The following is a 57,671-nucleotide window of genomic DNA, read 5'->3' as shown; positions in this document are numbered from 1 at the left end:
GATTTGCGTGTTCGTTTGCGGGCTGAACTGGCGCAGTTGCAAAGCCAGATCGATATTCCCACGATCTTGATTACGCACGATCCTGAAGATGCCAGAGTCCTGGCCCAAGAGGTCTATCGCATTCGCGACGGACGCGTCTTGGAGTGTTGTCGCAGCGCGGATCTGGAAGCCCTTACAGCGTAGCAATCATTACGCTGGATGCCTTGAACAGAGCATAGGCGGATTGGCCCGCTTCCAGATGCAAACGCTGGGTGCTGTCCAGGGTGATGCTGGCGGTCACTGTCAGGCCTTGTGGCAGCTCCAGACGGACTTCTGCATTGACGGCACCGGTGATGACATCGGTAATCGTGCCGGGTAACTGATTGCGTGCGGACAGCGAATTGCGGGTGTCGCCCGTGCCAATCATGATTGACGATGCTTTCAGAAAGGCCAGAACTTTTTGCCCTTCACGCAGGCCCAGGTTTTCCGTGCTTTCCCGCGTAATGGAGGCAACAACGGTTTGGCCCTGGCCAATATCCACATGAATTTCGTCGTTGACGGCACCGGTCTTGATCGTGGTAACGATACCGGGCAATTGGTTGCGAGCCGAAGTTTGCATGATCATGGTTTGGAGTAACTCCATCTGAGTAGCCACGGAAGGCATTAAACGACCAATACGGCTCATGAAGCGTTGATGTAGCCGGTCGTAGGTTTGGTACAGCTCTAGCAGTTCGATGGCCTTGGGCGTCAGGGTGGCGCCGCCACCACGATGGCCGCCGGTGCTACGCAGCACCAGAGGCTCGCCCGCCATATTGTTCATGATGTCGATGGCGTCCCAGGCCGCTTTGTAGCTGATGCCAATATGGCGGGCGGCGGCAGAGATCGACCCCTGCTCGGCGATCGCCGCCAGCAAGGCCATACGGCGGGCGCTACCCCAGGTATGCTCGCCAGTACGCAGCGACAGGCTGCCGGTTAATTCGGTATTGGGGGTGTTTGAACTAGACATGGCGATAAGTGTAAGGGCGTGAACAATCTAGGGATAGAGCGCCGGTACAATGGCCGGATCAGCGTTGCTGGCCATTCTGTTTCCTTGCAACCTTAACTGGTTTTCTCTATGTATGACACCCCTGCTGTTTCCATGGCTCAATTGCAGGAGCTCAATAGTGCCGAAACGGTTGTGTTAACCGTGAACAAGCGCTACGCGCGCCGCCTGCTGGGACATTTGTCGGCCCGTCTGGCTGGAGCGGGCGGGACGGTCGCCGTGCCGGAAATCGTGCCCTTGGGGGCGTGGCTGGCACAGGCCAGCGATCAGCTCTGCTTTTCCGAGCAATGGCAACCGGCTGCGCACCAGATGGATCGCTTCGCCGCCTTGCAGCGCTGGGAACACAGCATCGAGCAGTGCGAGGAAGAGGGCTACTTCCTGGATGTCGGCCAGGCAGCGCGTCTGGCCTGTGAAGCCGATACCCTGCTGGATGAATGGAATATTGAGCTCAAACCCGGCGAGGCCAGCATAGATTTTGAACGCTTCATGCAATGGCGCTCTCACTACCGGCAAAGCCTGGAGCAGGCGGATCTGGATGACGCGAATCTGGCTGCCGAGCGCGTGCTGAAAGCGGTGCAGGCCGGCGCCTTGCACATGCGTCATCGCTATATGGTGCTGCATGGTTTTCATGAATACTCGCCGCGTCTGCAAAGCCTTTTAATGGGTTTGCAGAATATGGGAGTGGAGATTCTGCAGTTGCAGCACGAAGAGGCGCAGGCCACGGAAGTTCATCGGGTGCAGGCGCAGGATGCGGATACGGAATGGCGCCTGGCGGTGCAATGGGCGCGTCGTCAATTGGATGAGGACCCGGATCGCACGGTAGCCATTGTGGCGGCGCAGTTGGAAACGCAACTGCCGCTGGTGCATCGCCTCTTGCGGCAAGCCATGCACACGGATCAAGGCGCCTTGCCCTATAACGTGGCAGCGGCCCGATCCTTGGCCGAGTGGCCCGTGGTTGAAGCAGCCCTGGCCTGGTTGAAAGCCCTGTTTACCCTGGCGACCAAGGGGCAGGCCGAGCCGGCCATGCTGGGTCAAGCCTTGCGTTTGGGAGCGTGTCAGGCAGAACAGTCCGAAGCAGGCGGCCGTGCCCGTATTGACAAGGCCTGGCGCGACAATCGCATCACGCAAGTGAGCCGCAAAGAATTTGCCGACATGCTCAGCTTTCATACGCCCGAACTGGCCCTGGCCTGGGCCAAGGCGGTGGAGCGCTTCGAGTCCGTGTCGGCCGGCGCTCAAGGGGTGGATACCTGGGCTTCAGTGATGCGTCAATGCCTGGAGGCTTTGGGTTTTCCCGGAACCAATCGTTTGGATAGCGCCCAGTTTCAAACCTTGGAAGCTTTGGAGGCCCTGCTGCTGCAACTGGCGCAGCAAGCCCCTGTCTTGGGCCGTATCAGTGCCTTGAAGGCGCAAAGTGCTCTGGCGCGCATGGCCCGTGAAAATCTGTTCCAGCCACAGCGTGATCCGCGCTCCCGTCTGGATGTGCTGGGCTTTCTGGAGGCGGAAGGCGGGCGTTGGGATGCCGTATGGGTGCTGGGCCTGACCGATGATATTTTGCCCGCTGCCGTCAAACCGAATCCCCTGATCCCCGCCCAAGTGCTGCGCCGGGTGCAAGCCCCGCGCAGTACGCCAGAGCGGGAGCTGGAGTGGGCGCGCTGGATGTTGAGCGCCTTGCTGCGCTGTGGCAACCAGGTCTTGCTCAGTGCGCCTTTGAATCAGGGGGAGCAAGAGCTCAGACCCAGCCCTTTGATCGCGCATTGGCCTGTGCTGGAAATGCCTTGGGCGGTGCAGGCAGAGCAGGCCGTCGCACAGGAAGCCTTGCTGGACGAGCAAGGCCCCAGCCTGAAGCTTGAAGAGCGCATACGCGGCGGAATCAGCGTGCTGGATACGCAGGCCCGCAATCCCTTATGGGCTTTTGTGAAGTTTCGTTTGCATGGTCAGGCCTTGCCTGATTACGCCCGTGTAGGTGATATGAATACACGCGGGGTGTTTCTGCACCGCGCCGTCGAACTGTTCTGGCTGCGTGTGAAGGATCAGGACAGCTTGCACGAACTGATTGGCGAGGACTCGCTGTTGGACGTGGTGCAAGTGTGTATTGATCAGGCCGCTCAGGAAGAGCTGGCCGATTACGGCCCGGTGCTGCGCAGCCTGGAAATGGAGCGGGGTCTGGCTGTTTTGAGTCAATACGCGCATCAGGAAGCCCAGCGTCCGCCGTTTGCCTTGGGCGCGACGGAACAGGAATTGAGCTGGAGCCGTGGCTTACTGCGTTTGAGCCTGCGTCTGGATCGTCTGGATGATCTGGCCGATGGTGAGCAGTTGCTGATGGACTACAAAACTGGCATAGGCGAACTCAGACCCGATAAAGATTGGCTGCGGCCCAGACCTGTGAATCTGCAATTGCCGTTTTATGCCGCGGCCTTGCAGGATGAAGGTCGAACCGTCAGTGGCTTGGCTTTTGTGCGCTTGCATGCTCGTCAGGTGGGCTTAAGTGGTTTGGCCGCGCCCGGCATGGATATTGAGGGCCTGACCGAATTGGAAAGTGCCCAGCAGTGGACCGCACAAATCGCGCAGTGGAAACAGGCGGTGGAAGGTCTGGCGGATGAGTTCCTGCAAGGGCAGGCCGCCAACCAGATCTGGAACCGCAACGATTTGCTGTACTGCGATGTTTTGCCCTTTTTACGTTTGTTCCAGGAAGACCTCCAAGACAATGGAGGAGAGGTGTCATGCTGACTGTCCCTAGCGATAGCCCCGCCCGTGCACGGGCACTGGACCCCGAGTCCTCCTTTCTGGTCCAAGCCCCTGCCGGTTCAGGCAAGACAGAGCTGCTGACCGACCGAATTCTGGCTTTGCTGGCTCGCGTGCAGCGGCCAGAAGAAATTGTGGCCATTACCTTCACCCGTAAAGCTGCGGCTGAAATGCATGCGCGAGTGCTGGAGAAGCTGGCCGCTGCCAATCAGGAACGGCCTGCCGAGTCCTATCGCGTACGCAGTTGGGAGCTGGCGCGCGCGGCCATGCAGCGCAATCAGGAACAGCAGTGGGATTTGCTGGCCTATCCGGCACGCTTGAGTATCCGTACCATTGACTCCTTGTGTGCGCACCTGGTGCGTGCCATGCCCTGGATTACGGGGCTGGGCGGGGTGCCGGCCATTACTGATAAGGCACAGGAGCATTACGAAGCGGCGGCCTGGGCCACGCTGGAAATGGCGGAAAGCGTCCCTAGCGTGGCGCGCTTTCTGGAGCATATGGATGTCAACCTGCTGCAGGCGCAAGCCCTGTTGGCCGGTATGTTGGCCAGCCGCGATCAGTGGCTGCCAGCCGTGGGGCAGGGCGGTGACGTGGCGCTTTTGCAAGACAGCTTGCGCGAGGTGGTGGAGCAGCAACTGCAGCAGCTAAGCGATGCTTTGCCACCCGGCTGGGCACGGACTTTGGCGCCTTTGGCCTGCTTTGCGGCCTCGAATCTGGAAAGCGGCGATGTACTGGCCCTGGCCGATTGGCAAGGCGACAATCTGGCCCCGGTTATGGACGATTTGCCGCGCTGGCGTGGTCTGGCAGCCTTGTTGCTGACGGATAAAGGCGATCTGCGCAAAAGCCTGACCGTGCGTAACGGCTTTCCGCCAAAAACAGCGCAAAAAGAAATTCTGACTGAATGGTTGAGTAATTGTCTGGGGGCAGAGCCCTGGATTGCTCGCCTGGCCAGTGCCCGCCTTCTGCCCGAACAATACTCCGCCCAGCAGCAAGAAGTTCTGTCCAATCTGATTCAGGTCTTGTGGCTGGCTGCGGCGCAATTGAAACTGCGCTTTGCCGAGAAAGCCGAGGTCGATTTCACCGAGATTGCTCAACGTGCCCTGCAAGCCTTGGGCGATGCCGATGAGCCGGGCGAACTGCTGTTGCGTATGGATAGGTCCATACGTCATTTGCTGGTGGACGAATTTCAGGACACCAGCCAATCCCAGGTGCAATTGCTGGAGCGCCTGACCAGTGGCTGGGAGCCGGGTGATGGGCGTAGCCTGTTTCTGGTGGGCGACCCCATGCAGTCCATTTACCGTTTCCGCAAGGCGGAAGTGGGTTTGTTTCTGCAGGTCTGGCAAGCGCGACGTTTAGGTGAAGTGGAGCTGGAGCCGCTCAATCTCAGCAATAACTTCCGCTCGCACCCGCGTTTGGTGGAGTGGGTGAATAGGGTGGGGGCGCAACTGTTTCCGGCTCGACCTGATCCGGATCTGGGCATGGTCACGTATGAACACTCGACTGCCTTCAAACCTGATATTCCCGAGTGGGCGGTGCAGTTTCATCCGTCCTGGCATTTCCGGGTGGCACGGGGAGAGGATGCCGTGCCGTCGCAGCAAGCGGCTCAGGAACGTGCGGTGCAAGAAGCGGTGCAATGCGCGGCTCAAGCTCTGGAACGTTATCAGGACAGTGAGCATCCGGTGGCAATTCTAGTGCGAGCACGTTCGCACTTGCAGGGTTTGGTGCGCAAGCTGGGCGAGCAGGGCGTACCGTGCCGAGCGGTAGAGCTGGAGCCCTTGCAGCAGCGCCCTGTGGTGGCGGATTTGGTGCAATTGGTCCGTGCCTTGGCTCACCCGGCAGATCGACTGGCTTGGCTGTCCGTGTTGCGCTCGCCATTGATCGGCCTGCGTTTGGAGAGTCTGCATCGTTTGTGCGCTTTGCATCCCACGCAGACCCTGGCCGAGCTGACCACGAGCCTGAGAGCGAACCTCGCCGTTGACGGCGAGGTCAAGCGAGGCAAGATGACTATGACGCCACAGGCGCCCCCGGATGGTGGCGGAGAAGCTCCGGCCGCCAGGCTGGAATTCTTCACACACAATCAGGATTTTGAAGATTGGGATGCGAATGAGCGCGACCGGCTGCTGTTCGCTTGCCAGATCTTGCTGGATAAAGGTAATCGCAGCGGCTTGATGCCTTTTGCAGCCTGGGTGCAGGAATGCTGGACGCGCTTGGGCGGGCCGCAGGTTTATCCAAGCCTGGCCGATCAGGCCGATGCCGAACAAGTTTTGCGGCTGCTGGAGGAGCTGTGTCCCTATGGACCGCCCGATCAGCAGCAATTGCAGGCCCGCGTGGAGTCTTTGTATGCCACCCCGCAAGGGACGGGCAAGGCCGTGGAGGTGATGACGATTCACAAGTCCAAGGGCCTGGAGTTTGAAACTGTTATCTTGTTTGGCTTGCACAAGCAGTCGGCAGCCGATTCCGAGCCCTTGATTCGTCTGGAACACAGCGCCGAGCGCCTGATTCTGGGGCCGATCAGCCATAAGGGCAGCGAGCAACGCGATCCGGTGTCGCAGTTTCTGGCAGCGCGGGAACGTATCCGAGCCGAGCAGGAAAGCCACCGTCTTTTATACGTGGCTCTGACGCGTGCCCGTCAGGAGTTGCACTTGTTTGCGGAGCTGAGCATCACCCAGGACAAGGGTCTGCGCGAGCCGGATGGCCGCTCCTTGTTAAGCCGTGTCTGGCCTGTCCTGGAGCAGCCACAGGCGCCGGTTTGGCAAGCCGAGCAGGGCAGGCAGCAAGAGGAGTCGGGGCAAGGTTCTGCGGCATTGTTGCAGCGTGTGGTGAGCTTGCCTGCTGCGCCACCCGAGCAATTGCAGACCGCCAGCCCACAGTATCAAAGCTGGCAGTGGTCCCTGGATACGACTCATGAAAAAGCCATTGGGACGGTTGCCCACGACTGGCTGGAAAAGCTGGGTCGTGAAGGTCTGGACGAATGGCCGGTAGAGCGTTTGCAGCAAGGTCGCGTCGTCATGCGTCGCCAGTTGCTGCGGGCCGGGGTGCCTGCCGCCTACCTGGATGAGGCTGCCCAATCCTTGTTTGAGGCCATTGCCGCAACCGTGCAGACCGAGCGTGGTCGCTGGTTGCTGGGTGTCAGCCGCGCCTACCGGGAGTGGTCCTTGCTGGATGTCAGTGGTCGGGTGTCGATTATCGACTTGGCGATTTCCCAGGAAGATCACTGGCTGGTGGTGGATTACAAGACGGGGCGGCCCGCCGAGCATGAAAGTCAGGATGATTTTGCAGCGCGTATGTTGGAGCGCTACGCACCGCAATTGCAGCGTTATTGTGAGCAGGTGCAGGCTCTGGATGGGCGACCGGCGCGGGCGGCGCTTTATTTCCCGAGAGCCGATCTTTGGCTGCCGTATTAATGCTACACTACTTGTCGGCGGGCCCCTCCGCATGGTTCGGCGGTGAATCTGGTCAGGTCGGGAACGAAGCAGCCACAGCCGTGCAGAATCAGTGCCGGAGTCAGGCTCGCCACTTCATTTGCTTATCGGGTTATGCGCGCCCGGTCTATCTGCTTCCCTTCAGCACCGAATCCGGTACACTTTTCCTTTCGCTTATTTGTATTGATGGTTCACGCCGTCCGGAATTCGCATGACCTATCTCGTTCTGGCCCGCAAGTGGCGCCCTCGCTCCTTTGACACCCTGGTTGGTCAGGACCACGTGGTGCGCGCTCTGACGCACGCCCTGGATACCCAGCGCCTGCACCATGCCTGGTTGTTTACGGGCACACGCGGCGTGGGCAAGACCACCTTGTCGCGTATTCTGGCCAAGTCGCTGAACTGCGAAACCGGCATCACCTCCAAGCCCTGTGGCGTTTGCCGCGCGTGTACCGAGATTGATGCTGGCCGCTTTATTGATTATGTAGAGCTGGACGCCGCCTCCAACCGGGGTGTGGAAGAGATGACCCAGCTGCTGGAACAGGCGGTCTACGCCCCCAGCTCGGGCCGCTATAAGGTCTACATGATTGACGAAGTTCACATGCTGACCGGGCACGCCTTCAACGCCATGCTCAAGACGCTGGAAGAACCGCCAGCGCACGTCAAATTCATTCTGGCGACCACAGACCCACAAAAAATTCCGGTCACCGTCTTGTCGCGCTGTCTGCAATTCAATTTGAAGCAGATGACCGTGCCTGCGATTGTGGGCCACCTGCAGGACATTCTGACCCAGGAAGAAATGCAGTTCGAGTTGCCTGCCTTGCGTCTGCTGGCGCAGGCAGCCGATGGTTCCATGCGGGATGCCTTATCGCTTAGCGATCAGGCCATTGCCTATAGCGCGGGCGATCTTAGCGCCCAGGCTGTGCAAGCCATGCTGGGCACCATTGATCAACGCCACTTGGCGCAATTGCTGCAAGCACTGGTCGCTTACGATGCGCAGGCCATTATGGGTGTGGCCGATGATCTGGCCATGCGTGGCCTGTCTTATTCGGGTGCTCTGGCGGATTTGGCAACCTTGTTGTCCCGTATCGCTATCGAGCAGCGTATCCCTGGCACGATTTCAGATGATGATCCGTTGGCAGAGGCGGTGCGGCAATTGGCACCCACACTCTCGCCTGATCATGTGCAGTTGTTTTATTCGGTCGCGGTGCACAGTCGTCAGGAGCTGTCTTTGGCTCCGGATGAGTACGCCGGTTTTGTGATGGCGTGCTTGCGCATGCTGGCCTTGCTGCCCGAGCCCGTCTCGGCGTATGTGCCACCGCCAGCAGGGCCTTCGGGGTCTGATACTGCTGGTGCCGCTCAGGCTGCTCCCGCTCCTGCGAAAGCTCCCGCTGCTTCAGAGGCTGCGTCGGTACCGGCTGCTTCTGCAACCCCTGTTGATGCCGCCGCTTCTGCTGCGTCTACACAGCAAGTTGAGCAGGGGGCGCAAACAGAACAGAGAAGGCAAACGGCACAAGCAGTACAGGCAACAAAAACCCCCCAGCCTGCGATTGATCCACAGGCCGCATCTGAGCAGGCACAGGCCTCTGCCACCGCAGCCGCCCCGGCCGTTGATGTTGCCGCAGCTCAAGCGGCGCCTGTCGCAGAATCCATCCCTGCTGACGACGACTTTGTCCCGGCCTGGGAAGATGCTCCCGAGCCTGCCGGCGCGGGGGTCAGCTATGACACTTCAGAATCTGCCCCAGCGGACGCAAGCGTTGAAGCCGGTTCCACGACCAGTTCGCCTCAAGAAGCGGCGACCGCAGTTGCTGACAGCAGCGCTGTTCAAGCCGCCCAAGCGGCATCAACGCCATCCGCTCCGCCCGCCGTTGAATCCACTTCCGCAGACCAGGCAGACTCCTCTGCCGATCCCGCTGCAGAATCCTCCAAAGCCCAGGGCAAGAGCAGTGCTCAGCCCCTGATGTCGTCTCAAGCCCAGGCTGCCGCCCGAGTAGACCCGGTGGCAGAAGAAGCGCCGCCAGCCGCCTCTACCCAGGACGGCCCGGATGAGCCCGCCTGGTTGTCCGAGGGCATGGACGAAGAATTCGAGAATTACCAGCCTTTGGATATGGACGCGGCTCGTGCCGAAGAAGACGGCGATGTACCGTCTGTGTCCATGTCTGATCGCTTCATGCCCGACACCGAACTGGGCCTGCTCGTGCCGCAGAGCGGTTCGGACAACCCGCGCACCGTGCGACTGGGCGGCATGAAACCGGAAACCTGGCCCGACGTGGCAACCAGCTTGCCCTTAAGCGGCTGGGCCGCCGAACTGGCCCGCCAGAGCGAATGGCTGGGCGTGAAAGGCCAGGAAATCCACCTGCGTGCCAAAATCAAGGCTACTGAAGGCAGTCAGGGCAAAGCGCGCTTGCGCACTGTTCTATCGGAATATTTTGCCCAGTCCATTCAGTTGGTGATCGAATACGGGGATACAGGCGATGCTACCGCGCATGCCGTGGAGCAGGCCAAGCTGGCCGAGCGTCAGCGACAGGCCGAAGAGCAGGTTGCCCAGGATCCCTTTGTCTTGAGCCTGATCCAGGACTTTGACGGCAGCGTCAAAGCCGGGTCAATCAAGGCCACTCCTTTGGTTCGGGCCGCCTGAATGGCCCATTGTCAATTTCTATCAATCAGGAAAACCAAACCATGATGAAAGGTCAGATTGCCGGCTTGATGCGCCAGGCGCAGCAAATGCAGGAAAACATGAAAAAGGCCCAGGAAGCCTTGGCCGATATCGAGGTCGAGGGCGTTTCCGGTGGTGGTCTGGTCAAGGTCATCATGAACTGCCGCCACGATGTGCGCCGTGTCTCTATCGACCCCAGCCTGCTGGAAGACGAAAAAGAGATGCTGGAAGATTTGATTGCTGCTGCTTTTAACGATGCACAGCGCAAAGCCGAGGCCACTTCGCAGGAAAAAATGGCGGGTGTCACCGCTGGCCTGCCACTGCCTCCCGGTATGAAGCTTCCGTTCTAATGAACGAACCGCAGATCGCAGAGCCCGAACCGCTTCGGGCTCTGATCCAGGCTCTGCGTCGGCTGCCCGGTGTGGGTGAGCGTAGCGCTCGCCGCATGGCCTACCATTTGTTGCAACATGACTTGGTAGGTGCCGACCAATTAAGCCGGGCTCTTGAACATGCCACGACGGCACTGCAGCACTGTCAGCGCTGCAATGGTTTTACAGTCCAAGCTATTTGTGAAACCTGTGCCAATCCCCGCCGTGATCCGGCGTTGTTGTGTGTGGTGGAAACACCTGCCGATCAAAACATGATCGAGGCTACGCATGGCTATCGAGGCCTTTACTATGTGCTGATGGGGCGTTTGACGCCACTGGAAGGCATAGGGCCGGATGCCTTGCAATTTGACCGCTTGCTAGAGCGAGCCAGTGATGGCCAAGTGCAGGAAGTGATTCTAGCGACCAATTTCACCGCAGAGGGCGAAACCACCGCCCATCATCTGGCGGAAATGCTCACTAGCCAAGGTTTGAAAGTGACTCGACTGGCCCGCGGTGTGCCAGCCGGCAGCGAGCTGGAGTACGTAGACCCCAGCACCATTGCCTGGGCCTTGATGGAGCGTCGCGCCACGTAATCGGGTTTGACCGCTTGGTGGACAAGGGGGGGATACCCCCCTTTTGTTTTTTAGTATAAGTATCAAACCTAAATAATTAATGACCAACAACAAGAAGGGGATTGCCATGAAACTGACTCGTCGTCATGCGCTCAAACTGGTTGGAGCATCGGGTTTGGCGCTGTCATTGCCATCGCTGGGCCGTGCGCAAGAAATCGAGAAAAAAAATCTGACCATTGCCGTCGGTGGCAAGGCGCTGATCTACTATCTGCCATTGTCCATTGCCGAGATCAATGGTTATTTTGAAGACGAAGGTCTCAAGGTCAAAGTGGCGGACTTTGCTGGTGGCTCCAAAGCTTTGCAAGCCGTCGTCGGCGGTAGTGCCGATGTGGTGTCGGGCGCCTTTGAACACACCATCAACTTGCAGTCCAAAGGGCAGATGTACCGCGCCTTTGTGCAGCAGGGGCGTGCACCCGCCATTGTTTTGGCTGTGTCCAACAAGACGATGGCTGACTATAAGTCGCCAGCCGATCTGAAAGGCAAGAAAATCGGTGTGACCGCACCGGGCTCCTCGACCAATATGATGGTCAACTTTTATCTGGAGCAAAACGGTCTGAAACCGTCGGATGTGGCCTTTATCGGTGTAGGCGCGGGCGCCGGTGCCGTCACTGCCATGCGTACGGGCCAGATTGATGCCATGGCCAATCTGGATCCGGTGATCGGCACCTTGCTTAAAGAAAACGAAGTGCGTGTTATTGCTGACACTCGTACCCTTGCCGATACCAAGGCTATTTTTGGTGGCAATATGCCTTCGGCCTGCTTGTACGCTTCTGAAGATTTCATCACCCAGAACCCGAACACGGCTCAGGCTCTGGCCAACGCCATCGTGCGCGCCGACAAATGGATTCAGGCCAATGATGCCGAAACCATTGCCAAGACCGTGCCCGCAACCTATCTGCTCGGTGACGTGGAACTGTACAAGCAATGTCTGGATGCCAACAAAGAAGCACTCTCGCCCAACGGCTTGGTAGATGCTGATGGCCCTGCTACCGCCTTGAATGCACTGGCCGCTTTTGTGCCGAATCTGGACGCATCCAAGATTGATATCAGCAAAATCTACACCAATGAATTTGCTGACAATGCCAACAAGAAGTACCCCAATGTCTGAGGCAGCACTTTCTTTAGATAACATCAGCTGTGTTTTTGCCTCCCGGGATGGCAAAGGTACGTACACAGCGGTTCGTGACGCCAGCCTGAGTATTGCTCCAGGCGAGTTTGTGTCGGTTGTAGGCCCAACGGGCTGCGGCAAGTCCACGCTCCTGAACGTAGGGGCGGGCTTGCTGAGCCCTTCGTCGGGCGAAGTCCGAGTGTTTGGCAAACCCCTGCAAGGGGTGAACGAGCGTGCTGGCTACATGTTCCAGGGCGAAGCACTGATGCCCTGGCGCAGTGCCGAATCCAACGTGATGGCCGGTCTGGAGTTTGCCGGTGTCCCGCAGGATCAGGCTCGCGCCCGTGCCCAGGAGTGGCTCAAGCGAGTTGGGCTGGGTGGTTTCGAGGATCGTTATCCGCATCAAATGTCGGGTGGCATGCGCAAACGCGTCATGCTGGCCCAGACCCTGATTCGTGATCCCGACATCATTCTGATGGACGAGCCGTTCTCGGCGCTGGACATTCAGACCCGTCAATTGATGGAAAATGAAGTGCTGGAGATCTGGATGGCACAGCGTAAAGCCGTGCTGTTCATTACTCACGACCTGGACGAAGCCATTGCCATGAGCGATCGGGTGGTGGTTTTGTCGGCTGGGCCGGGCACGCATCCCATCGGCGAATTTCATGTCGATCTTCCACGCCCTCGTGACGTGGCCGAAGTGCGCAACGACCCCCGTTTTGTCGAATTGCATGCGGCAATCTGGGCCGTCTTGCGTGATGAGGTCCTGAAGGGTTATGCCCAGCAAAAGCGTGCCTGATATGTCTAAATCTATTACTCAATCCAAGCTGGCCCTGCGCGGCTGGCAAATCTCGCTGCTCATCGTCATTCTGGCCGCATGGCATTTCTTCACGCTGGACCCCAAAGTGGCCTTCTTCTTTGGGCAGCCACTGGAAGTGGTCAAGGTGATCTGGGCCTGGTTTGTCACCAACGGTGATATTTACCTGCACCTGGGCGTGACCTTGAGCGAAACACTGCTGGCTTTTGCCATTGGTACGATTGCTGGTCTGGCTTGCGGTCTGTGGCTGGGGCTCTCGCCCCGTGCGGCGGCCTTGCTGGACCCGTATCTGACCGCTGCCAACTCCATGCCGCGCGTCATTCTGGCGCCGATTTTCGGCATGTGGTTCGGTCTGGGTATCTGGTCCAAAGTAGCTCTGGCGGTGACGCTGGTGTTCTTTATCGTGTTCTTCAACGTGTACCAAGGTGTGCGTGAAGTCAGCACCACACTGCTGGACAATGCCCGCATGCTGGGTGCCAGCCGTCGTCAACTGCTGCGCCATGTCTACATTCCTTCGGCCACTAGCTGGGTATTTTCCAGCTTGCACACCTCGGTCGGTCTGGCCTTTGTGGGTGCCGTGGTGGGTGAATACCTGGGCTCAGCCAGTGGGGTCGGTTATCTGATCCTGCAGGCAGAGGGCACGCTGGATGTGAATACGGTGTTCGCCGGTATTGTGGTGCTGACCGTCTTTGCGCTGATCCTGGACGGTCTGGTCAGTGTGTTTGAAGACCGCCTGCTGGCTTGGCGGCCACAAGGTGGCGGTACGGAAAAGCTCTGATTGCTGCTTGGCTCAAGTGTTAAGAAAACCGGCTCCTGAAACAGGAGCCGGTTTTTTTGTCCGTTCATTCCCAGCAAAGAGAAGGCCAGCAAACGATTAGGTGCTTAATAGATAGTAAAACAGGCCGCAAGATAGGCGGCCTGTTTTACTGAATCGGACCTGGCGGCTTGTCAGGCCTGCTGGCGCGCCTGTTGAATCAGGGCATCCAGTTTGATACCGTCCGTGGTGAACTGACGGATGCCTTCGGCCAGCTTTTCAGTGGCCATCGCGTCCTGGTTCAGGTCGGTGCGGAAGGTGATTTCGTTGCTGGCACGCCATTCAGGGGCAACCGCCTTGGCACGTGCCACATCCAGCATGGCCGGGACCTCGCCTTGGGCTGCATCCAACTGGCCCAGCAGTTCGGGGCTGATGGTCAGTAGATCGCAACCGGCCAGCGCCTTGATCTGGCCGACATTGCGAAAGCTGGCACCCATGATCTCTGTGGGGATGTCATAGGTTTTGTAGTATTCGTAAATGCTGCGTACCGAGCGCACACCGGGGTCGTTCTCGCCCTGGTTGGCGCTCTCGTCCCATTCCTGGCCGGCAGTTTTCTTGAACCAGTCGTAGATGCGGCCCACAAAGGGCGAGATCAGGGTGACTTTGGCCTGGGCGCAGGCAATGGCTTGCGGCAGGCAGAACAAGAGGGTCAGGTTGCAGTTGATGCCTTCGGCCTGCAATGTACGGGCAGCTTGGATGCCTTCCCAGGTGCTGGCTAGTTTGATCAGCACGCGTTCGCGGGCGATACCGGCTTTTTCGTAATGCTGGATGATATGGCGGGCGCGCTCGACGCTGGCCAGGGCATCAAAGGACAGGCGGGCATCGACTTCGGTAGAGACGCGGCCCGGCACAATATCCAGAATTTGTCGACCAAAGGCGACCAGCAGCAGATCGCTGGTTTCAGCCAGGCTGGCATGAGGGTGGTCGGTGATGACACGGTCAAGCAAAGGCCGATAGGCCGCCTGCTGGACAGCCTTTAAAATCAGGGAAGGATTGGTTGTTGCATCGGTAGGGCGATACGCGCGCATCGCTTCAAAATCGCCTGTGTCGGCCACTACGGTTGTGCACTGGCGCAGAGAGTCAAGCTGAGTAGTCATGTCTGTTACTAGTCCATCGCAAAGCCATCAAACCAATCGATTACTGTAGTCGATTTTCCAAGTTTTCGTGCCTGGTTTCAGTGTTACTACCGATAAACTACCGGAAAAACCTCGTTTGAGCATATAATTAGAAGGTTTAATATTAATTTCAGAATCCGGGGTTTTTAACGTGCTGCCGTCTTTATTTCCTGAGGAGTCCCGCACTATCACTAGTGCCGTCCTAGCCCTGGCGGATGGAACCCTATTCAAAGGGGTATCAATCGGTGCCGAGGGGCACTGTGTTGCTGAGATCGTTTTCAATACAGCCATGACGGGCTATCAGGAAATCCTGACAGACCCAAGCTACAGCGGTCAAATTGTTACGCTTACCTATCCGCACATCGGTAATACCGGTGTCAATCCAGAGGACTCCGAATCCAACAAGGCCCACGCTGCCGGGCTTGTCATTCGCGATTGTCCCGCCCGCCTGTCCAACTTCCGCTCCACCCAGTCCTTGCCTGACTACCTGAAAGATCAGGGCGTTGTGGCTATCTCCGGTATCGACACCCGCAAGCTGACTCGCATTTTGCGTGAGAAAGGCTCCATGGGTGCTTGCATTCTGGTGGGTGATGATGCCGAACGAGCACTGGAACTGGCCCGCTCTTTCCCTGGCCTGAAAGGTCAGGATCTGGCCAAAGTGGTTACCACCGACCAAACCTACAATTGGACCGAAGGTTCGTGGGAACTGGGCCAAGGCTTTGGGAAGCCTGCAACAGACCGCTTCCATGTGGTGGCCTACGACTTTGGCGTAAAAGCCAACATCTTGCGTTTGATGGCAGACCGTGGCTGCAAAGTGACCGTCGTGCCGGCGCAAACGCCACTGGCCGATGTACTGGCTTACGAGCCCGATGGTGTGTTCCTGTCCAACGGCCCTGGCGATCCAGAGCCTTGCGATTACGCCATCGAAGCCTGCAAGGGCTTGCTGGAGCGCAAGCTGCCTGTGTTTGGTATTTGCCTGGGTCATCAGATCATGGGCCTGGCCGTTGGTGCACAGACCTTGAAGATGAAAAACGGTCACCACGGTGCCAACCATCCTGTGCAGGAACTGGCTAGTGGCCGCGTGTTCATCACCAGCCAGAATCACGGCTTTGCGGTCGATGCCGCCACCTTGCCAGCCAATGCCAAGGTCACGCACATTTCTTTGTTCGACCAGAGCCTGCAAGGCTTCGAGTTGACAGATCGCCCCGCGTTTTGCTTCCAGGGTCACCCTGAAGCGACTCCCGGCCCGCGCGATATTGCCTCGCTGTTCGACAAATTCATCAGCCTGATGGCTGCTCACCAGGCCAATAAATAAACCGCACTATGCCAAAGCGTTCAGACTTAAAAAGCATTCTTATCATTGGCGCCGGCCCGATCATCATTGGTCAGGCTTGCGAATTCGACTACTCGGGAGCCCAGGCATGTAAAGCCCTGAAGGCCGAGGGTTACCGGACTGTGCTGGTCAACAGCAACCCGGCCACCATCATGACGGACCCAGATACGGCTGATGTCACCTACATCGAGCCCATCACCTGGCAAGCTGTCGAGAAGATCATTGAAAAAGAGCGTCCTGATGCGCTCTTGCCCACCATGGGCGGCCAAACGGCGCTGAACTGCGCTTTGGATCTGGCCAAGCATGGCGTGCTGGAAAAATATGGTGTTGAGCTGATCGGTGCTAATGCTGCCGCTATCGAAAAAGCTGAAGACCGCCTGAAGTTCAAAGACGCCATGACCTCCATCGGTCTGGAGTCCGCCAAGTCCGGCGTGGCTCACTCCATGGACGAGGCCTGGGCGGTTCAAAAGCGTATTGCTGAAGAAATCGGCACAGCCGGTTTCCCCGTCGTTATTCGTCCCAGCTTTACGCTGGGCGGTACGGGTGGTGGTATTGCCTACAACCCGGAAGAGTTTGAAACGATCTGCCGCCGTGGTCTGGAAGCATCGCCCACCAACGAGCTGCTGATTGAAGAATCCCTGCTGGGCTGGAAAGAGTTCGAAATGGAAGTGGTGCGTGACCGCGCCGACAACTGCATCATTGTGTGCTCCATTGAGAATCTGGACCCCATGGGTGTGCACACCGGTGACTCCATCACCGTGGCTCCTGCCCAAACCCTGACCGACCGCGAATACCAGATCATGCGTAATGCATCGATCGCCGTACTGCGCGAAATCGGTGTGGATACGGGTGGGTCGAACGTGCAGTTCGCAGTGAACCCCGATAACGGTCGCATGATCGTTATTGAAATGAACCCACGTGTGTCCCGTTCCTCGGCACTGGCTTCCAAAGCCACCGGTTTTCCTATCGCCAAGATCGCTGCGCGTCTGGCCGTGGGTTACACCCTGGACGAGCTGCTGAACGAAATTACCGGCGGTGCTACCCCCGCGTCGTTCGAGCCCACCATCGACTACGTGGTTACCAAAGTGCCACGTTTCGCTTTCGAAAAATTCCCTCAGGCCGACTCGCGTCTGACCACCCAGATGAAGTCCGTGGGGGAAGTGATGGCCATTGGCCGCACTTTCCAGGAGTCCTTCCAGAAAGCCCTGCGTGGTCTGGAAGTGGGTGTGGATGGTCTGAACCAGAAAACCACCGACCGCGAAAAACTGCAGGTCGAGTTGGGCGAGCCTGGCCCAGAGCGTATCTGGTACGTGGGCGATGCCTTCGCTCAAGGCTTGAGCCTGGACGAAGTTCACAACCTGACCAAGATCGACCCCTGGTTCCTGGCTCAGATCAAAGAGATCGTGGACATCGAGCTGGCTCTGGAACAAAAGACGCTGGCCGATCTGGACCGCGACACCTTGTTTGGTCTGAAGCGCCGTGGTTTCTCCGACCGCCGTCTGGCTTTCCTGCTGGATACCGTGGAATCGGAAGTGCGCAAACTGCGTCACCAGTTGAATGTTCGCCCTGTCTACAAGCGCGTGGATACGTGCGCGGCTGAATTCTCCACCGATACGGCTTACATGTACTCGACCTACGAGGAAGAGTGCGAATCCAATCCTACGGACAAGAAGAAGATCATTGTTCTGGGTGGTGGCCCTAACCGTATTGGTCAGGGTATCGAGTTTGACTACTGCTGCGTGCACGCTGCGTTGGCATTGCGCGAAGATGGTTACGAAACCATCATGGTCAACTGCAATCCTGAAACCGTGTCGACCGACTACGACACCTCCGACCGTCTGTACTTCGAGCCTCTGACGCTGGAAGACGTCCTGGAAATCGTCCACATCGAAAAACCAGTGGGCACCATCGTTCAGTACGGTGGCCAGACGCCTTTGAAATTGGCACGTGCTCTGGAAGCCAATGGTGTACCGATCATCGGTACCAGCCCTGAGTCCATTGACGTGGCTGAAGACCGCGAGCGTTTCCAGAAACTGCTGAACAAGCTGGGCTTGCGTCAGCCGCCAAACCGTACCGCTCGCACCGAAGGCGAAGCGATCGCTCTGGCTGCCGAAATTGGTTACCCCCTGGTGGTGCGCCCAAGCTACGTGCTCGGTGGCCGTGCCATGGAAATCGTGCACGAACAGCAAGACCTGGAGCGCTACATGCGCGAAGCGGTCAAGGTCAGCAATGACTCGCCTGTGTTGCTGGATCACTTCCTGAACAACGCCACGGAAGTGGACGTGGACTGCCTGGCCGATGGCGAACGCGTCTTTGTGGGCGGTGTGATGCAACACATCGAGCAGGCAGGTGTTCACTCCGGTGACTCCGCTTGTAGCTTGCCTCCTTACTCGCTCAGCGACGAAACCGTGGTTGAAATCAAGCGTCAGACCGCACTCATGGCCAAAGCTTTGAATGTGAAGGGCTTGATGAACGTGCAGTTCGCCATTCAGGACGGCGATGTCTACGTGCTGGAGGTGAACCCACGTGCTTCGCGTACCGTGCCGTTCGTGTCCAAGGCAACCGGTTTGCAACTGGCCAAGATTGCCGCTCGTGCCATGGCAGGTCAGACTTTGGCCGAGCAGGGTATTACCGAAGAAGTCACGCCGTCTTACTACAGCGTGAAAGAGGCCGTATTCCCCTTCGTGAAGTTCCCGGGTGTGGATACGATTCTGGGACCAGAAATGAAGTCCACCGGCGAAGTCATGGGTGTGGGCACCTCGTTTGCTGAAGCCTTTGTGAAGTCGCAGATGGCTGCCAGCGTGACCCTGCCCGAAGGGGGCTTGGCCTTCATCAGTGTGCGCGCCCAGGATAAACCGCAAGCGGTGGAAGTGGCTCGCGGCCTGATCTCGCTGGGCTTCAAGGTTGTCGCCACCCGTGGTACTGCCAGCGCCATCGAACAGGCCGGTTTGGCTGTTCAAGTGGTGAACAAGGTTACCGAAGGTCGTCCGCACATTGTGGACATGATCAAGAACGGCGAGGTTTCCCTGGTCATCAATACGGTTGAAGAGCGTCGCAACGCGATCGTTGATTCGCGTACAATCCGTACACATGCGCTGGCTGCCAATCTGGCCTACTACACCACCATTGCTGGTGCGGTAGCGGCTGTACAAGGCCTGCAGTATTTGCGTCATGGTGATGGCTTGAAGGTTTACGCGCTTCAAGAGCTGCACGCTCTGCTGGCGAAACACTAAGTCGCTCCATGTCAGAAAGGCGCACCGTTAAGGTGCGCCTTTTTTTATTCGTGTATCAGACAAGGCCATGGGGCAGCACGCAGGCCAAGGCCAGCACAGCGCAGAAGTTTTCTTCTTTGGAGATCATGTCGTGAAATGGTTCATTCTTGCCTTGTTCATTGTGTGCACGGTTATTGTGCACTTCAGGGGTCGAGTCAGGCACCGCTTTTCCCGCCAGTTGCTGGACCATTCCACGTTCACGGCCCCTTTGAATGTCTTCATGTATGGTTTTTCGGCAGTGCCCAATGAGCCGTATCTGGATTTGAAACACTTTCCCGAGCTAAACAAGTTGCTCGAGCACTGCGACGAAATCCGTGCCGAGGCCGAGCAGCTATTTGGTGAAGGCCATATCAAGGCCTCTGACAAGTACAACGATGCGGGCTTTAACTCTTTTTTCAAAACCGGCTGGACGCGTTTTTACCTGAAGTGGTATGACGCCGACCACCCTTCGGCGCGTGAGCTGTGCCCGGTGACGACTCGCCTGCTCAAGGATATTCCGTCGATCAAGGCAGCGATGTTCACCTCTTTGCCGCCGGGTGCCCGTTTGCCGCGCCACCGCGACCCTTACGCGGGTTCGCTGCGCTTTCATATGGGCTTGATGACGCCCAATAGCCCGGATTGCTATATCGAAGTGGACGGCCAGAGATATCACTGGCGTGACGGTGAAGCCGTGGTGTTTGATGAAACCTTTATTCACTACGCTGAAAACAAAACGGATCAGAACCGTATTATTTTGTTTGCGGACGTAGAGCGTCCCATGCGTTATCGCTGGGCACAAGCCATAAACCACGCCGTGGGTGGTTTCTTATTGCGTGCTGCTGCCGCTCCGAACCAGGAAGGCGACCGTACCGGCGGTATCAACCGTATTTTTGGTACAGTCTACGCGGTACGTCGTTTCGGCAAGGCCATCAAGAAAAAGAACGAAACCCTGTACTACATCCTTAAATGGCTGCTGGTGCTGGGTATTGCTGCCTTGATCTTCCTGTAATAATCGGGCGCAGCCAGAGATGCAAACGGTCTTTATTACGGGTGCCAGCAGCGGTTTAGGTAAAGCGCTGGCCCAGGAGTACGCGGCTCAAGGTGCCTGCCTGGGTTTGCTGGGGAGACGTCAGGAAGAACTCCAGGCGCTGGCCGACAGCTTGCCCGGAGAGCACCGTATTTATGTGGCGGATGTGCGTGACAGGGACGCTTTGCATCTGGCCGCTCAGGACTTTTTACAGTTCACTGGGCAAAAGATTGATGTGGTTATTGCCAGTGCGGGGATCAGCGCGGGCACCTTGACGGAGGAAGCCGAGGATTTCGCGGTTTTCAAAGCCATTGTGGATACGAATCTGCTGGCCATGGTGGCGACCTTTGAACCCTTTATCGGCACCATGAAAGCCGCAGGGAAGGGGACCTTGGTGGGTATTGCCAGCGTGGCGGGTATTCGTGGCCTGCCTGGTGCGGGAGCTTATAGCAGCTCCAAGGCGGCTGTCATTGCCTATTGCGAGAGCCTGCGACTGGAACTGTCTGTGCACGGGGTATCTGTTGTCACCATTACCCCCGGCTATATCCGCACGGCCATGACGGCGCATAATCCTTACTCCATGCCGTTTTTGATGCCTGCTGAGGACTTTGCCCGCAAAGCCCGCAAGACCATCGAGCAGGGCGTATCCTATCGAGTCATTCCGTGGCAGATGGGACTTGTCTCGCGCCTGATGCGTCTTTTGCCTAATTGGCTGTATGACCGTCTGGCTCGTCGGGCGCCGCGCAAGCCGCGACTTAATAAAAAAAGTTGATCATTGCCCCTGTAGCTGATTTTTGAAGTCCTTGTTGGCTTCAGCGTGGCTATGCTTCTGGCCGCAACCGCAACCGCAACCGCAACCGCAACCGCAACCGCAAGAGTGCCTGTGGCTCTTCTTGGTATAGGGCCGTCGCTATCGTAAGGATAAAGCTTGCGGGCGTGGCGCTGGAGACACTGTCAGGAACTGATGAGGTGAGTCAGGCGGACAGGACTCCGCACAAGTCTCAGGCTGGTTTATCGAACGCTGCAGCTGATCCGATCTGCAGATACCAGCCTGATCATGGCGATGCATGGTTTAGGTTTGCTCGTCCAGTGCCGTGTCCAGATGCGGCAACTGGCCCCACAAGGTACAGCTCCAGTTTAAGTCTGCATCAATGTTGAAGAAATTCAGGCTGGTATTCAGAATTGCGTGAGTACGCTTGGCACCGAGTGCCTGCTGGTTCAGCTTGCGCCAGACCATATCAATAACGCCACCATGTGCAAACACCAGCAGGCTCTTGCCAGCATGCGCCTGGGCCAGTCCTTCAAAACATCCCAGTACCCGAGTTTGAAACTGGCGTAGCGATTCGCCCCCTTCCACGGCGTAGTCGATATCGACGCTATCGTCGGGCTGATCCGGGCCATGGCGGCCTACTGCATCCCAGGCCTGGCCTTCCAGTGTGCCAAAGCCGCGCTCGCGCAGTCCTCGGATTTGCTGAATTTCAATCTCCCAGTGCTGACAGGCAATCGCCGCCGTCTCCGAGGCGCGTTGTAGATCACTGCTGATGACGGCGTCCACAGGCAGGCAAAACGCCGGGGACCTCAGGTAGTTTTGCAGGGCACGGGCCTGTTCGCGGCCGGTCTCGTTCAGTTCTATATCCTGCCAGCCTTGTAAACGGCGTACGGCATTCCAGGCGGTTTCACCGTGGCGGATCAGACAAATAGACGTACTCATGCTGGTGTAATCACTCTGCTAGGGAATCGGACTGCCAAAGGCAGGCTGATTGTCTATTGTAATGGGCCAGTCAAGCGCAGGCAGATAGACTGGGTATATATCGCATATAACACGAACATCGAGGCTCAAAGGCGTTTGGGCATGTTCACCTGCCAGCTCTATGTTGGGGTTTACCGCTTACCGCCTTATTTTCAGGTGCCTTGTTGAGGCTTTCACGTTTAAAATCATGCCTCAACGAATCGGCCAGTCTCTTGCAGGTGTGCTGGGCCAACGTATAACGAATTGCGCTGTATTTCTTTCTTCCTTCTCTGGAACCCTCTATGTCTCAGTCTTACTTTCCGCGTTGGCGCCGTGTATCCGGCAGCGAACCCGGTGCGGTCGTGCAGCCCGACGAGTGTTTGGCCACGCCGCAAAACATTGCCATGGGTGCTCAGCACGTGGTGGCCATGTTTGGCTCCACCATTCTGGCCCCTTTGTTGATGGGCTTTGATCCCAATCTGGCCATCTTGATGTCCGGTATTGGTACGCTGATTTTCTTTGTGTTTGTCGGTGGCCGGGTTCCCAGCTACCTGGGTTCCAGCTTTGCATTTATCGGTGGTGTGATTGCCGTTACCGGCTATGCCGGCAGTGGCCCCAATCCCAATATCGGTGTGGCCTTGGGGGCCATTATTATCTGCGGTCTGGTCTACACCTTGATCGGTGTTCTGGTCTGGGTATTCAATGCCCGCACTCAGGGTGGAGCAGCGCGTTTGATCAACCACTGGATGCCTCCTGTTGTCACCGGATCGATCGTGGCGGTGATTGGCCTGAATCTGGCACCCATCGCTGCCAAGGGCGCCATGGGGAGCGGCACCTTCGATTCCATGATGGCCTTGATGACCGTGTTGTGTGTGGGTGGTATTGCGGTCTATACCCGTGGGCTTGCCCAGCGCCTGTTGATTCTGGTGGGTCTGGCTTTGGCCTGCGTGCTGTATTGGGTATTTACCAATGTGATGGGCTACGGCACGGCGATCAACTTTGCTCCTGTTGCTCAAGCCGCCTGGTTGGGGCTGCCCAGTTTTTCCGCCCCTGTATTCCAGGCCCACGCCATGACGGTGATTGTGCCGGTCGCCATTATTCTGGTGGCCGAGAACCTGGGGCACATCAAGGCGGTTAGTGCCATGACCGGTCAGGACCTGGATGGTTATCTGGGTCGTGCCTTTGTGGGTGATGGCGTGGCCACCATGCTGTCTGGCTCGGTAGGTGGTACCGGCGTGACAACCTATGCTGAAAATATCGGCGTGATGGCCGCTACCCGCATCTACTCCACGCTGGTGTTTGCCTTTGCGGCGGTGATCGCCATTTTCCTGGGCTTCTCGCCCAAGTTCGGCGCCGTCATCCAGTCCATCCCCGGCCCTGTGCTCGGTGGCATGTCCATCGTCGTATTTGGTTTGATTACCATTGCTGGTGCGCGTATCTGGGTGGTGAATCAGGTGGATTTCAGCGACAACCGTAATTTGCTGGTCGCGGCCGTCACCTTGATTCTGGGGGCTGGTAACTTCTCCTTGCAGTTCGGTGTTATCCGTCTGGATGGTATCGGTTGTGCCACCTTTGGTGCTATTTTGCTGCACGCTTTGCTGCGAGGCCGTCGCCAGAACATGGTGTAGTCGTCCCAATGTTGATCCATGCTGGCTCGGGCTGGACAAGGGGATTGTTCCTTCGCCAGTTGCTGTGCGGCAGCTTGTTGTAAACAGCCGCCCCTGCCGACTTCTGTTTTTATGCACAGGAGTTCCAGGGGCTTGCTATTTTCAGGCAGTTTGCCGACAATAGCTCTCACACCCCGGTTCTTCGCGGGGTTTTTTTCTGCCACAGAATTTCACTGTGTCGGAAAAGCCATATTGGGGCAGCCGGCAGGTTTGGCTTGAGCAGTGTGTTTGAATGTGCGCTGTAGGGTCAGCAGGACTTTCAAGTCGGCCGATTCAACCTGTTTGATTGTTTGTCCCATCATCGTTATCCCCCTATCTTCCAGGCGCTCCCGCTACGGAGCGTCTTTTACTTGTTAAGCAGGAATACTATGTCTGCGATCCCATTGACTGCGCAGGGCGCACAACGTTTGCAAGTTGAATTACACCGCCTCAAGACGGTGGAACGCCCAGATGTAATTAACGCTATCGCCGAGGCGCGAGCACAAGGCGATTTGTCCGAAAACGCCGAGTACGATGCTGCGCGTGAGCGTCAGGGCTTTATCGAAGGCCGCATTGCCGAGCTGGAAGGCACTTTGTCCAATGCCCAGATTATCGAACCGGCCACGCTGGAAGCTGATGGCCGCATCGTGTTTGGTGCAACCGTCGAGATCGAGGACCTGGAGTCCGGCAATACCGTGACTTACCAGATCGTCGGCGATGTGGAGGCCGACATTCGCGCCAACAAGATCTCCATTTCCAGTCCTGTGGCTCGTGCCTTGATTGGCAAGACAGAAGGGGATGTGGTCGAGGTCAAGGCGCCCGCCGGTATTCGTGAATACGAAATTCTGACGGTCAACTACGTGTGATCTTGCCTTGAGCAGCAGACTTGTTCTGCTGCTCCGTCAAGCGCGCAAAAGAAAGGCCCCTGTACATCGTGCGGGGGCCTTATAATTTACGGCAGTTTAGCGTTTGCCCGAACCACCCAGTCCGCGACGTGCGCCAGCCCGCAAGGACATGGCACTGCCAGGACGGTTGGTATTGCTACGAGGCGCAGCAGCCGGTTTGCCCGTCGAGAACTTTTGAACGCTGCGCGGTGCGGCCGAGGCTTTTTTCTCCTGGGTGCTGCTGCGTTCAGCTTTCATTTCTGCACGGCGGGCACGCTCTGTGCCGCGAGTCCGCTGGACACCGGAAGCGGCCAGTTTCTTGGGCGTATAGGGCTCCGAGGGTTTACGCACCGCACGGGTTGGTTTTTCTACAGGCGCTCCCAAAACAGGGGGGCGTTCAATATTGGGTCTGTAGATGGTCAGGATTTTGCCCAGATGATGAATAGGGGCAGCATCGAGCGCATCGCAGATTTGTTCTAACATGGTCAGACGAGCCTGACGGTCATCACCGGCCACACGGATCTTGATGAGCTGGTGGGCCTGCAGGTGGACGGTGATCTCTTTGATCACGGCGTCGGTCAGGCCATTGTCTCCAATCAGGACAACTGGGCGCAGAGCGTGAGCAGCAGCACGAAGTTCGCTGCGCTCATGAGGTGTAAGGTTGAGTTTTGGCATAAAGAGATTGTACGGGAATGGCCAAGAAAAAATTCTCTAAAGAGTGGGTTCAGCAGCATATAAATGACCCTTACGTCAAATTGGCGCAACAAAAGGGGTATCGCGCGCGCGCGGCCTTCAAACTCAGTGAAATATTGGATCTGGAGAAGATTCAGGTTCAGGGCAAGGTGGTGGTGGACTTGGGGTCTACACCGGGCAGTTGGTCGCAGCTGATACGTGAGCGCATGGTCGGCCCCGGTGGCGTGCTCAATGGTCGCATTATCGCACTGGACATATTGGAAATGGAACCAATTGCCGGGGTAGAGTTCATGCAAGGCGATTTTCGCGAGGACTCGGTACTGGAGCAATTGCAAGATTCCTTGAAGGGTGCAGCTGTAGACCTTGTGATTTCAGATATGGCCCCCAACTTGTCGGGTGTGGCATCGGCCGATTCCGCCCGCATCCAGCATTTATGCGAGCTGGCACAGGAATTTGCCCTGCAGCATCTGACCGATGAAGGTGTGCTGATCGTCAAAGCCTTCCATGGCAGCGGGTTTTCCCAGATCGTGGAATCTTTCAAGCAGAATTTTGTCAGAGTCGTCGAGCGTAAACCCAAGGCTTCGCGCGATAAATCCGCCGAAACCTTTCTCGTTGCCCGAGGCTTGAAGGGCAGGTAATTTATGACTTGCTGGCCCTCGAATCGGGTAGAATGAACTATGTATGGCGCTTGTTCAGGTACGTGTAAGCGTATTTGGCAAGTTATCGCAATCGCAGGAGATTGGCTTTGAACAATTCGTTTTCCAAAGTCGCGATCTGGATGGTTATTGCGCTGGTGCTGTTTACTGTTTTCAAGCAGTTTGACGGCCGGCCACCAGCCACTGATGGCGTCACTTATACGCAATTCATGAATGATGCCCGTTCTGGTCGCATCAGCAAGGTAGATATTCAGGGCGATACCCTGCATGTCACGCCGGACTCTGGCCGCAGCTACACGCTGACGTCCCCCGGTGACCTGTGGATGGTGCCTGAGCTGGTGAAATCCGGTGTGCAGGTATCGGGCAAAGCCCGCGAAGAGCCCTCTTTTCTGACCAGTCTGTTCATCTCCTGGTTCCCCATGCTGCTTTTGATTGGCGTTTGGGTGTTCTTCATGCGTCAGATGCAAGGTGGTGGTAAGGGTGGGGCATTCAGTTTTGGCAAATCGCGTGCGCGCTTGCTGGACGAAAATACCAATCCTGTTACTTTTGCGGATGTGGCTGGCTGCGATGAAGCCAAGGAAGATGTGCAGGAGCTGGTGGATTTTCTGCGTGATCCCACCCGCTTCCAGCGTCTGGGTGGTCGTATCCCGCGTGGCATCTTGATGGTCGGTTCGCCTGGTACTGGTAAAACCTTGCTGGCACGTGCCATTGCAGGCGAGGCCAAAGTGCCTTTCTTCAGTATTTCCGGTTCCGACTTCGTGGAAATGTTTGTAGGTGTGGGCGCATCGCGTGTGCGTGACATGTTCGAGACAGCCAAGAAGCAATCGCCTTGCATCATCTTTATCGACGAAATCGATGCTGTGGGCCGTCAGCGTGGCGCAGGTCTGGGCGGTGGTAACGACGAACGCGAACAGACCCTGAACCAGTTGCTGGTCGAAATGGACGGTTTTGAAACCGGCCAAGGGGTATTGGTTATTGCTGCTACCAACCGTCCTGACGTACTGGATCCCGCTTTGCTGCGTCCTGGCCGTTTCGACCGTCAAGTCGTTGTTGGCTTGCCTGACATTCGTGGTCGCGAGCAGATTTTGAAAGTACACATGCGCAAAGTGCCTTTGGCCTCCAACGTGGACGCCGTGGTGCTGGCTCGTGGTACACCGGGTTTCTCTGGCGCTGATCTGGCCAACCTGGTTAACGAAGCTGCCTTGTTCGCCGCGCGCCGTAATGGTCGCACTGTGGATATGCAAGACTTTGAGCGTGCCAAGGACAAGATCATCATGGGTGCAGAACGCCGCACCATGATCATGCCCGAGGAAGAGCGTCGCAACACTGCTTATCACGAAGCCGGTCACGCCTTGGTAGCTTGCATGCTGCCCAAGACGGACCCGGTTCACAAAGTCACTATCATCCCTCGTGGTCGTGCTTTGGGTGTCACCATGCAATTGCCTGAAGGCGATCGCTACAGCATGGACAAAGAGCGCTTGCTGAACATGATTGCGGTTCTGTTCGGTGGCCGTATCGCTGAAGAAGTGTTCATGAATCAGATGACCACAGGCGCATCGAACGACTTTGAACGTGCAACGCAAATTGCTCGTGACATCGTGACTCGCTACGGCATGACAGACTCCCTGGGGCCTGTTGTCTACGCCGAGAATGAAGGCGAGGTCTTTCTGGGCCGCAGCGTTACCAAGACAACGCACGTGTCCGAAGCCACCATGCAGAAAGTGGACTCCGAGATTCGCAAGATTATCGACGAGCAGTACGCCGTTGCCCGCAAGCTGATCGAGGACAATAGCGACAAGATGCATGCTATGGCCAAGGCCTTGCTGGAGTGGGAAACCATTGATGCCGACCAGATCGACGACATCATGAAAGGTTTGCCACCACGGGCTCCTCATGTGCCCAACAGCAATGACAGCAATTCCTCCGACGGTTCTACGCCGCCAGCCGCTGGTCCTAAACCAGCCGATGACGAGGGTGCCGCGGCGACAACGCCAGTTGCTTAACTTACGTAGGCCAAGCCTATTTCATGAATTACCCTGAGTGGTCTTGTGGGCGCTTCCAGTTTGGGCTGGAGCGCCCTTTGGTTATGGGGATTGTGAATGTCACCCCAGACTCCTTTTATGACGGCAATGCTCATAATGACTTGCCTCGGGCGCTGGACCACGCCCGTCAGTTAATCGCCGAGGGCGCAGACATTCTGGACATTGGTGGCGAATCGACTCGCCCTGGTGCCGAACCCGTTTCCCTGGAACAAGAGCTCGAGCGCGTTATCCCTCTGATTGAAGGCTTGCGCGACAGTGGTGTGGCCTTGTCGGTGGATACATTCAAGCCCGACGTCATGCGTGCCAGCCTGGCGGCCGGCGCGGACATGATCAATGACATTTATGCTTTGCGCATGCCCGGCGCCATAGAAGCGGTCAAGGACTCCGATTGCGGCCTGTGTATCATGCATATGCAAGGCGAGCCCAAAACCATGCAAGAACAGGTTCACTATGACAACGTGGTCGTTGATGTACGTCATTTTTTGCAACAACGATGTGAGGCCATAGTCAGCGCAGGCATTCAATCCGAGCGTATCATGCTGGATCCCGGTTTTGGCTTCGGTAAAACAGCGGCACATAACTATCAGTTACTACGGGATTTGCAGCAGGCGGCAGTGCCCGGTTACCCCTGGCTTATTGGTTTGTCGCGTAAATCCATGATTGGCCATGTCACGGGAAAACCCGCCAGTGAGCGTTTGATTGGCAGTCTATCGGCAGCCCTTGCCTGTGTGGCACGGGGAGCAAAAATTGTGCGCGTCCATGATGTCGCCGCCACGCGCGAAGCGCTGGATGTGTGGAACGCGGTTGAATGTGGAGTCTCTGAATGAGCGATCGTAAATATTTCGGCACCGATGGTGTCCGTGGTGAAGTAGGTGGCCCGACCATTAACCCCGAGTTCGCCCTGCGCTTAGGGTACGCTGCCGGTCAAGTTCTGGCTGCCCAATATGAAGGAACGGGCCGTCCTACCGTAGTGATTGGCAAGGACACCCGTATTTCCGGCTATATGCTGGAATCGGCGCTGGAAGCCGGCTTGTCGGCTGCGGGGATTGACGTGTTGCTGGCTGGCCCTGTGCCTACGCCTGCTGTGGCATATCTGACGCGCACCTTGCGCCTGACGGCCGGTATCGTGATCTCTGCCTCGCACAACCCGTATTACGACAACGGTATCAAGTTTTTCTCCGCACAGGGCACCAAGCTGCCTGACGAGATTGAGCTGAAAATTGAGCAGGCCATTGACCAGCCCATGCATTGGGTGAAGTCCGAGTCCCTGGGCCGTGCCCGTCGCCTGGCCGACTCGGCTGGTCGTTACATTGAGTTTTGCAAGAGTGCCTTCCCGAACGACCTGAACCTGAATGGGCTCAAGATCGTGGTGGATGCGGCTCATGGCGCTGCCTACAATATTGCCCCACATGTGTTCCGTGAGCTGGGTGCAGAGGTCATTGCCGTGGGTGTGCAGCCTGATGGTTTCAACATCAATCAGGAAGTGGGTGCGACCTATCCGGAGAAGTTGGCTGAGGAAGTGCGCAAGCACAGTGCCGATTTGGGTATCGCTCTGGATGGGGATGCGGACCGCCTGCAAATGGTTGATGCCCAGGGACGCATCTACAATGGTGACGAACTATTGTATCTAATTGTTGCGGATCATCTGCAGTCTCAGCCTGTCAAAGGCGTGGTTGGCACCTTGATGACCAACCTGGGCTTTGAGAAGAAAATGCAGGAATTGGGCGTGGAATTTGCGCGTGCCAAAGTGGGTGATCGCTACGTGCTGGAATTGATGCAGCAAAAAGGCTGGGTCTTTGGTGGTGAAAGCTCGGGTCACCTGCTGTGCCTGGATTGGCACACGACAGGCGACGGCATTATTGCCGCCCTGCAAGTGCTGACTGCCCTGTGCCATAGCGGTAAAAGCCTGCCAGAACTGACGGAAGGCTTGAAGATGTACCCACAAATTATGGTCAACGTGCCGTTGCAGCCGGGCCAGGACTGGAAAAACCATGCAGGTTTGCAACAGGCAACCCGTGACGTGGAGAAAATGTTGGGTGACCGTGGCCGGGTGCTTATTCGCGCATCGGGGACTGAACCCAAGCTGCGCTTGATGGTAGAGGCCGAGCAAGCCGATCTGGCTCAAGCCGGTATTGATACCTTGCTTGCAGTGGATTTAATGAAATAGTAATGTGGCTATCAAATACCTGAAACATTGTTTGTGCATGATGCATAAAAGTGTTTGGAGTCATCACGATGCTAAATCTTGAGCGCGAACGTACTGAAGTGGATTGGGGAAATACTTGGGCAGGGCATACTGTTGGAGGCTTGGCCTTGCGTCTGGCTCGTACCCAGGCAGAACTCGAATGCCTTCAGCGCTTGCGTTTTCAGGTTTTCACCCAGGAAATGAACGCCGTCTTTCCAGACCAGCATAATGGTCTGGATATAGACCGCTTTGACCCCTGGTGCGAGCATTTCATGGTTACCGAGCCCGGGGAGAACCGGGTTGTAGGGACCTACCGCTTGCTGACCCCTGAAAACGCAAGTAAAGCGGGTGGTTATTATTCGGAATCTGAGTTTGATATCAGTGCCCTGGATGTGCTGCGTCCCAGCATGGTCGAAGTGGGGCGTTCCTGCATCCATCCCGACTATCGTACTGGTTCAGCCATCATGATGCTGTGGGGCGGTATTGCTGCTCTGACGCGTGTCGGTGGTTATCGCTACCTTCTGGGTTGCGCCAGCGTCAGCCTGCGCGATGATGGGGTCACAGCCGCCGAGGTCTGGCGTGTGGCCCAAAAGTCCATGCAGGACAACAAGCATATCCCGCATGTGCAGCCTTTGAATCGCTATCCGGTTGAACGACTGAACAGCGATTTGCCAGCGCGTATCCCGCCGCTGATCAAAGGCTACCTGAAGCTGGGTGCCACGATTTGTGGAGCGCCAGCCTGGGATCCGGATTTCAATACGGCAGACTTTCCTGTCTTGCTGGATCTGGAGGCCATGGACGAACGCTATAAACGCCACTTTGGCCTGGTCTGATTGCGTACTGCTCAGGCCGGATCAAGTCGGGCCTGAATAGGGCCTGTGAATAAAAAGAACCCCCGAAAGTTGGATAGCAATCCAACTTTCGGGGGTTTTTTAGGTTTTGATGATCTGCTTGGTTTGGCTTGGCTTGGCTTGTGGCTTTGCTGGGTATCGCTCAGCCCATTTATTGCTTGGCCAGTCAGTGTGAGTCACACGCCCGTCCGAGCGTCTGTCAGCCTGGGCCAGAGCAGCTACAGGCCGGGTGTATTGTTGTTCGACAGCCCACCCAGCCTCTACACTCTTAGCGCGTCCTGTTCAGACCAGCTCCAGGCTCAGATCATTGATATCACTTTGCCAGGCCTGTACTTCGGCCAGCAAAGAGGCCTGGGTCAGGGGATGGCTGGCCATCCACTCATGGTCCAGCTGAATCTGGACGGTTTTTCCACGAGTCCGCAGGCTTAGCGGTAAGGTTTCTCTGTCTTCACGGCGGCGCATCAACATGACCGCCAAGCGCAGGCTCAATAATGTCAGCCACCAGGTGTTATTGCTTTCAAAGCGTTTGAGCTTGCCCAGCTTGCCTTGATGACCCAGGCTAAGGAAGCTGAGCAACATCTGATCGTCATTGGAAAAGCCGGGCATATCGGCATGTTCCAGCACATAAGCGGTGTGCTTGTGGTAATCCGCATGGGCAATGCTCAGGCCTACTTCGTGCAGATCAGCGGCCCAACCCAGTTGACGTTGCAACTCCTGTACCTCTGGCGTATCGGGCAGCTTCAGTTGTCCGAAGAACTGCATGGCAGCGTCGTGCACACGATGCGACTGGCGCGTATCGACCTGATAGCGTTTCATCATTTGCTGCACCGTCTGGTCGCGCTGATCGTGCTCGGACTCTCGACCCAGCATGTCGTAGAGCACCCCTACTCGCAAAGCGCCTTCACCGGGCAACATCTGGCGAATTTTCAGCTCCTGGAAGGCGGCCATCATAATGGCCAGACCGGCTGCCAGCACCGGCGCGCGATGAGGCTTGATACCGCTCAGGTTGCGCATGTCTACCTTGCCATCGTGTACCAGGCGTTTGCGCAAAAGCTCCATGCCTTCCAGGGTAATGCCCTTTTTGGACATGCCATTCTCTTGCAAGATAGCAACCAGACCCTTGGCGGTACCGGAGGAGCCATAGGCTTCTTGCCAGCCTGTCTTGCGGTACTGGCGCGTAATGCCCTCCAGCTCGCGACGGGCGGTCAGAATTGCATTGTTCATGCGCTCTTCGGTAATTACGCCATCGGCAAAGAATTTGTCGGTATAGCTGACACAGCCCATGTACAAAGAGGACAGCAGCAAGGGTTTTAAGCCCTTGCCAATAATCACTTCAGTCGAACCGCCACCAATATCAATCATCAAGCGGCGGTTGGGGGAGGGGGGCAGTTCGTTGCTGATGCCGGAGAAAATCAGACGGGCTTCCTCGTGGCCGGAGATGACCTCGATGGGAAAGCCAAAGGCTGCCTCGGCAGCCGGCAAAACCTCGCTTAAATTGCGTGCCACTCGAAAGGTGTTGGTGGCCACGGCACGAACGCGATTGGGGTGAAAACCGGCCAGACGTTCGTTAAAGCGTTTCAGGATGACGACAGCGCGTTCAATGGCGTCGGGACTGATGTACTTGTCCGGGCCCATGCCGGCGGCAAGTCGGACAGATTCATTAAGGCGGTCAATGGTGTAGATCTGGGCATGACCGTTGTGCTGAACGACTCGTCCAATGGATAAACGAAAGCTGTTGGAGCCCAGGTCCACAGCGGCAAGAAGTTGTTCCATGAGGCATTGCTCGGGATGATTACTGTGCGATTATAAGGACATTAATCATGGGTTTTGTTTCATAAACCGCAAAATTAAGAAAAGTTAGATCAAAAACCTCGCCACAGCGATGGTGTGATGTGTGCAAGTGCTCTGTCTGCTTGTGAGGGGGGTAGCCATGCGTCCAGGTCATCGCACTGTAATATTCATGTAGTAAAAGTCTCACGATCCTTCTTTTTTGGCTTTTTAACGATCTCACCATGCTGCCTTCTCCCGATTCGACCTTGCTAAACCGTGAGTTGTCCTTGCTCAAATTCAATGAGCGAGTGCTGGCCATGGCCGAAAATTCCACTACGCCTTTGCTGGAACGTTTGCGCTATATCTGTATTGTTAGCTCCAATCTGGACGAGTTTTTTGAAATTCGTATTTCCAGCCTGAAAGAACAGATTTTGCAAAATCCTCATCAGGTGGGAGATGATGGGTTTTTGCCTCAACAGGCTTTTGACAAAGTTCAGGCTGCGACACATCAGTTGATCGATAGACAGAACGAGCTCTTGATGGCCGATGTATTGCCCAAGTTGATGGATGAAGGGATCGGGCTGTTGTTGACGGCGCACTGGACGCAGGCTCAACGGGAGTGGGCGTACCAAACCTTTATGCGTGATGTCATGCCTTTGCTCACGCCCATTGGCCTGGACCCGGCCCATCCTTTTCCTCGTGTCTACAACAAAAGCCTGAATTACATTGTTGAACTCAGTGGCGAGGACGCTTTTGGTCGTACCGGCACGATTGCTATTGTGCAGGCACCGCGTGCCTTGCCGCGTGTGATCCGGGTACCTGACGATATTGCCGGCATTCCCCAGGGTTACATGCTACTGACCTCATTGATCAGTGTTTTCGTGCAGGAGTTGTTCCCTGGTATGGATGTGAAGGGGTGCTACCAGTGGCGTGTTACCCGCAACAGCGATTTGTTTGTGGACGAGGAAGAGGTCACTAATTTGCGTGCCGCCTTGCAAGGCGAGTTGTCTCAACGTAATTTTGGTGCCGCTGTCCGTCTGGAAATCGACCATTCCATGCCCGAGCGTCTGGAACGCTTTTTGCAAAGTGAGTTTTCGCTGGAGGCACCCGACACCTATCGGGTGAGTGGCCCAGTGAATTTGTCGCGTTTGATGCAGTTGTGCAATGTTCCCGATCGCCCTGACTTGCTGTTTGCGGATTACCGAGCCCCCATTCCTGCCCCTTTTGATTCGTCCTTTGAATCACCTGCTCAGTTTTTTGACACGATTGCACGCAAGGACCAATTGCTGCATCACCCTTATCAGTCTTTTCAACCGGTCTTGAGCTTTTTGCGCGCAGCGGCGGCCGATCCAGCGGTGGTGGGTATCAAACAGACCATTTATCGCACCGGTGAGGATTCGGAGTTGATGAATATTCTTTTGTCGGCAGCGCGGGCTGGCAAGGAAGTGACGGTCGTTGTCGAGCTGATGGCCCGTTTTGATGAGCAGACCAATATCAACTGGGCGGCCAAGCTGGAAGAGGTGGGCGCTCATGTCAGTTATGGGGTGGTTGGCCACAAGACTCACGCGAAAATGGTGTTGGTCCTGCGCCGTGAAGCCGGTGTCATTCGCCGTTATGGACATTTGGGCACTGGTAACTATCACCCACGCACGGCCCGCTTGTATACGGATTTCGGGTTGCTGACTGCTAATCAGGAAGTATGCGAGGACATGGATAAGGTGTTTTCCATGTTGACGGGCCTGGGAGCCTGGCGACCGTTAAAGCAACTATTGCAATCACCCTTTACTTTGCATGACAGCATGATGGATCGGATTCAGGCCGAGACCGAGCGTGCTTTAGCGGGTCAAAAGGCCCGGATCATGGCCAAGATGAACTCCTTGCTCGAGCCCAAGATTATTCAGGCCTTGTACGATGCCAGCCAGGCCGGGGTCAGGGTGGATCTGATTGTGCGTGGTGCTTGCGCCTTGCGGGCTGGAGTGCCGGGCCTATCGGAAAATATTCAGGTTCGTTCGATTATCGGGCGCTTTCTGGAACACTCGCGTGTTTTCTATTTCTACAATGGTGGCCAGGAAGAGGTTTTTATCTCCTCGGCAGACTGGATGGATCGCAACTTCTTTCGTCGGGTGGAGTTGGGAGTGCCGGTCCTGGATCGCAGCCTGAAAAGGCGGGTCATTGCCGAAGCCTTTACCTATGCCTTGCGGGATAACCAGTTGTCCTGGAAAGCCAGTCCGGATGGTACGTATAATCGCATCCGAAGTCGTGGTGCACCGTTCAATTTGCATCAGCATTTGATGCAACGCCTCGGTGGTGTGTGAAAAATAAGACTGTCATGAACATGTCACATAGCCTGTTTACTATGTCTTCACATACAGGGTGGGCCTGTCATCTGACTATCATCAAGAGGATTTCTCGATGTTAAAACGTGTATTCAACAAGGTAAGTATTGCTCTGGCGTTCAGCGCTTTTGCGGCCACTGCCACAGCTGCAGACGTAACCGGTGCGGGTGCGTCGTTCCCTTACCCTATTTATGCCAAGTGGGCGGCTGAATACGCCAAACAAACGAACAACCGTGTTAACTACCAGTCGATCGGTTCGGGTGGTGGTCAACAGCAGATTATTGCCAAGACCGTGGATTTCGGCGCTTCGGACGATCCAATGAAGGTCGAGACGCTGGAAAAAGAAAACCTGTTGCAGTTCCCCGCCGTGATCGGTGGTGTGGTGCCTGTGATCAACGTGGAAGGCATTGAGCCTGGCCAACTGAAACTGTCCGGTAAAGTACTGGGCGATATCTACCTGGCCAAGATCACCAAGTGGGATGACGCAGCGATCAAAGAGCTGAACCCCGAGCTGACCCTGCCTAACAAGGACATCGTGGTGGTTCACCGCTCCGACGGTTCGGGCACCACCTTTGGTTGGACCAACTACCTGTCCAAAGTGTCTCCAGACTGGAAATCCCAGGTTGGTGAAGGCAAGGCGGTAAAGTGGCCTACTGGTCAAGGTGGCAAGGGTAATGAAGGCGTGGCCGCTTACGTCCGTCAACTGCAGAACTCGATCGGTTATGTTGAGTACGCTTACGCCAAGCAAAACAAGCTGTCCTGGACTCAGTTGAAGAACAAGGACGGTCAGTTCGTCCAGCCAGGTCAGGAAAGCTTTGCCGCCGCCGCTGCGAACGCAGACTGGGCGGGTACGCCTGGCATGGGTGTGATTTTGACCGAAGAGCCTGGTGCTCAATCCTGGCCTATCACAGCAGCGACCTTTATCTTGATGCACAAGGTGCAGGACAAGCCTGAGAGCGGTAAAGAAGTGCTGAACTTCTTTAACTGGGCCTTCGAGAACGGTGCCAAATCTGCTGAAGAGCTCGATTACGTGGCTTTGCCTAAAGACGTGACCGACAAGATCAAAGCGGTCTGGGCTGCTGAGATCAAGTCCAAAGACGGCGCTGCGGTCTGGAAGTAAGATTCGTGTTCAAATACAGGTCAGTTGTAAATTGATCTTGCGAGACGGCCCACCACTAGGTGGTGCCGTCTTTATTATGTAAAAATTACGGTTTTGTCTTGGACGCACCGCGCGTGCCCTGATCGTTTTGCTGGACCTGAACGTGCCTTGGCTGTTACAGAATCCATAAATCGATTGCAGTGCGTTTGTCCCATTCCGGCCTGACCCTTCATCTGTCTACATGAAATCAAATCAGAACGCCTTTATGGACGGCATTTTCAAGAACATGACGCGCTCGTTTGCGTTTCTCGTGTTCATATTGCTGGCTGCCATCTCTATTTCCCTGATCTATGGAAGCCGGGAATCCATTGCCGAATACGGTTTCTCTTTTCTCTGGACGAATAACTGGGATCCGGTCAATAACGAATATGGCGCATTGGTGCCCATTGCCGGTACCTTGCTCACCTCGCTGATTGCGCTCTGTATTGCAGTGCCGGTCTCTTTCGGGATTGCCATGTTCCTGACGGAGCTCTCGCCTGCCTGGCTGCGTCGCCCTCTGGGTACGGCCATTGAAATGCTGGCCGCGATTCCCTCCATTATTTACGGTATGTGGGGCTTGTTTGTTTTCGTGCCCCTGTTCCAGCGCTATGTGCAGCCCAGCCTGATCTCCTTTTTTGATGGGGTGCCCGTGCTGGGCCAGATCTTTGCGGGCCCTCCCTTCGGGATTGGTGTGTTTACCGCCGGTCTGATTCTGTCCATCATGGTGATCCCCTTCATTACGGCCGTGATGCGCGACGTGTTCGAGCTGGTCCCTCCCATGCTCAAAGAGTCTGCCTACGGTTTGGGCAGCACGACCTGGGAAGTGATGTGGCGTGTGGTTCTGCCTTTCACCAAGAACGGGGTCATTGGCGGGATCATGCTGGGTTTGGGGCGTGCCTTGGGTGAAACCATGGCCGTCACTTTTGTGATTGGTAACTCCTTTAACTTGCCCAGTTCGCTGTTCTCGCCGTCGAACTCGATTGCGTCGGCCTTGGCCAACGAGTTTAACGAGGCCGGTGGCATGCAGAAATCCGCCTTGCTGGAGCTGGGTCTGATCCTGTTCCTGATCACCACGGTTGTATTGGCGATCTCCAAGTTGCTCTTGTTGCGTCTGGCCAAGAACGAAGGCACGTCGCGCTAAGGATCACCTACCATGTTTGATAAAAAATCCGCAATTAGTCTGAGCAACCCGATCTACAAACGCAGGCAGGTGTTCAACCGCCTGATGCTGGGGGTGTCTTTTGCTGCTTTGATCTTTGGCCTGTTCTGGCTGTTCTGGATCATCTGGACCTTGATTGAAAAGGGCAGTAGTGCCATGGCCTGGTCCTTGCTGTTTGAAAGCACACCGCCTCCAGGTGGCCAGGGTGGTTTGTTGAACGCCATCGTTGGCAGTGTCATGATGGCGGGCGTTGGTACCCTGATTGGTACGCCTATCGGCATTCTGGCCGGGACCTATCTGGCCGAGTACGGTCAGCGCGGCTGGCTGGCACCAGCAACCCGCTTTCTGAATGACGTGCTGCTGTCGGCCCCGTCCATCATTATTGGTCTGTTCATCTACGCCGTGTATGTGGCCCAGGTGGGACACTATTCGGGTTGGGCCGGTGCGCTGGCTCTGGCCATTTTGGTGATCCCGGTGGTCGTGCGTTCTACCGACAATATGCTGATGTTGGTCCCCAATGGCCTGCGTGAAGCAGCGGCCGCTTTGGGCTGCCCCAAGTGGAAGATTGTGATGTCCATCTCCTACCGTGCAGCCTTGCCCGGTATCGTGACGGGTGTTCTGCTGGCCGTGGCTCGTATTGCTGGTGAAACGGCTCCCTTGTTGTTCACCGCCTTGAACAACCAGTTCATGTCCCTGAACATGAACGCGCCGCTGGCCAACTTGCCTGTGGTGATTTTCCAATATGCTGCCAGCCCCTTTGAGGACTGGAACCGTCTGGCCTGGGCAGGTGCGGTGCTGATTACCTTGCTGGTCTTGGGTATCAATATCCTGGCTCGCAGCCTTTTCCGCCAAAAATAACGTTTTCACGGAGCGCCCTAGTCGGCCAACGCTATGAGTCAAATTATTACCTCCGACGAATCGACCAAGATTGAAATCCGTAACCTGAATTTCTTCTATGGCAAATTCCATGCCCTGCGCAATGTGAACATGTCTATCAAGGAAAAGAAGGTTACGGCCTTTATCGGACCTTCCGGTTGCGGTAAATCCACCTTGCTGCGCACACTGAACCGTATGTACGAGTTGTACCCCGGCCAACGTGCTGAGGGTGAGATCATGCTGGATAATGAAAACCTGCTGACGTCCAAGCAGGACATTTCCTTGATCCGCGCCAAAGTGGGTATGGTGTTTCAGAAACCGACACCGTTTCCCATGAGCATTTACGACAACGTGGCCTTTGGCGTGCGTTTGTTCGAGCGCCTGAGTAAAGGTGAAATGGACGAGCGTGTGGAATGGGCCCTGTCCAAAGCCGCGCTGTGGAATGAAGTGAAAGACAAGCTGCACCAAAGCGGTAACGGCTTGTCCGGTGGTCAGCAACAGCGTCTGTGTATTGCCCGTGGTGTGGCGATCAAACCTGAAGTTCTGCTGCTGGACGAGCCTTGCTCGGCGCTGGATCCGATTTCCACCGCCAAGATCGAAGAGCTGATTGCTGAGCTGAAAGCGGACTACACCGTGGTGATCGTGACCCACAACATGCAGCAAGCAGCACGTTGCTCGGATTACACCGCCTATATGTATCTGGGCGAGCTGATGGAGTTTGGTGAAACTGATCAGATTTTCGTGAAACCGGCTCGCAAAGAAACCGAAGACTACATTACCGGTCGTTTCGGTTAATCAGACGGATGCAGGCAAAGCTGTCTTATGGGGCTTTGTCTGGAGTCTGGTAGCCAGCTATACCCTGGTACGGAATTACCGTCCCCGTATGACAACACCCTAATCCTTGGACAGAAATCTAAGGTTTAGGGTGTGTTGTTGTCCGGGATAGTCAAAAACAAGATTGCTCCAATCCGTACGGGTTTACTCATGTGCCGCGTGATGGGGGGCAGCACGGGCAAGCAGTGCTTGAGCCTTGCTCTGTACTTGGTCGATGGGAGTATGGCGCTCACTGAAGCACCATACACTCCTACGTTCAGCATCTGGGCTGATTGCCGCGCTGATCCCACCTCTTTGTTGGGCGACAGCTGAATCGCTACTGACTTAACTTGCGCAAAGCATGACGTATGACTTTGCCCGTGGTGGTCATGGGCAGGGCATCCACAAACTCAATCTGCCGTGGGTATTCATGTGCCGCGACCCGGCGCTTGATGTGCTCCTGAATCTCTTTGACCAGCGCTTGGGAGGGTTCGACCCCTTCTTTGAGCACAATAAAGGCTTTCACCACTTCAGTGCGCTCCGGATCGGGCACCCCTATGACTGCTGCCATCGCCACAGAGGAATGCCCCATCAGGCCATCTTCAATCGGGCCGGGGCCAATCCGGTAGCCGGAGCTGGTGATCACATCATCATCCCGGCCTACGAACTGGATATAGCCGTCCTCGTCCTGCATGCCTTTATCGCCGGTCAGCAGCCAGTCTCCCACAAACTTTTCGCGGGTGGCGTCCGGTTTTTGCCAATAGCCCAGAAACATGACCGGATCGGGGGCTTGCACGGCAATATGGCCTTCGACCCCGGCTTTCTGAATCTGCCCCTGATCATCCACAATGGCGACTTTGTGGCCGGGTACGGCCTTGCCGATCTTGCCGGCCTGACCGGGAAACCAGGCCGAGCAAGAGGACACGATCATATTGCACTCGGTTTGTCCGTAGAACTCGTTGATGGTGATGCCCAGTTCCTGTTTTGCCCAATCCAGTAGCTGCGCACCCAAAGATTCCCCGCCGCTGGCAATGGATTGCAGCTTCAGGGGCCATTGCTCGCGTGACCATTGGCTGCGACGCAGCATTTTCAGTGCCGTGGGCGGCAGAAAAGTATGCGTGACGCCGTGTTCAGACATCAGCTTCCAGGTGGCTTGGGCATCGAATTTGGGAAAGCGGTAGGCCAGTACGGGAATGCCGTGATGCCAGGCGGGTAGCAGTACATCCAGCAGGCCGCCAATCCAGGCCCAATCGGCAGGGGTCCACATCAGGCCTTCGCCGGTGGGCAGAAAGTTGTGCGACATCTCCACGCCCGGCAGGTGCCCCAGCAGCACACGGTGGGCATGCAGCGCGCCTTTGGCCGAGCCGGTGGTGCCGGAGGTATAGATCAGCACGGCGGGGTCGTCTGCTCGGGTGTTCAGGGTGCGTGGTGCCGGTTCCGGGTGGGCGGCAATGGCTTGCCACAGGGACAGCGCCTGTTCCTGATCCTGCTGGCTGTCACTTTGATAAAGATATTTGAGTTGCGGCAGATGCTCACGCAGTGGCAGCAGCGTCCCCAGTCCTTGTTGATCGGTAATCAAGGTGCTGGCGCCGGAGTCATTCAGGCGATAGCGCAGCGCATCCGTGCCGAACAGGGTGAACAAGGGCATGGCAATAGCGCCAATCTTGTAGGTTGCCAAATGGGCTAGAGCGGTTTCCAGCCCCTGCGCCAAAAAAATGGCGATACGGTCACCTGCCTGTATTCCTTGGGCTTGCCAGGCGGCAGCCAGCGAGTCGGACCAGGCTTTGAGTTGATCGAAGGTGTAGCGTTTGACCTGGCCATCAGGCCCTTGCTGGATCAGGGCAAGACGTCCAGATCCGTCAGCCCACTTGTCGCAAACATCGTGAGCGATGTTGTAGTGTTCGGGGATGGACCAGTGAAATTCCGAGTAGCTTTGCGAGTAAACAGAATCAGCAGACAGCATGAGAGACACGTTTCCCAAAGGTGAAATAGACTTTCATCCTAACCCCTTATGCGGGATGTCCCTATCCGGGCTAGCCAGTAGAAAAAGAAAAACGGCGCCAGGGGATGCGCCGTTTTTCGTCCTGCTTGCTTGCCGCTGCCTTGATGGGAGCGGCAAGGTCCAGCTATCGACTTTGACTGCTAAAACAACAAGGGCTTGTCACTTCAAACGATTGATTGCGAACAGCAACGGCTTAGGGGAAAGTGATATGGATGGGCCGGGATACAAAACTTATTTGGCTTCCCTGCTGGTACCGTCACGGTGTCCGTCGCGGTGGCCGCGACGATGTTGACCGTCGGTTTTACGTTCGACGACTGTAAAGGCACCGTTTTCGCCTTCGGAGCGGACACGAACGACCTTGCCGTCCTTATCCACCACCATGGCCATGATGCGGTCGCCGCGCTGATGCAGGCTGCCGACCTTGCTGTAGCCTGCCTCTTTCAGACGCTGGTAGGCTGGGCCAATATCGGTGACGTCGTTCGCGGTCAGCGGTTTATGGTCACGGGCCTGACGAGTCTGTTTTTGGGTAGTTTGTGTTTGGGCTGTGCTTGTGGCGTCCTGTGCAATGGCAGCAGTGCCACCCAACAGGCTTGCGCTCACTACCAAGGCAGAAAAGAGGGAAGTGCGTTTCATGTATAGCTCCTTCATGTAATCAAAAAGTGGTGCTGTCAGATTCCTGGGTAGCTTCCTTTTGAGGTGGGAAGGTTGATTTGTCCTGTCAGCCTGGTGCCCATTATGGATAGGTGGCTCTGAATCTAAACTGAAGCCGCTGTTCATGTTATGTTCATCCGCAGCTTGCTATATAAGGGGGCGTGGTCGTTTGATCCCTCTTTTTTGTTTGCACCTACCGATTCTCATGACGTCCATTAAACAATCCGCATTGCTGATGAGCTTGGCCGCCGTTCTGACGGCGGTGATGCCATTGGCATTTGCCCATTCCCATGATTCTCCTGACTGCGGCAGCAAAAAGCAGCGGGGCGATTCGTCGTGGGACAGGGATCAGCGTTCGGATTGGTCGGGACATGATTACGTCGGGGATGATGACTGTTTTCGTCGCCTACCCCCGCTACCACCTCCACCCGAACCTCCCCCGCCTAACGAGCGTTTCGGCCCCAGTCCGTATTGGCCTCCAGGGCCGGCCTACCGTGGCCACGATCAGGCCCGTGAGGCCGTGCGCCGTGGGGAAGCCTTGCCGCTGCGGGAGGTGTTGAAACGGGTGAGGGAAACGTATCCCGGTCGAGTGCTGCGTGTGCAGTTTGAATATGACGAACGCGTTGATCTGTGGGTGTATGAGTTACGCATGCTGGTTGACGACAACCGCCTCCTGCGCCTGAAAGTGGATGCTTTGACCGGCAAGGTGCTGCGTGTGCGTGGTGTGAAACGTTCACACTCCCGAGGACATTGATATGCGGATACTGGTTGTTGAAGACGAACCTACCTTGGCAGCGCAATTGCAACAGGCGCTGGAGCGGGCGGGCTATGCCGTTCAAGTCGCTCATGATGGCGAGCAGGGGCATTACCAGGGCGAGGTTGAAGCCTTTGACGCAGTCGTGCTGGATCTGGGCTTGCCAGGCATGGACGGGGTATCGGTATTGCGTCGCTGGCGCGCTTCGGACATTAATATGCCGGTGCTGATTCTGACGGCCCGCAATGACTGGCACGACAAGGTTGAAGGCATGGATGCCGGTGCTGACGACTACGTGGCCAAGCCCTTTCACATGGAAGAGTTGCTGGCCCGTATGCGGGCCCTGCTGCGCCGTGCGGCGGGGCAGGCGAACCCGCGTTTGCAGTTGGGTAAATTGGAGCTGGATGCGCGCTCGTCCTCGATCAGTTGTGCGGGCATGGTTCTGTCTCTGACCAGTCATGAATACCGCTTGTTGGCATTTATGATGCATCACCCCGGTCAGGTTTTGTCACGTACCCAGTTGACTGAACATATTTACTCGCAAGACTTCGAGCGCGACTCCAATACCATCGAGGTGTTTATCGGTCGTTTGCGCAAAAAGCTGCCCCCCGGCTACATCGAAACGGTGCGAGGCATGGGCTACCGTCTGGTGGACCCCGAAGCATGATTGCCTGGCGGGGTCACTCCATTTTGGGTTCCTTGCGTGGCCGCTTGCTGCTGGGGACCTTGGCCTGGATTCTGATCAGTATTGTTCTGGCCGGCTTGGGCTTGAATCGCCTGTTTCAAGACCATGTTTATCGTCAGTTCGAGCAGCGTTTACAAACTCATCTGGACCAGATCATGGCGGATGTGAATCTGGACAATGCGGATGGCGTTACCCTGCAATCGCGTCTGAGTGATCCTTTATTTGAACAACCGTATTCTGGCATGTACTGGCAGATTGCCCGCCAGGAGGTGGGCAGCGATCAGTGGAGCGTCGTTTTGCGGTCAACTTCTTTGTGGGACGAAGCCCTGGATGTGAATGCGCCTGATACGCCCAGTGGCGTTCTGTCACTGACCGGCCCGGAAAAGCAGCGACTGGTGGTGCTGCGTCAGGAGCTGGACGAGGTTAACGACAAGGGCCAAAGCTTGCAGATCATGGTGGCGGGCAAGCGGGAGCTGTTGGCCGAGCCCTTGGCCCGTTTTGAGCGGATTCTGTTCCTGTCTCTGGGCGGTTTGGCCGTGGGTCTGATTCTGGCGGCTATCTTGCAAGTGGTGCTGGCCTTGTATCCTTTGCATCTGTTGCGACGCCGTTTGCTGGATGTGCAAGAAGGCCGTGAGCCGCAAGTTGGTGGTAGTTTTCCCAGCGAAATTCAGCCCTTGGTGGATGATTTCAATGCGGTGCTCAGTGCCAATGCGGGCATGGTGGATCGTGCGCGGGCGCAGGCTGGAAACCTGGCCCATGCCGTCAAAACCCCGCTAACGATTATGGGTAATGCAGCCCAGGCAGAAGATCCGCATTTGGCGGCTGTGGTTAGCGAGCAGGTGGCCTTGGCCCAGCGTCAGGTTGATCACCACTTGTCTCGTGCACGGGCCATGGCGGTAAGAGCCATTGGCGTGCGTACCGATGTGTCTGCCTGTTTGCAGTCCCTGTGCCGGGTGATGGGACGTTTGCACAAGGATAAGCAGATTCATCTGGATGTGTCCGAGCAGGAATTGGTTTTTAAAGGCGAAGAGCAGGATTTGCAGGAGATGGCCGGTAATCTCTTGGACAACGCCTGCAAATGGGCCACACAAAATGTGTGGTGTCAGGTGTGGCAGCAGGACAATGTGCTGCATCTGGTGGTGGAAGATGATGGCCCTGGCCTGGACCCGGAGCAGCTTGAGCGTGTGTTTGGCCGAGGTCAGCGTGCGGATGAACGGCACCCTGGCTTTGGTTTGGGATTGGACATTGTGCGTGAGCTTGCGCGCAGCTATCAGGGCAAGGTGCAGGCCAGTGTGTCGGAGAAAGGTGGTTTGCGCCTGGATTTGACCTTGGCGAGTTAAGGTAGGAAGCTTGGGTGCTAACACCAACACCAACACCAACACCAACACCAGTGTCGTTGAGGGTAGAGGCGTCTGGGGCTGGCAGATTGAGTGGCTGGTGCTAACAGGGGCAGGTGGTGGTAATGGCTTGATCATCCATGAAAAACGCCCGGCGAGGCGGGCGTTCTTTTAGCACAGGGCTGGGGGCAGCCTTAGTTCCAGGGGCCGCCATCACCACCCAGGCTGTAGCGTCCGGCACCAATCAAACCTACGGTCAGCGCACCAATCAGGAACATCCCTTGCAACTCCAAAGCCCAAATGCCTTGGGCATTGAAACTGCTGATCTGGTTGCTGTGGGCCAGCAACAAGGCAATGACCATGTTCATGGCTACAATCAAACCGCCAGCACGGGCGTAAAAGCCCAGAATCATCAGGACCGGAGCAATTACTTCGCCTATGTAGACCCCCCAGGCCAGAAAGCCGGGCATATTGTTGGCGATCAGCATTCGTTCAATGCCGCCGATGCCATAACGTATCTTGGCGATGCCGTGCAGCAGAATCAACACACCGACCGTGACACGCAGCAAGAGTTTTCCAAGATCATCACGAGACATATAGGCGCTCCATTATGTAGTGGGACAGGAAGGTGCGTTATTGTAGAAGACCGGGTTCTTAAAAGTATGACGGAGCATTTACATGACACAAAAGCAGGCTGTCGCAGCAGAACTGGCCCCCAGCGGGGTGTTGCGTGTTGCCATGAATTACGGCAACCCCGTCCTGGCCCAACGCGGTGCCAATGAGCAGTCGCCCAAAGGGGTGTCGGCCGATCTGGCTCACAGTGTGGCGCAAGAGCTGGGCTTGAGCGTGCAATTTCGCGGCTATGATGCGGCTCAGGCCGTGGTGGAGGCAGTGTATCGGGATGAGTGGGATTTGGCTTTTTTGGCGATTGATCCCAAGCGTGCGGAGAAGATCCGCTTCAGTGAAGCCTATGTACACATTGAAGGCACGTATCTGGTACGCGAAGAGTCTGCCTTTCAGACCGTGGATCAACTGGATCGGCCAGGCCTGTGCATTGCGGTTGGTAAGGGCGCGGCCTACGACCTGTTCCTGAGCCGTCATTTGAAACATGCCGATCTGGTGCGGGCAACCACCTCTGCTGATGCCATCGACCTGTTTGTAGAAGAGGAGCTGGATGCCGCTGCCGGTGTGCGTCAGCCTCTGGAGCGTTATGCGAGTTCCCGCAGCGGTTTGCGTGTGCTGCCCGACAGTTTTACCGTGATTCGTCAGGCCATGGCGGTGCCTTCGGAACGTACCTTGGCTCACGCTTGGGTCGAGGCTTTTATTGCCCGGCAGAAGAAAGAGGGGATGGTGGCCCAGTTCCTGGCCGATAGTGGCCAGGCCAATGTCACGGTGCCGGAGTAGGGAGGACGCGGCTATTTAGCTCGTCTTGCAGGGCCTGTCTGAACAGGGCCTGCGCTTTGCCCACATTCTGCCCCTTGGATTGCAGTAGATAAATGGGCAAGTCCAGCCCGTTGCTGCCGGTAGAGAACTGGATACGGTGCAAACGGCCAGACTCCAGTGAGGGCCGCAAGCACGACAAGGGCAGATTTGCCCAGCCTAAACCCCGCTCCACCAGTTCCAGCGTCAGGGACAAGTTGTCCGTTTTCCACTGACGCAGGCTGAGCATGGAGCGGTCTTTGTTGAGATCATTGTCGGGGCTGGTAATGACAATCTGCCGGTAGGCTTTCAAGTCCTCCAGGGGGCGCGGGCCACCTCGCACCAAGGGATGGTCAGGCGCGGCGACGGCGCTAATGGTTTCGGTCCACAAGGACTGGATGATCCCCACGCTTTCCAGTTCCAGTCCGCCGTAGGCAATGCACAGATCCAGCTCGCGTTTTTTCAGGGCCTCGACCAGTGTGTCTTGCGGCGCGGTTCGCAGCTCTATGTCCAGGCCGGGATAGCGTTGCTCCAGAGCCTGCAAGGCAATCAAAGCCGGTTTGGGATCAACGTCGCAGACGATACCCAGCCGCAAATGACTTTCCAGCCCCCCCGACAATTCCTGCAAATGCAGCCGCAAACCCTGCAAGCGGCTGGCGATCAGTTTGGCCTCGGGCAGCATGGCCAGCAGTTCGGTAGTCGGTACGGGTTCACGGCGGCTGCGATCAAATAGCGTCAGGTCCAGCTCGGCCTCCAGATTGGCCACGGCCATGCTGACGGCCGATTGCGTCCGTCGCAAGGCCCGTGCTGCAGAGGAAAAAGAGCCGTGTTCGACCACGGCCAACAATAGCTCCAGATGATCGCTGGTAAGCATGACTTAACCTATAAGTAAAACTGATGGAATCTGACTTTTTCTAAAAGTATTACTGCGGATAATCATGCTTTTCAGCATTTTTATAAAGGATATTTATCGTGCAGGGGTGGAAAAGAAGAGTTGTCTATGTGGGGATGTTCGAGCTGTTGGGCATGATGGTAGCGGCAACCGTATTGGGGCACTTGAGCGGGGCGGGGGCGATGCAAAGTGGTGTGTTGTCTTTCATGATCAGCACGTGTGCGGTGTCGGTGAACCTGTTCTATAACATGCTGTTTGAGGCCTGGGAGCGCCGCCGCCAGATCCAGACGCGCACCTTCTGGCACCGGGTGCTGCATGTGGCCGGTTTTCAGATCGTGCTGGTGTCTTTGCTGGTTCCGCTGATCGCGTGGTGGCTGGATATCAGTTTGTGGAAGGCTTTTTTGATGGAGGCGGTATTGCTGGCCTTCTTTCCCATCTTCGCCTTTATTTATAACTGGGCATTTGATGCGATTTTTGGTTTGCCCAATTCGGTGGGGGTAAGCCCAAGCCAAAGTTAAACGCTGTGGCGTTGCTGGCGTGCATGGTTCAATGAGTCAGCAAAACAAAAAGGCCTTGCAGATTGCTCTGCAAGGCCTTTGAATTTTTTGGTCGGGGCGATAGGATTCGAACCTACGACCCTCTGGTCCCAAACCAGATGCGCTACCAGGCTGCGCTACGCCCCGACTAAGCAAAAAATTATATCCTGTCCTTGTTGACTTGGCAAGCGTATGCCTCATTAAAAAGGGGGCTTGAACGCATTGATGAATCAGGGCTAAGGGCCAATTTTTCACTGCCCAAGGCAAAACACACCATGCAAATAGACTAACGTTCAAGGGGTAGGCAAAGAAAAAGGCTTAGTTCACTGTGCAATGAACTAAGCCTTTAATTCTTTAATGGTCGGGGCGGCGGGATTCGAACTCGCGACCCTCTGGTCCCAAACCAGATGCGCTACCAGGCTGCGCTACGCCCCGACTAAAGACAAGCATAATAGAGCGAATTAAGGGCTTCGTCAAGCCCTGTGCTCTCGGTTTCAGCGTTTTTGCAGGTGGGGCAGGGTGTAAGCCTGTTCGTGGTATGCCCAGCTAGGCCAGAGCACGTGGGCCAATGCCTCCTTGGCCAACACGTCGTCTATCTGCTCCAGCGGCTCGTACTTGTCCGGTGCGGTATAGCGATATTGGCAAGGCGACTGGTGGGGCATCAGCACGGTCAGGATATCGCCCTTTAGATATCCGTAGTTCTCGAAATATTGCATCATGGCTCGGTCGCTGTCTTGCTGGGTCAGGTCGCGCCCGATCATGGGGTGTTCGCTTTCAATCCCCATCAGGGATAGCAGGGTGGGAGCCAGATCGATCTGGCTGATAATGCGTTCGTCCTGGCGGCTGGGCACACCCCCGCCCAGAATCAGGGCGGGAATATGGAAGTGGCGTAAAGGCACCAGATTGGCCCCACCCACGCGCGAGTCGTGGTCGGCCACAATCAAAAATACCGTGTTGTCCCAATAGTCGGATTGGCGGGCTTTTTTGAAGAAGTCCCCAATGGCCCAGTCCGCGTAACGCACGGTGTTCTCTACGGTGGCAGGGTCGCCTTCGACCTGGATACGGCCAGCCGGGTACTCCCAGGGCGAGTGATTGCTGACGGAGAAGGCCAGTGTCAGTGTAGGCTGCTCCTTGTCCTGGCTAAGTAAATGGTGCAGCTTGTTGAACATATCCTCGTCGCTGGCGCCCCAGGTGCCGACGAACTCGGGGGACTCAAAGCTGGATTGTTCATACAGCTCATCAAAGCCATTGCCCAGGAAAAAGCTCTTCATATTGTCAAAGTGGGCTTCGCCGCCATAGATAAAGCGCGAACGGTAACCTTGCTCTTTGAGTAATTGGGCCAGAGTAAAAAAGCGGGTTTGCGAGCCGGGCAGTCGCAGCACCGCATCGGCCACGGTGGGAGGAAAGCCGGCGGAAACCGCTTCCAGACCGCGCACCGAGCGGGTGCCGGTGGCATAAGCACGGCGAAAATTCCAGCCTGTTTGGGCCAGCTTGTCCAGCTCGGGGGTTAGATTGGCGCCGCCCAGATTGCTGACATATTGGGCGCCCAGGCTCTCCTCTACGATCAGGACTAGATTGGGTTTGCGCTCGCGTAGTTGTGCGGGCGTTTGACGGTGCAGGGTGGGTAATGTGTCAGGGCCGGCAGGTAGAGCAGCCGCATCGCGCACGATCTGGTTCATTTCGGCGGCATCCATGCCACCGTAAATGTCCTGGGCAGAACGCTCGTTTTTCATGCTGTAGATAGCGTAGGCTACGTTGTACAGCGAATTGAGTGGCAGTGTGTTGAGCATGCTGTCGCTGCTCCAGGCCACCGAGGAAGGGTTGATGGGGCGGTGGGCCAAGGTGCCCCGTATCGCCAGTGCGCACAGGGCGGCTCCCACCAGCATCCAGATGGGACGCAGCCACCAGCTCATTACCGGGTCGGGGGAGACCTGCCCAAAGATAGCCCAGCCTGAATACACAATCAGGCCCAGTCCGATCAGGGCGATGCCGATCATCAGTCGATAGCCTTTCCAGAGCATGCCCACCACTTCCTGCGGGTGCTTCAGGTAGTCCACATACAGCCGGTTTGGACGAGTGTCGTATTCAATAATGAACTGGGGCGTGGAGACTTCCAGCAAGGTCAGCAAAAACCAGGCGAAGGTAAACCAGAGGGCGGCTACTGTCGTCATCACCGGGTAGTGTCCCACCCAGGGGGCCAGCAAGACAACGGGGGCGCTCAAGGCGGCAATTATCAGCGCGTCGATACGCAGGCCGCCAATCAGAATGGGCAGCAAACCTCCGGCCTGACGCACACGGGGCCATTGCCACAAGGCAAAAGCCAGCCTGAACGCGGTCAGCAAAATCAGGGCTGAAGGAATAAAAACGTAAACAAGATGGCGCATAAGAAAGTGGTCCTGGGTCGACCTGATTGCCACGGATGGTGGCACTGGCATCGAATTGCACGATTGTATGTCAGTTTGCGGAGCAAACTGTGTCGCTAAGCGACGGTAGTTGTCGCAGAGAACCGGGTTGTGACAGGTGCAGGGTTTAAAGACGAAAAAAAAGCAGGCCGCTTGGAAAGACAGCCTGCTGTTAAGAAGGAGCTAGGGGAAGCCAGCCCGGTGTTCAGGGCCGGCGGTCGGTTCAGGCAACGCGTTGGCTGGGTTCGGTACGGGAGCGGAACTGGCTGCGTTGTTGTTCACGCTGGGCGTAGGCTTTGACATGGCCCGCATCCTTGACATGGCCGTAGCCACGGATCAGATCCGGGTAGTTCAGCCAACGCAGGGCTACTTCCATATTGTCCGCATCCAGGTGGGCGCTGACTTCATTCAGGTCGGCCAGATAGTCTTCAATATTCTGCCGTTCCTGACGGCGCTCCTGGGTGTAGCCAAAGATATCCAGAGCTCCACCACGTAAACCGCGCAGACCGGCCAGAATCTTGAACAAGTGGCGGGTCGAAGGACCAAACTTGCTCTTGGTGGGCTGGCCCTGGCTGTTCTTGCGACCGAGCAAGGGCGGAGCCAGGTGGTATTCAATCTGGTAGTCCTTGCCGGGTTCACCCGCAAACTGGGCGCGCAGCTTGTCCAGGAAGGCCGGGTCGGTATACAGGCGGGCGACTTCGTACTCGTCTTTGTAGCTCATCAGCTTGGCCAGTTGCGTAGCAGCGATGCGAGTCAGGGGTAGCGTCTTGTCCTGATCCAGACGCGATTCGCGTTCCATGATCTTGTTGATGGCATCGCGATAGCGTTTGGCCCAGGCTGGGTTCTGATAGGCTGTCAGGTGCTCTTCCATACGCTTGATCAGGGACTGCACGCTTTCCGGGAAAGAGACTGCGCGGGCCTTGGGTGTGGCCCCTTCCATCAAGGTTTCGATACCTTTTTCAGCAGCCAGACGGCCCCATTGGAAAGCTTCGCGGTTGGCTTTGACGGCTACTCCGTTCAGCTCGATGGCGCGCAGCAGGCTGTCCATGTGCAGGGGAATCCAGCCGCGCTGGAAAGCGTAACCCAGCAAGATGGGGTTGGCGTACAGAGCGTCGCCCATGACATGGACCGCCAGCGCATTGGCATCCAGATAGCGGATTTCCTTGCCGACGGCATTTTCAATATCCGTGCAGGCTGTTTGCAGCGGGAATTTCCAGTGTGCGTTACCGATCAGGTCCGAGGTCGGGCTGGCAGCGGTATTGATAATGGTGTGCGTGCGGTCGCGGCTGACACGGCTCAGTACGTCCGTGGAAGCGCTGACCAGGGCGTCGCTGCCAATCAGCAAGGAAGCCTCTCCGGTTGGGACACGAGTGGCATGCAGCAGATCGGGCTGGCGTGCAATTTGCACATGGCTCAGCACGGCACCGCCTTTCTGAGCCAGGCCGGCCATATCCAGGACGCTGACGCCTTTTTGTTCGATATGAGCGGCCATGCCCAGCAAGCCGCCCACTGTTACCACGCCGGTGCCACCAATACCGGCGATCAAAATACCGTAGGTCTTGTCCAGGTCCGGTAGTTTGGGCAGCGGTAGATCGGCCAGATGGAAGGATTCCAGCGAACGGCCTTTCGCTTCTGGCTTGCGTACTTGAGCCCCTTTCAGGGTGACAAAGCTGGGGCAGAAGCCGTTAACACAGGAGAAGTCCTTGTTACAGGAGGACTGGTTGATGCGGCGCTTGGAGCCCATAGGGGTATCCAGCGGCTCGACGGACAGGCAGTTGGACTTGACCGAGCAGTCTCCGCAGCCTTCACAGACCGTGTCATTGATAAAGGCGCGCAGGGCCGGATCTGGGTAAGTCCCTTTCTTGCGACGCCGCCGTTTTTCTGTGGCGCAGGTCTGGTCATAGACCAGGATAGTGGTGCCGGGCACTTCACGCAGCTCGCGCTGTACGCGGTCCAGCTCGTCGCGGTGGTAGACAGGCGGATTGCCCGCCAGGGTCATGCCCTTGAATTTCTCGGGCTCGTCGGTAACCACCACAATCTTGCGGGCACCCTCGGCGTGAACCTGGGCAATGACGTCGGTGACTTTCAAGATCCCGTCTACGGGCTGGCCGCCTGTCATGGCGACGGCATCGTTATACAGAATCTTGTAGGTGATATTGGAGTTGGCGGCGATCGAAGCGCGAATTGCCAAAATCCCCGAGTGGAAGTACGTGCCATCGCCCAGATTGGCAAAGACGTGTTTCTCGTCGGTAAAGGGTTGCTGACCAATCCAGGCCACGCCTTCGCCACCCATATGGCTGAAGGTGGAGGTGCTGCGATCCATCCAGACGGTCATGTAGTGACAGCCAATCCCCGCCATGGCGCGGGAACCCTCGGGCACGCGAGTCGAGGTATTGTGCGGACAGCCCGAACAGAACCAGGGTTTGCGCTCCACGCTGACGCGTGGCATCCGAGCTTCACGATCCTTGGCGTCCAGAATGGCCAGACGAGCCTGGATGCGGGCCAGCAGTTCCTCGGAAATGTCCATGGTGCACAGGCGGCGGGCAATGGCGCGCGCAATAATTGCAGGGGACAGTTCACCTTGGGGCGGCAGCAACCAGGGAGAGCGTTGCAGCGACCATTCGCCACCCCCGTGTTCGGTCTCGTCAAACTTGCCGTAGACCTTGGGACGTACATCATCGCGCCAGTTGTACAGTTCTTCTTTAAGGGCGTATTCCAGAATCTGGCGTTTTTCCTCCACCACCAGGATTTCGGTCAGTCCGGTGGCGAACTGGCGGGCGTCCTGCCCGTCCAGAGGCCAGATACAGCCCACTTTGAAGAGTCGGATGCCCAGCTCGGCACAGAGTTCGTCGGACAGGCCCAGGTCAGCCAGCGCCTGACGGGTGTCCAGATAGGCCTTACCGGCCGTCATGATGCCAAAGCGCGCCTCGGGCGAATCAATCTCGATGCGGTTCAGTTTGTTGGCGCGCACATAAGCCAAAGCGGCGTACCACTTGTGGTTCATCATGCGAGCTTCTTGTGCCAGTGGCGGGTCTGGCCAGCGGATGTTCAGGCCATCGGCGGGCATGTCCTCGATCTCGGGCAGGACGATGTTCAGGCTGTCCGGGTCCAGGTCTACCGAGGCATTGGACTCCACGACCTCGGTGACGCACTTCAAGGCCACCCACAGGCCGGAGAAACGGCTCATGGCCCAGCCGTGTTGGCCGAAGTCCAGGTATTCCTGCACGTTGGCCGGATACAGCACGGGGATACCGGCGGCGGCGAAAACGTGATCGGACTGGTGGGCAACGGTGGAGGATTTGGCGCCGTGGTCATCGCCCGCCAGCACCAGGACACCACCGTGGCGGGAGCTGCCGGCCGAGTTGGCGTGCTTGAACACATCCATAGAACGATCCACGCCCGGTCCTTTGCCGTACCACATAGCAAACGTGCCGTCGAAACGGGCACTGGGATACAGATTGGTTTGTTGGCTACCCCAGACGGCGGTAGCGGCCAGATCTTCGTTCAGACCGGGTTTGAACACGATGTCGTGCTCTTTCAGGTGTTTGCTGGCTTGCCACAGAGCCTGGTCTACGCTCCCTAGTGGGGAGCCCCGGTAGCCAGAGATAAAGCCGGCCGTATTCAGACCTGCGCGCCGGTCCCGCTCTTTTTGCAACATGGGCAAGCGCACCAGAGCCTGGGTGCCGCTCATATAGGCGCGGCCCTTGGTGACCGTGTATTTGTCATCCAGGGACACCGATTCCAACATGGCCTTGTAAGGTTTGTTGAGTGGGGCATTCATGAGTTTGTCTCCTGCAAGAAGGATTGTTTTCGTGCAAGTTGTTGTCGTTTGTTCTTTAGTCTAGGGCAGCTTTTTGTTATCGTAAAATCAAATTTACGTGTACCTGATATCTGAAAAACGGATGGCTATGAAACACGAAGTGACCTTGAGACAGTTCCGTTATTTCATTGCGGCGGCGGTCAGCGGACAGTTCTCTGCGGCGGCCCAGGCGGAGAATGTCTCGCAGTCGGCTATCAGCAATGCGGTGCAAAGTCTGGAGCGCCAACTGAATGTGGCCTTGTTTGAACGCCTGCCCCACGGCGTGGAGCTAACGCCGCAGGGGCAGGCGTTTTTTCACCATGCGCATCACGTGATTGACGCGGTCAGTGACGCACTGAATCACGCTGATTTGCGGCGGCAAAATATCCAAGGGCAGATTCGGGTGGCGGCCGGCTATACGGTTCTGGGCTATTTCTTGCCCGACCTGATCAGCCGCTTCAAGCACAGTTATCCCAATATCGACATCGAACTGGTGGATATGGAGCGCCCCGACATGGAGGCGGCCTTGCAAAGTGAGCGCATCGACCTGGGTGTTGCTCTTTTGTCGAATATTACCGATTTGGCCATGTTTGGGCACCACCGCCTGAGCAGTTCCCGCCGGCGCTTATGGGTGTCAGATCAACACGCACTGGCCAGTGAGTCCAGTGTGTCTTTGGAGCAGATCAATCATTATCCCTACATCTTCTTGACGGTGGACGATGCGGATACGGCGGCCATGCGGCATTGGGGCAGCCCTGGTTTTCCGGAGCGTGTGGCCATGCGGACGCGCTCCCTGGAGGCGGTACGTGGTCTGGTGGCTTACGGCTTTGGCGTGACGATTCTGTCCGATATGGTTTATCGGCCCTGGTCTTTGGAAGGCAAGCGCATTCACGCGATCGGCATTACCGATACGGTGGAGTCTGTCGAGGTGGGCTTGTTGTGGCCCAAAGAACGTGAGCCGCAAGGTCTGGTGGCCTTGTTCCAGCGTTTTCTGATCCAGGCCTGTGATCATGATATGGCCCGCGCCGGCATGGGAAGCCGGCGCGGTGGGGGCTTGCTGTAGCGGGCTTATGGCACCAGGGCCAGACCGATACGGAATTGCGAAGAACGATCGCGGTAACCCAGCATGGTTTCCGCGTAGCCCGAGAAGTACTGGCCGTAGAGGTAGCCATTCATGTTCAAGGGGGTGCGTTTGAGCGGCCAGGCAATCGAGAACTCGTGCGTGTTGCGGCTGCCCGCGCCCTTGTTATACATGCCAGAGAGCACCAGACCGTTGTCCTGAGCGTAGCGGATCTTCCAGTCGTAACGGCCTCGGTAGTGAGCCCAGTCTGCATTCTCGCCCATGAATACATAGTGTTTGATGCGGGGAGCGAACGTAAGGGTCGCGCCATGATCAAAGCGGTAGTTGAACTCGGGCTGGATGAAGACCTCGTTCATGGAACGGGAGTCCTCACCGGCCTTGCCGTTGGAGGCGTGCTCATAGCCAGTAGCCAGACCCATGAACAGACGTTTTTGCTCGGATTCCCAGATGGAGTCCTTGCGCCAGAAAAAGCTGGGGCGGTACGTGGTGTCGACAAAGGGCTTGGAGTCGGCGTGCAGATCCCACAGCGCAGTTTGCGTATAGCCAATGTAGAAGTGATCGTAGAACTTAGGTTGGCTGGGATCTTGTGGCGAGTGCAAACGGTACTTGAAGCTTAACTGGAAGCGAGCGTTTGTCCCGCCTTTATTGCCGCCAATAAAGTAGGTTGGGTCGTGTGCCGAGATGGCGTTACTGAAGTTCTCAAAGCTGGAGGTTGCCGGGCGCAAGCCCTCTCCGCTATTGACGGCTGGACCTTCTGGCTGAGCGCCAGCGGCCACTGCCTGAGCATAGGGCAGCTCGGGATCGATGACGCCAGGATCACGGCCTGCTCCGGCATTCACAACCGGTGCGGTGGCAGGCAAAGAGGTAATCGGGCTTTGGCCTTGCGGGTTGGTATCCAGTGCCAACATCACACGCTCGCCTTCAATATTGACGGCTTGCAGGCCGGTCAACCCGTTGGGGACCACGGCTCGCCAGCTATAGGCGGTGAAATTGTTGGTGGGGATAGACGCACGTGGCCGGGAAGTAACCAGTTCGGCCAGACTGCGGATGACGTTACCGTTGGTGTCGCGCCACTGCAAAACCAGGTTTTGCGGGGCAGTCCAGCTCATCAAGCTGCCTGTGTCGTTATAGACGATGGCATCAATGTTGACGCTTTCGCCCGAACTGGCCTGTACTTGGCGCAATTGATAGCTAATACCGGCCTGTGCGGTGCTCAGGACTGCGCTCAAGATAAGAAGGGGGGCCGATAGTATTAAAGAGTGCTTACTTAGTTTCTTCTTGGTCGGCATGGAGACAAAATCCAGGAAAACAAGTTGATTCGTACAAGACTGTACCATTTGCGATTCAAAATGCTCTCTATAATTATTTTTCTTACAGTATTGACACTCTGACTCGCTTGCAGCTTATCGAAAACGACTTTTCAGGCTAGAATATTCGATTGTCCTTTTCAAGTTCGTTTTGTTACGAAAAAACCTTGAAACGGGTCCCGGCGCTTGCCGGACCTTTGCATCAGGACCTTGCATTGTCGGCAGTTTTGACGATGCCATCATCACCTGGCGGGTGTAGCTCAGTTGGATAGAGCACAGGCCTTCTAAGCCTGGGGCCGGGGGTTCGAACCCCTCCACCCGCGCCAACCTTACCCCCCTTTTTGCGTGCGATTTTTGTGCTCCTAGGCATAACCCTGAGGCGGCACAATTAGTAAGTATGGTGTAAGTGTCGAGCTCTAATGTTCACCGCATAGACGTCGGCAGGCGTCTTCATAACGCCGTTTTCAGCCTGTGAGGGCTGGGCCGGTTCAATAAGATACGCCAGCGAACAAGGCGTTCAGAACAATGCGGAGACAAACTATGCAAGACCCCCTTGTAGGTCGGATAACGGCCAATCCTCGCTATCAGAATCTGGTCAAGACCCGGTTGCGGTTGGGTTGGACACTCACCATCATCATGCTGGTGGCCTATTACAGTTACATCGGCATTATTGCTTTCGACAAGGAGTTGTTTGCAATGCGCTTGGGTGAAGGCGTCATGACCCTGGGTATTCCTATTGGTTTTGGCGTCATTGTTTTGGCGGTTGTGATTACAGGTATTTATGTCTGGCGTGCCAATACCAAGTTCGACCAGATGGCCAAGGAAGTCCTTGAGGAGGTGCGTAAATGAAACGTTCCTACCTTCGTTTCGGGCTGGTTCTGGGTTTGATGCTGACCAGCCCCGTCTTGTTGGCGGCAGGTGGCGATCTGGGCGAGCTGCAAAAGCAGCCAACCAACTGGACTGCTATTGGCATGTTCGCGGCCTTTGTGTTGGCGACCTTGTGGATTACCAAATGGGCGGCTGCCCGCACCAAGTCGGTCTCTGACTTCTACACGGCAGGTGGCGGTATTACAGGCTTTCAAAACGGCCTGGCCATTGCCGGTGACTATATGTCTGCGGCTTCCTTTTTGGGTATTTCCGCTGCGGTGATGATCAATGGCTACGACGGCCTGATCTACTCCATCGGCTTTTTGGTCGGCTGGCCGATCATTACGTTCCTGTTGGCAGAAAAGCTGCGTAATCTGGGTAAGTTCACTTTTGCTGACGTGGCTGCGTATCGCTTTCGCCAAGGTCCTATCCGCGCCTTTGCGGCTTCGGGCACGCTGGTGGTCGTTCTGTTTTACCTGATCGCACAGATGGTAGGTGCGGGCCAGTTGATCAAGCTGCTGTTTGGTCTGGAATACTGGGTGGCCGTGGTGCTGGTGGGTGTGTTGATGATGGTCTATGTGCTGTTCGGTGGCATGACCGCGACTACCTGGGTGCAGATCATCAAGGCTGGGCTACTGCTGTTCGGTGCCTCTTTCATGGCCATCATGGTACTGGCGCAATATGGTTTTTCGCCGGAAAAACTGTTTGCGGCGGCAGTACAGGTCAAGACCGATGCCGCTATCGCTGCCGGTAAAGATGCGGTTCAGGCCTCCACAATTGGTCAGGCCATCATGGGACCGGGTAACTTCATCAAGGATCCGATCAGCGCTATTTCCTTCGGTATGGCCTTGATGTTCG

Annotated in this window: 45 protein-coding genes, 3 tRNA genes and 1 other RNA gene (2 of these 49 only partly in view); 35 read left to right on the top strand and 14 right to left on the bottom strand. The window is 56.5% G+C overall.

Annotated features, from left to right (window positions below):
* On the top strand, positions 1–183 hold the 3' portion of the coding sequence (locus tag CA948_RS10790; RefSeq protein ID WP_108728001.1) for a sulfate/molybdate ABC transporter ATP-binding protein. 519 nt of this gene lie to the left of the window's left edge; 183 of the gene's 702 nt are visible here — the last part of the coding sequence; its start codon lies beyond the left edge, outside the window; the stop codon is at positions 181–183.
* On the opposite strand, the gene CA948_RS10785 is transcribed toward CA948_RS10790, so the two are convergent.
* Entirely contained in the window at positions 173–985 is an 813-nt protein-coding gene (locus CA948_RS10785) for a TOBE domain-containing protein (protein ID WP_094195821.1), read from the bottom strand. The two genes, CA948_RS10790 and CA948_RS10785, sit on opposite strands and share 11 nt — an antisense overlap.
* Positions 986–1,093: 108 nt before the next feature.
* Between CA948_RS10785 and CA948_RS10780 the strand changes: the two genes are divergently transcribed.
* From CA948_RS10780 to CA948_RS10740, 9 genes are all read left to right on the top strand, one after another.
* Positions 1,094–3,748 (top strand): hypothetical protein, encoded by a 2,655-nt coding sequence (locus tag CA948_RS10780; RefSeq protein WP_108728000.1) that lies wholly within the window; start codon positions 1,094–1,096, stop codon positions 3,746–3,748.
* Positions 3,742–7,167, top strand: a complete 3,426-nt coding sequence (locus CA948_RS10775) for a UvrD-helicase domain-containing protein (protein WP_108727999.1) — start codon at positions 3,742–3,744, stop codon at positions 7,165–7,167. The genes CA948_RS10780 and CA948_RS10775 overlap by 7 nt, the downstream gene beginning before the upstream one ends.
* 16 nt (positions 7,168–7,183) lie before the next feature.
* Positions 7,184–7,281, top strand: an RNA gene (gene ffs / locus CA948_RS10770) — signal recognition particle sRNA small type.
* 115 nt (positions 7,282–7,396) lie between these two features.
* The gene (gene dnaX, locus CA948_RS10765; protein WP_108727998.1) at positions 7,397–9,820 is read left to right on the top strand and encodes a DNA polymerase III subunit gamma/tau; all 2,424 of its coding nucleotides are present in this window, start codon (positions 7,397–7,399) and stop codon (positions 9,818–9,820) included.
* A 41-nt stretch (positions 9,821–9,861) separates the two neighbouring features.
* Entirely contained in the window at positions 9,862–10,188 is a 327-nt protein-coding gene (locus CA948_RS10760; protein WP_094195825.1) for a YbaB/EbfC family nucleoid-associated protein, read from the top strand.
* A complete protein-coding gene (gene recR, locus CA948_RS10755; protein WP_094195826.1) occupies positions 10,188–10,799 on the top strand; it encodes a recombination mediator RecR in 612 nt (203 codons plus the stop codon). Before CA948_RS10760 ends, recR begins: the two co-directional genes overlap by 1 nt.
* 106 nt (positions 10,800–10,905) lie before the next feature.
* Entirely contained in the window at positions 10,906–11,946 is a 1,041-nt protein-coding gene (locus CA948_RS10750; protein ID WP_108727997.1) for an ABC transporter substrate-binding protein, read from the top strand.
* Positions 11,939–12,745, top strand: coding sequence for an ABC transporter ATP-binding protein (locus CA948_RS10745; RefSeq protein ID WP_094195827.1), 807 nt, complete (start codon positions 11,939–11,941; stop codon positions 12,743–12,745). Before CA948_RS10750 ends, CA948_RS10745 begins: the two co-directional genes overlap by 8 nt.
* A 1-nt stretch (position 12,746) precedes the next feature.
* Positions 12,747–13,541 (top strand): ABC transporter permease, encoded by a 795-nt coding sequence (locus CA948_RS10740; protein ID WP_094198271.1) that lies wholly within the window; start codon positions 12,747–12,749, stop codon positions 13,539–13,541.
* Positions 13,542–13,711: 170 nt separating this feature from the next.
* Here the strand turns inward: CA948_RS10740 and tal are convergent, their stop codons facing one another.
* Positions 13,712–14,674: a transaldolase gene (gene tal, locus CA948_RS10735; protein WP_108727996.1), complete on the bottom strand. Its 963-nt coding sequence runs from the start codon at positions 14,672–14,674 to the stop codon at positions 13,712–13,714.
* Between the two features lie 169 nt (positions 14,675–14,843).
* On the opposite strand from tal, the gene carA reads away from it, so the two are divergent.
* From carA to CA948_RS10715, 4 genes are all read left to right on the top strand, one after another.
* Positions 14,844–16,007: a glutamine-hydrolyzing carbamoyl-phosphate synthase small subunit gene (carA, locus tag CA948_RS10730; RefSeq protein WP_162496908.1), complete on the top strand. Its 1,164-nt coding sequence runs from the start codon at positions 14,844–14,846 to the stop codon at positions 16,005–16,007.
* 8 nt (positions 16,008–16,015) lie between these two features.
* Entirely contained in the window at positions 16,016–19,258 is a 3,243-nt protein-coding gene (gene carB, locus CA948_RS10725) for a carbamoyl-phosphate synthase large subunit (RefSeq protein ID WP_108727995.1), read from the top strand.
* 130 nt (positions 19,259–19,388) lie between these two features.
* On the top strand, positions 19,389–20,285 hold the full coding sequence (lpxO, locus tag CA948_RS10720) for a lipid A hydroxylase LpxO (protein WP_108728747.1): 897 nt from the start codon (positions 19,389–19,391) through the stop codon (positions 20,283–20,285).
* Between the two features lie 19 nt (positions 20,286–20,304).
* The gene (locus tag CA948_RS10715) at positions 20,305–21,075 is read left to right on the top strand and encodes an SDR family oxidoreductase (RefSeq protein ID WP_108727994.1); all 771 of its coding nucleotides are present in this window, start codon (positions 20,305–20,307) and stop codon (positions 21,073–21,075) included.
* Between the two features lie 300 nt (positions 21,076–21,375).
* Here CA948_RS10715 and CA948_RS10710 read toward each other — a convergent pair whose 3' ends face one another.
* A complete protein-coding gene (locus CA948_RS10710) occupies positions 21,376–22,014 on the bottom strand; it encodes a histidine phosphatase family protein (RefSeq protein ID WP_108727993.1) in 639 nt (212 codons plus the stop codon).
* Between the two features lie 320 nt (positions 22,015–22,334).
* Between CA948_RS10710 and CA948_RS10705 the strand changes: the two genes are divergently transcribed.
* Both CA948_RS10705 and greA read left to right on the top strand, forming a co-directional pair.
* A complete protein-coding gene (locus CA948_RS10705) occupies positions 22,335–23,660 on the top strand; it encodes a solute carrier family 23 protein (RefSeq protein ID WP_094195832.1) in 1,326 nt (441 codons plus the stop codon).
* A 407-nt stretch (positions 23,661–24,067) separates the two neighbouring features.
* The gene (greA, locus tag CA948_RS10700) at positions 24,068–24,544 is read left to right on the top strand and encodes a transcription elongation factor GreA (RefSeq protein ID WP_094195833.1); all 477 of its coding nucleotides are present in this window, start codon (positions 24,068–24,070) and stop codon (positions 24,542–24,544) included.
* A 96-nt stretch (positions 24,545–24,640) separates the two neighbouring features.
* Here the strand turns inward: greA and CA948_RS10695 are convergent, their stop codons facing one another.
* Positions 24,641–25,237, bottom strand: a complete 597-nt coding sequence (locus tag CA948_RS10695) for a YhbY family RNA-binding protein (protein ID WP_094195834.1) — start codon at positions 25,235–25,237, stop codon at positions 24,641–24,643.
* 17 nt (positions 25,238–25,254) lie between these two features.
* Here CA948_RS10695 and CA948_RS10690 point away from each other — a divergent pair, with 17 nt between their 5' ends.
* The 5 genes from CA948_RS10690 (at position 25,255) to CA948_RS10670 (ending at position 30,971) form a co-directional block, all read left to right on the top strand.
* Positions 25,255–25,893 (top strand): RlmE family RNA methyltransferase, encoded by a 639-nt coding sequence (locus CA948_RS10690; protein WP_094195835.1) that lies wholly within the window; start codon positions 25,255–25,257, stop codon positions 25,891–25,893.
* Positions 25,894–26,000: 107 nt separating this feature from the next.
* Positions 26,001–27,914: an ATP-dependent zinc metalloprotease FtsH gene (gene ftsH / locus CA948_RS10685; RefSeq protein ID WP_094195836.1), complete on the top strand. Its 1,914-nt coding sequence runs from the start codon at positions 26,001–26,003 to the stop codon at positions 27,912–27,914.
* A 23-nt stretch (positions 27,915–27,937) separates the two neighbouring features.
* Entirely contained in the window at positions 27,938–28,780 is an 843-nt protein-coding gene (gene folP, locus CA948_RS10680; RefSeq protein WP_162496907.1) for a dihydropteroate synthase, read from the top strand.
* Complete coding sequence (gene glmM, locus CA948_RS10675; protein WP_108727992.1) at positions 28,777–30,120, top strand: phosphoglucosamine mutase; 1,344 nt, start codon at positions 28,777–28,779, stop codon at positions 30,118–30,120. Before folP ends, glmM begins: the two co-directional genes overlap by 4 nt.
* Positions 30,121–30,188: 68 nt before the next feature.
* Positions 30,189–30,971 carry a GNAT family N-acetyltransferase gene (locus tag CA948_RS10670; protein WP_094195838.1) on the top strand — a complete coding sequence of 261 codons (783 nt, stop codon included), beginning with the start codon at positions 30,189–30,191 and terminating at the stop codon, positions 30,969–30,971.
* Between the two features lie 300 nt (positions 30,972–31,271).
* On the opposite strand, the gene CA948_RS10665 is transcribed toward CA948_RS10670, so the two are convergent.
* Positions 31,272–32,762 (bottom strand): Ppx/GppA phosphatase family protein, encoded by a 1,491-nt coding sequence (locus CA948_RS10665; protein WP_094195839.1) that lies wholly within the window; start codon positions 32,760–32,762, stop codon positions 31,272–31,274.
* Positions 32,763–33,001: 239 nt separating this feature from the next.
* On the opposite strand from CA948_RS10665, the gene ppk1 reads away from it, so the two are divergent.
* The 5 genes from ppk1 (at position 33,002) to pstB (ending at position 39,063) form a co-directional block, all read left to right on the top strand.
* A complete protein-coding gene (gene ppk1, locus CA948_RS10660; protein WP_094195840.1) occupies positions 33,002–35,074 on the top strand; it encodes a polyphosphate kinase 1 in 2,073 nt (690 codons plus the stop codon).
* A gap of 97 nt (positions 35,075–35,171) precedes the next feature.
* Positions 35,172–36,215 carry a phosphate ABC transporter substrate-binding protein PstS gene (gene pstS, locus CA948_RS10655; protein WP_108727991.1) on the top strand — a complete coding sequence of 348 codons (1,044 nt, stop codon included), beginning with the start codon at positions 35,172–35,174 and terminating at the stop codon, positions 36,213–36,215.
* Between the two features lie 220 nt (positions 36,216–36,435).
* Complete coding sequence (gene pstC, locus CA948_RS10650) at positions 36,436–37,374, top strand: phosphate ABC transporter permease subunit PstC (RefSeq protein ID WP_094195842.1); 939 nt, start codon at positions 36,436–36,438, stop codon at positions 37,372–37,374.
* Between the two features lie 12 nt (positions 37,375–37,386).
* Positions 37,387–38,250: a phosphate ABC transporter permease PstA gene (gene pstA, locus CA948_RS10645; protein WP_094195843.1), complete on the top strand. Its 864-nt coding sequence runs from the start codon at positions 37,387–37,389 to the stop codon at positions 38,248–38,250.
* A gap of 33 nt (positions 38,251–38,283) precedes the next feature.
* Positions 38,284–39,063, top strand: coding sequence for a phosphate ABC transporter ATP-binding protein PstB (pstB, locus tag CA948_RS10640; protein WP_108727990.1), 780 nt, complete (start codon positions 38,284–38,286; stop codon positions 39,061–39,063).
* A gap of 355 nt (positions 39,064–39,418) precedes the next feature.
* Here the strand turns inward: pstB and CA948_RS10635 are convergent, their stop codons facing one another.
* Positions 39,419–41,044 carry an acyl-CoA synthetase gene (locus CA948_RS10635; protein ID WP_108727989.1) on the bottom strand — a complete coding sequence of 542 codons (1,626 nt, stop codon included), beginning with the start codon at positions 41,042–41,044 and terminating at the stop codon, positions 39,419–39,421.
* Between the two features lie 270 nt (positions 41,045–41,314).
* A complete protein-coding gene (locus CA948_RS10630; protein ID WP_094195845.1) occupies positions 41,315–41,716 on the bottom strand; it encodes a hypothetical protein in 402 nt (133 codons plus the stop codon).
* 223 nt (positions 41,717–41,939) lie between these two features.
* Here CA948_RS10630 and CA948_RS10625 point away from each other — a divergent pair, with 223 nt between their 5' ends.
* From CA948_RS10625 to CA948_RS10615, 3 genes are read left to right on the top strand one after another with little or no spacing between them, the layout of a single operon-like run.
* Complete coding sequence (locus CA948_RS10625; protein ID WP_108727988.1) at positions 41,940–42,488, top strand: PepSY domain-containing protein; 549 nt, start codon at positions 41,940–41,942, stop codon at positions 42,486–42,488.
* 1 nt (position 42,489) lies between these two features.
* Positions 42,490–43,155, top strand: coding sequence for a response regulator transcription factor (locus tag CA948_RS10620; protein ID WP_094195847.1), 666 nt, complete (start codon positions 42,490–42,492; stop codon positions 43,153–43,155).
* Positions 43,152–44,513 (top strand): sensor histidine kinase, encoded by a 1,362-nt coding sequence (locus CA948_RS10615; protein WP_108727987.1) that lies wholly within the window; start codon positions 43,152–43,154, stop codon positions 44,511–44,513. The genes CA948_RS10620 and CA948_RS10615 overlap by 4 nt, the downstream gene beginning before the upstream one ends.
* Positions 44,514–44,704: 191 nt before the next feature.
* Here the strand turns inward: CA948_RS10615 and CA948_RS10610 are convergent, their stop codons facing one another.
* Complete coding sequence (locus tag CA948_RS10610; RefSeq protein WP_094195849.1) at positions 44,705–45,106, bottom strand: DoxX family protein; 402 nt, start codon at positions 45,104–45,106, stop codon at positions 44,705–44,707.
* An 82-nt stretch (positions 45,107–45,188) separates the two neighbouring features.
* Between CA948_RS10610 and CA948_RS10605 the strand changes: the two genes are divergently transcribed.
* Positions 45,189–45,914 (top strand): transporter substrate-binding domain-containing protein, encoded by a 726-nt coding sequence (locus CA948_RS10605; RefSeq protein WP_094195850.1) that lies wholly within the window; start codon positions 45,189–45,191, stop codon positions 45,912–45,914.
* Here CA948_RS10605 and CA948_RS10600 read toward each other — a convergent pair.
* Positions 45,898–46,803 (bottom strand): LysR family transcriptional regulator, encoded by a 906-nt coding sequence (locus tag CA948_RS10600; RefSeq protein ID WP_108727986.1) that lies wholly within the window; start codon positions 46,801–46,803, stop codon positions 45,898–45,900. The two genes, CA948_RS10605 and CA948_RS10600, sit on opposite strands and share 17 nt — an antisense overlap.
* Before the next feature lie 98 nt (positions 46,804–46,901).
* On the opposite strand from CA948_RS10600, the gene CA948_RS10595 reads away from it, so the two are divergent.
* Positions 46,902–47,339, top strand: coding sequence for a PACE efflux transporter (locus tag CA948_RS10595; RefSeq protein WP_108727985.1), 438 nt, complete (start codon positions 46,902–46,904; stop codon positions 47,337–47,339).
* A gap of 88 nt (positions 47,340–47,427) precedes the next feature.
* Here the strand turns inward: CA948_RS10595 and CA948_RS10590 are convergent.
* The 4 genes from CA948_RS10590 to CA948_RS10575 all read right to left on the bottom strand — a co-directional run bounded on the left by CA948_RS10590 (position 47,428) and on the right by CA948_RS10575 (position 53,540).
* Positions 47,428–47,504 (bottom strand) — tRNA-Pro (locus CA948_RS10590).
* Between the two features lie 211 nt (positions 47,505–47,715).
* Positions 47,716–47,792, bottom strand: a tRNA-Pro gene (locus CA948_RS10585).
* 59 nt (positions 47,793–47,851) lie between these two features.
* The gene (locus CA948_RS10580) at positions 47,852–49,741 is read right to left on the bottom strand and encodes an LTA synthase family protein (RefSeq protein ID WP_108727984.1); all 1,890 of its coding nucleotides are present in this window, start codon (positions 49,739–49,741) and stop codon (positions 47,852–47,854) included.
* Positions 49,742–49,982: 241 nt separating this feature from the next.
* Complete coding sequence (locus CA948_RS10575; RefSeq protein WP_108727983.1) at positions 49,983–53,540, bottom strand: indolepyruvate ferredoxin oxidoreductase family protein; 3,558 nt, start codon at positions 53,538–53,540, stop codon at positions 49,983–49,985.
* Positions 53,541–53,667: 127 nt separating this feature from the next.
* Between CA948_RS10575 and CA948_RS10570 the strand changes: the two genes are divergently transcribed.
* Positions 53,668–54,621, top strand: coding sequence for a LysR family transcriptional regulator (locus CA948_RS10570; protein WP_420866726.1), 954 nt, complete (start codon positions 53,668–53,670; stop codon positions 54,619–54,621).
* A gap of 5 nt (positions 54,622–54,626) precedes the next feature.
* Here CA948_RS10570 and CA948_RS10565 read toward each other — a convergent pair whose 3' ends face one another.
* Positions 54,627–55,928, bottom strand: a complete 1,302-nt coding sequence (locus CA948_RS10565; protein ID WP_108727981.1) for a phospholipase A — start codon at positions 55,926–55,928, stop codon at positions 54,627–54,629.
* A 267-nt stretch (positions 55,929–56,195) separates the two neighbouring features.
* Between CA948_RS10565 and CA948_RS10560 the strand changes: the two genes are divergently transcribed.
* The 3 genes from CA948_RS10560 to CA948_RS10550 form a co-directional block, all read left to right on the top strand.
* Positions 56,196–56,272, top strand: a tRNA-Arg gene (locus CA948_RS10560).
* 214 nt (positions 56,273–56,486) lie between these two features.
* Positions 56,487–56,795: a DUF485 domain-containing protein gene (locus CA948_RS10555; RefSeq protein WP_108727980.1), complete on the top strand. Its 309-nt coding sequence runs from the start codon at positions 56,487–56,489 to the stop codon at positions 56,793–56,795.
* A protein-coding gene (locus tag CA948_RS10550) for a cation acetate symporter (RefSeq protein WP_108727979.1) crosses the window boundary here: on the top strand, positions 56,792–57,671 show its 5' portion. Its footprint extends 839 nt past the window's final position; only the first 880 of its 1,719 coding nucleotides appear in the window; it begins with the start codon at positions 56,792–56,794; the stop codon falls past the right edge of the window. The genes CA948_RS10555 and CA948_RS10550 overlap by 4 nt, the downstream gene beginning before the upstream one ends.

The sequence above is a fragment of the Alcaligenes aquatilis genome, from assembly GCF_003076515.1.
Taxonomy (GTDB): domain Bacteria; phylum Pseudomonadota; class Gammaproteobacteria; order Burkholderiales; family Burkholderiaceae_B; genus Alcaligenes; species Alcaligenes aquatilis.
This window is presented reverse-complemented; position numbering and strand designations above follow the sequence as displayed.

Excerpts from the sequence above, each read along its gene's own strand:
- CA948_RS10705 (WP_094195832.1), top strand. The coding sequence starts at position 22,335 with ATGTCTCAGTCTTACTTTCCGCGTTGGCGCCGTGTATCCGGCAGCGAA.
- folP (WP_162496907.1), top strand. The coding sequence starts at position 27,938 with ATGAATTACCCTGAGTGGTCTTGTGGGCGCTTCCAGTTTGGGCTGGAG.
- CA948_RS10580 (WP_108727984.1), bottom strand. The coding sequence starts at position 49,741 with ATGCGCCATCTTGTTTACGTTTTTATTCCTTCAGCCCTGATTTTGCTG.
- CA948_RS10745 (WP_094195827.1), top strand. The coding sequence starts at position 11,939 with ATGTCTGAGGCAGCACTTTCTTTAGATAACATCAGCTGTGTTTTTGCC.
- CA948_RS10715 (WP_108727994.1), top strand. The coding sequence starts at position 20,305 with ATGCAAACGGTCTTTATTACGGGTGCCAGCAGCGGTTTAGGTAAAGCG.
- CA948_RS10785 (WP_094195821.1), bottom strand. The coding sequence starts at position 985 with ATGTCTAGTTCAAACACCCCCAATACCGAATTAACCGGCAGCCTGTCG.
- CA948_RS10570 (WP_420866726.1), top strand. The coding sequence starts at position 53,668 with ATGAAACACGAAGTGACCTTGAGACAGTTCCGTTATTTCATTGCGGCG.
- CA948_RS10575 (WP_108727983.1), bottom strand. The coding sequence starts at position 53,540 with ATGAATGCCCCACTCAACAAACCTTACAAGGCCATGTTGGAATCGGTG.
- greA (WP_094195833.1), top strand. The coding sequence starts at position 24,068 with ATGTCTGCGATCCCATTGACTGCGCAGGGCGCACAACGTTTGCAAGTT.
- CA948_RS10620 (WP_094195847.1), top strand. The coding sequence starts at position 42,490 with ATGCGGATACTGGTTGTTGAAGACGAACCTACCTTGGCAGCGCAATTG.
- CA948_RS10670 (WP_094195838.1), top strand. The coding sequence starts at position 30,189 with ATGCTAAATCTTGAGCGCGAACGTACTGAAGTGGATTGGGGAAATACT.
- CA948_RS10565 (WP_108727981.1), bottom strand. The coding sequence starts at position 55,928 with ATGCCGACCAAGAAGAAACTAAGTAAGCACTCTTTAATACTATCGGCC.
- glmM (WP_108727992.1), top strand. The coding sequence starts at position 28,777 with ATGAGCGATCGTAAATATTTCGGCACCGATGGTGTCCGTGGTGAAGTA.
- CA948_RS10775 (WP_108727999.1), top strand. The coding sequence starts at position 3,742 with ATGCTGACTGTCCCTAGCGATAGCCCCGCCCGTGCACGGGCACTGGAC.
- ppk1 (WP_094195840.1), top strand. The coding sequence starts at position 33,002 with ATGCTGCCTTCTCCCGATTCGACCTTGCTAAACCGTGAGTTGTCCTTG.
- pstC (WP_094195842.1), top strand. The coding sequence starts at position 36,436 with ATGAAATCAAATCAGAACGCCTTTATGGACGGCATTTTCAAGAACATG.
- pstS (WP_108727991.1), top strand. The coding sequence starts at position 35,172 with ATGTTAAAACGTGTATTCAACAAGGTAAGTATTGCTCTGGCGTTCAGC.
- CA948_RS10665 (WP_094195839.1), bottom strand. The coding sequence starts at position 32,762 with ATGGAACAACTTCTTGCCGCTGTGGACCTGGGCTCCAACAGCTTTCGT.
- CA948_RS10635 (WP_108727989.1), bottom strand. The coding sequence starts at position 41,044 with ATGCTGTCTGCTGATTCTGTTTACTCGCAAAGCTACTCGGAATTTCAC.
- pstA (WP_094195843.1), top strand. The coding sequence starts at position 37,387 with ATGTTTGATAAAAAATCCGCAATTAGTCTGAGCAACCCGATCTACAAA.
- CA948_RS10610 (WP_094195849.1), bottom strand. The coding sequence starts at position 45,106 with ATGTCTCGTGATGATCTTGGAAAACTCTTGCTGCGTGTCACGGTCGGT.
- tal (WP_108727996.1), bottom strand. The coding sequence starts at position 14,674 with ATGACTACTCAGCTTGACTCTCTGCGCCAGTGCACAACCGTAGTGGCC.
- CA948_RS10760 (WP_094195825.1), top strand. The coding sequence starts at position 9,862 with ATGATGAAAGGTCAGATTGCCGGCTTGATGCGCCAGGCGCAGCAAATG.
- CA948_RS10710 (WP_108727993.1), bottom strand. The coding sequence starts at position 22,014 with ATGAGTACGTCTATTTGTCTGATCCGCCACGGTGAAACCGCCTGGAAT.
- CA948_RS10695 (WP_094195834.1), bottom strand. The coding sequence starts at position 25,237 with ATGCCAAAACTCAACCTTACACCTCATGAGCGCAGCGAACTTCGTGCT.
- CA948_RS10625 (WP_108727988.1), top strand. The coding sequence starts at position 41,940 with ATGACGTCCATTAAACAATCCGCATTGCTGATGAGCTTGGCCGCCGTT.
- CA948_RS10750 (WP_108727997.1), top strand. The coding sequence starts at position 10,906 with ATGAAACTGACTCGTCGTCATGCGCTCAAACTGGTTGGAGCATCGGGT.
- recR (WP_094195826.1), top strand. The coding sequence starts at position 10,188 with ATGAACGAACCGCAGATCGCAGAGCCCGAACCGCTTCGGGCTCTGATC.
- CA948_RS10780 (WP_108728000.1), top strand. The coding sequence starts at position 1,094 with ATGTATGACACCCCTGCTGTTTCCATGGCTCAATTGCAGGAGCTCAAT.
- CA948_RS10690 (WP_094195835.1), top strand. The coding sequence starts at position 25,255 with ATGGCCAAGAAAAAATTCTCTAAAGAGTGGGTTCAGCAGCATATAAAT.
- carB (WP_108727995.1), top strand. The coding sequence starts at position 16,016 with ATGCCAAAGCGTTCAGACTTAAAAAGCATTCTTATCATTGGCGCCGGC.
- pstB (WP_108727990.1), top strand. The coding sequence starts at position 38,284 with ATGAGTCAAATTATTACCTCCGACGAATCGACCAAGATTGAAATCCGT.
- CA948_RS10615 (WP_108727987.1), top strand. The coding sequence starts at position 43,152 with ATGATTGCCTGGCGGGGTCACTCCATTTTGGGTTCCTTGCGTGGCCGC.
- CA948_RS10555 (WP_108727980.1), top strand. The coding sequence starts at position 56,487 with ATGCAAGACCCCCTTGTAGGTCGGATAACGGCCAATCCTCGCTATCAG.
- CA948_RS10600 (WP_108727986.1), bottom strand. The coding sequence starts at position 46,803 with ATGCTTACCAGCGATCATCTGGAGCTATTGTTGGCCGTGGTCGAACAC.
- CA948_RS10740 (WP_094198271.1), top strand. The coding sequence starts at position 12,747 with ATGTCTAAATCTATTACTCAATCCAAGCTGGCCCTGCGCGGCTGGCAA.
- dnaX (WP_108727998.1), top strand. The coding sequence starts at position 7,397 with ATGACCTATCTCGTTCTGGCCCGCAAGTGGCGCCCTCGCTCCTTTGAC.
- CA948_RS10630 (WP_094195845.1), bottom strand. The coding sequence starts at position 41,716 with ATGAAACGCACTTCCCTCTTTTCTGCCTTGGTAGTGAGCGCAAGCCTG.
- CA948_RS10605 (WP_094195850.1), top strand. The coding sequence starts at position 45,189 with ATGACACAAAAGCAGGCTGTCGCAGCAGAACTGGCCCCCAGCGGGGTG.